Here is a 57,671-nt window from a genome sequence, read left to right on the forward strand (position 1 = left end):
TTTAGAGTGAGACACACTTGAGACCTATTTTTTAAAGTTGGTCTTCTTTTCCTAAAGGTGGATTAAAGTCCACATCCTACATTATGAGTGTAGTGCTCTAACCTACTGAGCTATATGGCCTGAAATGGTGGCCACAACAGGATTCGAACCTGTGCAAAAAAATCTATTGCTCTAACCGCTGAGCTACTTTCCCATTTTATTAATTATCATTTAGTGGGAAAGATGGGATTCGAACCCATGACATATAGATGGTGGTTATTGTTTAACCAAACAACCAATTGGTATCAAGTCAAGTTGAACATAAAAACCTCATACTAAACAGTAAGGATTTATACAATAGTGTTATAATGAAACACGTAACAAGACTCGCTTGATATTTTTGTTCCTGTATACGCAGGAATCGTAATTTTATTAGTACCTCTTACCAGATTCGAACTGGTACTTTCACAAAAGTGAACAGATAGGCTCTAAATGCGCTTCCCTACTTTTTATCTTGTAAATTTCGGTGCTTCTGCAAAACCTAGTCATTGGCGAGCTCGCCACCAACCACATCATCCTATCACTCCACGGTCACGTAAATCTTTTTCCGCAGCTCTTCCTTTTAAGCTAAAGAGGTATTTATTTAAAGAACGTTTATCAAGCTCCGCTAGATTGCTTATCTAGCAGAGCCCTACACTGAAAACAAGTTTTATAGGTTACCAATTAAATACGATACAAACATCCAATACTATTACTGATTAACCTTGCATAGTAAGTTTATCTTAATTCATTAAATTCTTTCATCGGAAATGGATGTTCTATCCACAATTCCTTATATTCCTTTTCAGTATGTTTTTCCATAAGTTGGAACAACACATTTCTAACTTGATTTATATATTTAGGAACTGTTGTTTCTCCCGACAATTCTAATACGAACTTATCTTCTGGGTACATTCCCCAACTAAACCAATCGTTATACCAGCGTAGTTCATACAATATTCTAATATTGTCTATACGCTTAATTACTAGAATATATTCCCCAGGTTCATCCATAAAAACAACTCGCTTTGAAGTCATTTTCTTTATATCAATTGCGGATTGAGCCAATTCTAGCAAACTATTATGTAAATAAGATGCTACGAATTTGATTTCCTTTTTCGAGTTTCCAATTCTTCCAAATGCCCAACCCGCTTTATCTAGTTTATATTCAATAAAAAACATATTCAAAAAATTAATTATATTACAAATGTTATGCATTTCTACGCAATTATTCTGCGTAGATAATATTATTTAAATGCCTAACTAGATTTCACCATTTTATCTGCACAAGATGAACTTGCAAAAGCGTATGGTTTTGCTTTAAAAACAAAGCCCATTCCTAAAATATAGCCCATAGCTTCTTTAAGAGCCACATTAGATTCAAACTTTGGATCTGTATTAATATCGGCATGTACTTCAAGTTCAACATTATATTTATCCAAAATATGACATACTGAATATGCTGTCTCCACAGACATAGTCACCTCTTTAAGCATACGTTCTTTAGTACTTATTTTAGTAATGCCTTTCTGGTTTTTGATAAACATAAAACCACCTTTTCCTTCCCTAAGTACAACAATGACTGTTGCATAAGCCACATGTGATTTATATGCTTGCGAATCTGAACCTACACAGATTTTTAATCTATGACCAGCTTCTTGTTCTCTTGTAATAGCATTTTCAATAAGTGTTGTAATGGGTTCATTAAACACTTTCCCACTAAAGTTTCTCCATTTGTTTGATACAATTTTCATGTTTTCTACTTTGTTTATCATTCTTTTGTTGTGGAACAAACTGGACTCGAACCAGTATCTTCGGAGCTTCAATCCGACGCATAGACCTGCTTTGCTATTGTTCCTTTTTGGGTGACTTTGGGATTCGAACCCTATTTTCCTCATTCACAGTGAGGTGTTTTACCACATAAACTAAAGCCACCATAGCCTGTTAATCCGATAGGACTCGAACCTATACCTCAGGAGTCAAATCCCTGTATGCTGCCTTTACATTACGGATTAATTTGAACCCATACCACAAGGGTCGAAACCTTGCATGCTATCCATTACACCATAGACCTTTTCCTCCAAGCCAACTGGCACGTTCACTAAAAATGTCTACCAGACATTTTCTTAACGTTTCGTCCTGTACTCCACCCAAGATTCGAACTTGGACTGAACGGGGCTTAAACCCGATGCCTCTTCCATTTGGGCTAGTGGAGCAAATTGTACAGGGAGAGAGACTCGAACTCTCAAATTTCAGATTCTAAATCTGATGCCTATACCAATTCGGCTACCCCTGCATGTGTTGAGATGTCAGGAATCGAACCTGAACCCTTCGCCTTATGAGAGCGATGCTCTACCAAATTAAGCTACATCTCACTATGCTTTGTTGAGATATTAGGACTTGAACCTAAACCTATCATCGTATCAGGATGATGCTCTACCAATTAAGCTATATCTCAATATGTTGAGGCAATAGGATTCGAACCTATGACTTTCACGATGTAAGCGTGACGCTCTTCCACTGAGCTATACCTCAATTTGTACTCCGTAAGATTCCGAGTATGCCTCGGACCAACCCTTAATTCCAAATAGAAATGAGTTTACGAATTCAACGAATCCTATTTCTCAAAATCATCTGGCCTGAGTTAAAGTGTGGCCGTCTTAACCATTTGACCAACGGAGCCATTTGCGGTTCATACGAGAATCGAACTCGTATCTCCCGAGAGACAGTCGGGAAGGATAACCATTACCCCAATGAACCAGTTTTGTACATCTACTAAGATTTGAATTTAGACTCAGAGATTAGAAATGCTTTAGCATTCACGAACTCCGAAATTTCAAATAAATAACACGTGAGCTAAACTTCTTCTGCTATCCCTTACACCATAGATGCATGTTGTGGAAGTGGCAGGACTCGAACCTACAAGCTCATAAGAGACCAGATTTACAGTCTGGCAAGCCAACCAATTGCTCAACACTTCCTTTATTTGAGACAAGGATGAGATTCGAACTCATAAATAACGGATTTGCAATCCGTCGCCTTAACCATTCGGCCACCTTGTCCTAGCGATATTGGAAGGATTCGAACCTACAACTTCAGACTTAACAGGTCTTTGCTCTGCCATTGAGCTACAATATCATTTGCGGAGAGTAGAGGAATCGAACCTCCACCGCCTCTGGTGCGGCCTTGTTTAGCAGACAAGTGCAACAAACCAATATTTGCCTACTCTCCATTAATTACTTTCGTCTGAGAGACAGGATTCGAACCTGCAACCTCTCGCTTCCAAAGCGAGTAAACCAACCATCGTTATCCTCTCAGTTTTGCGGAAGGAGTGGGAGTCGAACCCACACGAGTCATTAACTCCGAACACTTTTACCTCCCATTCATTATTTTATATTTCGGTCTCGATGAATTCACAAGCTCATTTCAAGAGTGTGGCCACCGCCTATTGGCTTGTCCTTCCATTATAGTTGACGCAGTGAGAGTCGAACTCACATCACCTCGATTAAAAGTCGAGTGCTTTAGCCAATTAAGCTACACGTCACTATTTTTTTCAGTAAACACCATAAAAAAAGCGCCTCGTTTTACGGAAGGCGCTTTCTTTAAATCTATAAACACATCAACTCATGTATCTATTACCTTCCTATTAAATTTTATAAATCTTTCATCACAACTATATGCGACCATGTTATATTTCGGCGAGCGAAACCAGAGATTTTTTTGAATTATATGTTGTAAATAATTTTGCATTATTATTTTAAATAATTTGATGGTGCAAATATGAAAACGTTTTTTGAATTACACAAGAAAAAATTCAATTTAATTTACTGACAATCAATAAGTTATATTTTAATTTAGACAATATAAACCCTGTCCGTTTTTTACGGATAATCGGTATTTTTCACAATAGTCTGTCTCCCTGCTGTTTATCAATTACTTGTTATTTTTATGCTAGCTTAACTTTTCATCTTATTTTTAAAAAAAAATTCATAAAAAAAGCGTCCAATATTTTTATTGGACGCTTGTATTACTATTTATAAGTGTATTATTATTTCAAAATTTATTCTTTAAATAGATACATGACGCCCTTTTTATACAGTGACATTACATTTAATGATCCTCTATAATCACATTCACTAAAGCGTGATTTCGGTTGAATATGTATCTGTTTTATTCTCATTTTGTTGTACAAATATGCTATTTTAATTTTAAAACGCAAATATTTAATATATCTACGCATTGTTTTTACGCAGTACAATTATTTCTTTTTCTTCTTTTTACTTTTTTTAGCTTTCTTAGGCACTTTTTTATTTTTATCTAACTTCATCTTCTTTTCTACACGCTTTTGTTCATCAATCATAAAATCATAATAATGATCATTATAACAATGTTTCTTTGCTTCTTTTAAATATTTTAAACAGGTTTTGTAGTTTCCTAGTGTTTCCTCTATGTAAGAAGACAGCCAGTTTATTTCAGCTTTACTTATCGTTTCTATAGTTTGCGAAAAGTCTACTAACTTTTTGGCTCTATCTGCTTTATTATACCAAATAAGATATTTGATATACATATAGTAAACATTTTCGTAATTGGTATCTATAGCAATAACTTTATCAAAACATTCAAATGCCTTCTCTGGCATTGATAAATGTTTTGCATAGATCTCTCCCAATAGGCAAAGTGAAGCACAATGATTTTCGTCATACGAAAGGGCATAGTTTAAAGCTTCACAGACTTCTTCCCAATCACTACAAAACCCACTTGTTGCTGCTTTTGCTTTTAAATAGTAACTGTCTGCTAATGTTAATCTCATTTTTGTTGTCTTAAATTATTCTTTGATTCTTGTCTTTTAGGTTTATAACTTTTAGTCTTTTTCTGTGTTTTAAAATCTGTTCCTGTAAAAACACGTACTGGGTTCCCTCTTTCTAAACTCAGGTGGTTTTCCCATTTATTCTGAACTGATGCTTTTAATTGTTCATTATGATATTCGGCTACTTTCTCTTGTAATCGTTTTAAAGCGATTTTTCTATTTTGATGCTGAGACCTACTGTCCATTACCAAAACCTGTATGCCCGTTTTTGTATGTGTTGCTCTAATGGCTGAACTCACTTTATTGACATGTTGTCCTCCTGGTCCTGAACTGCGAATAGCTTGAAATTTAATATCAGATTCTTTCAAGTTTGTTTGTTCTGTTTCTTCAATTTCATAAATTCCTATAAACCAATTCTTTCTCTTATGAAATTTTCTGAAAGATGATTTCCCTATCCATTGTATAGTTCCTAACCAATTGCTTAAAAAGGATTCCAATGCTTTTCCTTCTAATTGAATAGTTGCAGATTGTAGCGTTCCGTTTTCAGTACCAAGTTCTCTTTGTAAAAGCGTATATTCTATCTTCGCCTTTTTTATCTCTTCAATGAAATACTTTAAAATTTGAGCCACAACCCAACAACATTCAACAGGTCCTCTTCCTGATGTTATTTGTATAATCTTCGTTTTCATTATTTATCCATTCTCACAATCTTTGGTGTAAATGTTCCTAATACTTCTACCAATTCTTGTTGATTATTCATTACTTTTTTAATGTCTTTATAAGCCATTGGTGCTTCATCCACACCTCCTCCAATAAGGGTAACATCATTCATTTTTAATTGCTTTTTCATATCACTTTTAGTGAATTTCTCTTTACACTTTCTTCGTGAATGCAAACGCCCTGCTCCATGAGAAGCTGAGTTTAAACTCTCAGTACTTCCCAAACCTCTAACAATAAATCCTGGAGCAGTCATCGACCCAGGTATAATACCTAATTCACCAAGTGAAGCGGGTGTAGCTCCTTTACGATGTGCAATGCATTCTTTTCCGTTTACCGTCTCTTTCCAAGCAAAATTGTGATGATTCTCAATCTTTGCAACTGCTTTAGACCCTAACAACTTACCTATGCGATAATGAATATCATCATGACAAGCCTTAGCGTAATCGCCCGCTAAATTCATTGCCAACCAATATTCTTGCCCATCATGCGTGTTTAAATCTAACCATGCTAAATGTTGAACATTTTTAGGTAACGGACATTGTTTCGTTGCCAAATAGGTATAATGTTTTGCAATGTTTGCTCCTAATCCTCTTGAGCCACTATGTGATAACATACCTATGTAATCTCCAGGTTTAAGCTGCCATTGATTGTCTGTCTCGGTTATGGAAACGACTCCAAACTCTACAAAATGATTTCCTCCTCCTGAGGTTCCTAATTGTTTAAAAGCTTTAACCTTCAATCTTTTAAGCATAGGAATATCATTAAATTCTTGTCTTTCAAAAATCTCATGATCATGTTTTTTATCATGTGTTTCATACATTCCAAATTTGGTGTGATCAGACAAAATATTTTCCAGTTGATGCTGTTTTCCTTTTAGGTAAGATGCTTTCACTGGGTAGATCGTTAAACACATTCTACAACCAATATCTACACCAACGCCATAAGGGATTACGGCATTTTCTGTTGCTAAAACACCTCCTATCGGTAATCCATAACCTGTGTGTGCATCTGGCATTAAAGCGCCTGCAACGGCTATTGGTAATTTTAAAGCATCATATAGCTGATATTTTGCTTGTTCATCAATTTCATTCTCTCCATAAATAGTAAAAGGTGCTCTCGTATTTTTTAGTTGATGGAACTTAACCTCCACAGGTTTTACCAAACCTTCAGCTACTTTTCCCCAAATGGCGTTGCCCTGAAATTTTTCAGGATTAAGCAATACTTCTTTTGCTTCTTCCAATATGCGTTCTTTCTTTTCTCTTTTTCGGTATCGATTGATTTGCCCTAAAGCAATATTGATACTGTTATTCTTAGGGAAGCCTAATTTTATTAAGTCTTTCCCTCTTAGTTTATTTCCCATGATATGTTTTCGTTTAGAATATCCTCAATAGCATATTTTTTAAGACTTTTGAGGGCTTTTTCTATTTGTAATCGTTCTTTTTCACGTTCTTCTATATCCCAGTAATTTCTCCAGTTATATTGTTTTTGGTCTGCTTCGTAATACCCACTTTTTAAAAGCTGTTGTTCTAACAAAGCTGACTCACTTTCTAATAATGGGTCAATCCGTCTTGAATGTGTTATATAGGCTCTGGTGTATTTAATTCTATAAGTCCCTTTTGGAATCCTTATATAAAATCTAAGCTTTAGTTTTTTGTGTTCGTTTCTATAATAAAATGGTGTACACATACACTGTGCTTTAAAACTTAGCTTGTTAAATTGCCTTTTACTTATAGTTGGGAAATCTTTATAAATAAGATGCTTTGAGGTTTGTTGTTCCCACTTTTTTTGTGCTTCTGCTTTTGTTCTACCCCAAAAGAATTTTTCAATCTTACCATACACTTCCAAAATAGTTGCTTTGTTTTTGTAGCGTTCTACTTTGTGAGTAATTGCTATTTCTTTAAACCAACCATGACGAATAGGTTTCTTCAACTCTATATAACCCAATCCTTGCATTTCCTTCCAGACTTCAGAACGCCTTTTCCAAATGCGACGCACTTCTTTCTCTCTCTTTTCTTTGATATGCTTTGATTTCAATTATCATATTTTAATCTTTACTATTGATCTCGTGAACATTTAAGTATGACCAAAATATGGCGTACAAAAAAGTCCGAAACGTTTTGGCTTCGGACTCTTTTAATATGATAGATGAAATTCTATGTAATAGGAAAGTAGTCTCGAAGCGTATGCACAATAGAACCTCGTTCTTTTTGCATGGTATTATGTAATTTGATAAATAACATTGTTGCTTCTTTTTAAATTGTTTGTGCTTTATTGCGATGCAAACCTATAACGCTTTTTTAAATTATGCAAGAAAAAATAATATTTATTTATTTGAAAACCAGTAAGTTATTCTGTTTTTAGACAGTAGAATCCCTGTCCGTATTATACAGATAATAGCTATTTTTTATAACTATTTGTTAGGCTGATATTTAGCTTTAAACTCACATTTTTCAAATCAGAAAAAAAATTATAAAAAAAGCGTCCAAGAAATTGGACGCTTTTTAGATTTTATATCTTTTTAAAGTTTTTTCGCTATGTCATATACAATAGAAATAGCTTTTCAGCATCCTTTTTATGTTTAATTAATATACTATTCATAGATCTAAACTTTGTTTTGTTTGTAATTCTTGAGTGCAAATATGCAAAACTATTATTTAATTTCCTCTAATTCTTCATTTAAAAGTATCCGAATCAACTTTGAAAGAGCTTTGGAAACTTCCAAAACTAAAGTAGTCAGCTCTAACCAACTTCCAATCTTAACATGAGAATCATCTTTCGACATATAATAAAATGTCCTTTTAAAATTTTCATTTTCTTCTTGTCCAACTATCATATTAAGATGATGTTGAAAACTAAAATGTACATATCCAGATGTACGGTCATAAACATTAATTATCCAAGGATAATCTGTCGATAATGATTCAACAAGGTAACTATCGTACATCTTTTTATCATTCTTATCCTTTAAATCTTTGATCTTTTTTCCAGATAATACTTCGATAGCTATATTGTTCGGGTTATCACATAAACTAAATGCATGTAATCTAATAAGATTATCAAGATACATCCTAGATAAAGGAGCTGCGCAAGTAAAATTCTTATTCTCAATAAGAACTTTAATCCCTTCCATCGTTGATAAAGCTCTTTTTAAAGCACTCATAACGCACAACTTTAAATCCTTTTGTTTTTCATTTTCAAATAAACGAAGTATTACTTTAGAGATGTTAAAAAAATGCTCTTGATAATCACCTATTTTCTTTAAGTGCAAATCTAATTGGTTCTTTAATTCCATTGATTAAGATCTTTTCTTTTAATTTATTTAGTGTTTCTATTTTCATTGTGATTTTCTAATATAGAATAAGCGATAGCTATTTTGTTTAACTCCATTTTATCTTTGGTTTTAAAATATAACTGTTCTACCTTTTTAACAATCTTTTTACTGGCATATATATTTAGTAGTTCTTTATCTACTTTCCAGTAACAATCGTTAAAAACTTCATCAACAATTTTTTGAAGTAATATTTTTGAATCTGAATTCTGTAATATTTCAGTTAACCTTTCATAATTATTATAAATCAGATTTAATGAGATAGAATCATCTATTATTTCGAAATCTTTGTCCAAAGCATTTATTAATAAAGCTTCGAAGAACGATTTTAAAGCCACTATTTCTTCTGTATTCCAGTTTAACCACTCACTATAGTTTAATTTTTCATATGTTAAAAAATCATCAACCACATCTGAGTTATCAACTATTAACTCTAAAATTCTAGGTAGAAAATGTTTATAATCTTCGACTCCTCCAAAAGTAGTTATTGCTGAAGCCATAAAATGATTTAAATCATTTGCGCTTAATTCTTTCAATGGTTTTGAAAGTAATAATTTTATCTCTTCATCAGAAACACAGCATTCACAACTTCTATATCTTAAGTTCCCCCTAATGATATAGCCAGAGAATACTGTGTATAAATTATCTATTGATTCTTTTAAATTCATTTTAATTATCTTCTTCCCTTTTTCCAAGGCGCATTTTTCTTCCAATCGCCTGCCATAATACACCCATAAGGTAATACTTCATCAATAACTTTTCCAAGACCAAATTCATTCATTTGGTTTCTTACAGTTTCAGCATTTTTATAAGCACTTGGTAATTCTGTAATATCGATCTCTTCAGAGAAAAACCTAATATCTAAACCTTCGGTTTCTTCATTAAAAATTTCTTGGATAGTTCCTGTTTTACTTTTTCTATGTTGAGTTCTACTCACATTTCTTCCAGCTCCATGAGGCGCAAAACCTAAATTGTTATTTGTAGTTTCACCTTCCACAATTAAAACTGGCTCAGACATATTTAAAGGAATCAATCTTGGTCCTGTAATATCTGGCATAAATTTTTTGTCTAATGGTGTAGCACCCTTTGCATGGTAAAATAAATCTCCATCTTTGAATACAAAGTTATGTTCGTTCCAAAATCTATTTTCTTTTTCAATCCCTAACTTTTCTAAAGTTGCATCATGAAGACATTCATGATTTTTCTTTGTCCATTTTCTAATGATTTGTAATGCTTCCCAATACTGTTTTCCTTCTTCTGTCTCAAAAGGAATCCAAGCATTTTGTTTTAAGGTATCTGGTGATAACTCTTTTCTATAGCGTTCTGCTACTTTCATCCCTTTAGAATACAAATTAGCTCCAAAACCTCTGCTGCCATGATGTGTAACCATCATCGTATTTCCTGTATTTTTAGATTTACCAATAAACAAGAAATGATTTCCATCTCCTTGAGTCCCTAAATGCGATCTCGCAGCAGAAATACATTTTTGGTCATTTAAGAAATAGTTTGCTTCTATCTCGGCTAATAAATCCATTGGGAAACGAAACTGAGTATTTCTATCTCTTCCTCCTGGTCCAAAATGTGTAATACTATGAGCAGCATCTAAAACAGCTTTAGGGTCTGCTTTTCCAAAATCAGTAAGCATTACCGAACAACAAATATCTGCACTATGCATGCCTGGATGAATCGCATTTTTAGCAACTACAACACCTCCAACAGGAATCGTTCCTGTTGAGCCTGTAGGACAAGCATCTGGCATAATAGCACCATCAACTAGAGTTGGTGTTTTCATTAATACTTTCATTGTTTCAACAACCGAATTTACGTTTGATTCTTCTAATTTGTTTTCCGCTTTAATATTTATTGAGAAAGACACTAATTCTTTATGTAATTCTATTGGGTCAGGAGACTTAAATTGCTCTAAATAATTCTTTAAAGCTTCTCCTTCTAATTGATTTTCATTAATATGATCTAAAGCTTTTTTAAACCATTTTCCTGATCTAAATCCCATTTCAATTAATGTATGTCCTGTAATGTTTGTTCTATTTTCCATTTCTAATTCATTTTAAACTCCGTCGACTCCTCGTTCGACGGAGCATTTCTTTCAAGCCTTTTAAAAAGACTTATTTATAATTCCAATACAAATATTCCATCTATGTGCGCAATGTTTTTGCGTAGGTTAAAATATTCCGTATTTTTCAATAAAATTATATTCATGGCTTTAAATAAAAACGCATTAATACGCTATAAAACGATAGATAAATGTTTACAAAACAATTATAGACAATGGACGCTAAATGATTTAATTGCAGCTTGCTCTGACGTCCTATATGAGTATGAGGGAAGGGAAGTTAATGTTAGTAAACGCACTGTGCAATTAGATATTCATATGATGCGTAGCGATAAACTAGGTTATAACGCACCTATAGTTGTCTATGATAAGAAATTTTATAAATATGAGGATGAAGATTACTCTATAACTGACATACCTCTGAACGAAAATGATATGAATATCCTTTCGGAAACTGTTGAGATGCTGAAACAGTTTAAAGATTTTTCTTTGTTCTCAGAACTAGGAGGCATTATACAGCGTTTAGAGGATAAGGTTTATACTGAAAAGACACACCAGTCCGCCATCATTCATTTAGATAAGAATGAAAAATTAAAAGGCTTAGAACATTTAGATGTCTTATACCAAGCCATCATCAAAAAGATGGTTCTGAGAATTAAATACCAGTCGTTTAAAGCTCGTCAAGCTTCTGAGATTGTTTGTCATCCTTTTATCCTAAAAGAGTTTAATAACCGTTGGTTTTTAGTCGGTAAAACTTCTGCAAAAAAACCTGTTTTGACTTTTGCTCTTGATAGAATTATAGAAATCGACTACGACATCTCTATTCCTTATTTAGATGAGAATTTTAATGGAGATACATTTTACAAAGACGTTATTGGAGTAACGGTTTCAAATATACGTGCGGAACGCATCCAGTTTAGAGTAGATAGGTACAATGCGCCTTATGTAATAACGAAGCCTTTTCATAATTCACAGAGAATTATAAAAAAGACAGATGATGGTGTTATCTTCAATATTTTTGTACAAATAAACTTTGAACTAGAACGTATGCTCTTAGGGTTTGGAGACTCTATTGAAGTTTTAAAACCTAAACGCCTTAGAGAACGCATGCAACAAAAACTGGAAAAGGCAGTAAGTTTTTATAAATAAGGAATTTGTGTAATGTTTTAAAAATTAGACTACAGCACACTATCACGTGTCATTTATTTTTTATAATACACTTAGAAACAAAAAAGCCTTATAGTAACTAAAAGGTCTTGTCCTATTATTTCACATAAATTTGTTAGATTAGTAGAGTGTTAGCGTGTAAGTGTTTTTTAATAGAAATATCGAACAACTTCTTCTAAGACTAATTATCTAAATCAATATTAATGACAACACTTATAATAAAAGATGAAACTGCTTCGGGCAATATTCTAAATGAAATACGAATTAAAGTAGAAAACGAAAGAACTACATTAAAAGATATTATTACAGCTCGTGTATTAACAGAAGTACAGGTATATAATAGTTCTAAACCTGAGTATTTTAAAGGATTGATTCAACCAAGTGATACCGAGAAAACATTAAACGGATTTCGAGTTAAAAAAAGAAAATCCATAGATGGAGAGCAGCAAGTTTATGTTGCTCTTGATGCATTTATGCGTAATGGCTTTTTTGTAATTGTAGATGATGAGCAAATTACAGATTACGATCAGGAAATTCTTGTTAGTTCAGAAACAAAAATTAGTTTCTTAAAATTGACTCCTTTAGTTGGAGGTTGAGAAGATGAACGATTTTTTTAAAAAAATATTTGGTCACCAAGCTAAAGAAACTCAAAGAGCAACATCAATAAATAGTGAAGTACAATTATTTCTGAATGAATTTATCAATGAAGCTATTAATACAAAAGAAGGCTATTCAATAAAGCTAAGTGGTCTGGAACATTATAAAGTTCTGAAGTCCAAATCTGAAGTCTTTAAAAAGGATATTATTCATCTTCTAATTTACTATAAAAACATTGGATATCAAGGTATCAATAATATATGGGCTAAAGAATCATATTTTGTAAAAGATGTGTTTTCAAAATTATTAAGCTTATTAATGCGTTCATCAGACTTAACCTTTGATGAAAATGAATTATTGCAGTTCAGTAAAGAGCTGACAGCTAAGAAGAAAGATTATTTTTACACCTCGCAATGGCCAATTATTCCGTTTCTAAGTAGAGTTGAGAAAATAGTACAAAAAAATGGGCTTACTCCAAAATTAAAACAGTCCCTTAACGATATTCAAAAATTAATTTCAAATCAAGGATATATTTATGCTGATGAAACTAAAGCCTTAAATAAAATTAAGCTCATTAAAGAAGGCCCAAAACAGTTTTCGGTGAGTGGCAGGGATAAGTTAGGAAAAGCTATTTTAGATACTACAAAAGCATTTAAAGGTGAAAAGCAAGATGCATTTATTTCATTATTAAACCATTTTTCAAAAGGAAGAGAAAAAAGTGCGCCAACAAATGTTTGGTTAAAAGATGTTCAAACCCAAATTGAAGTAATTGGGAGAAAATTCTTGATAACAAGTTTCATATCATGGATTGGGTTAATAATACAGTTGTTAAAGGAGATTCACAAAGATAAATCTTATGAATTTACATTTGCGTCCGATGAAAATATTCAATTGTTGCGTTCAGCTATTTGGATGAGTTCCTTGTTGAATGATGATAATTTAAACCAAGCAGTTGAAGATTTAGGACTATGGAGTTTTAAAAAGTTGCCTGGTCATGGGGCGGTTAGTGTTAAGTTGGGCAATGCTTGTATTTATGCATTTTCCAAATTGCCATATAAAGATGGGGTTTCAAGATTGACAAAGTTTAGAATGAAGATTAAATACCCTTCAGTCCAATCATTAATTACTAAGGCAATTGTTAGAGTTGCGGAGGCAGAAGGCAAGACAATGGACGAAATAGAGGAGCTTGCTGTTCAAGATTTTAAATTAAATGATGATTATCAATTAATAAAGAAATTTGATTCTTATAAAGGGATAATAACAATTATAGACAGTAGCACAGTAACCTTGTTATGGGAAAATGAAAAAGGAAAACAAATAAAAACAATTCCTAAATATGTAAGAGATAATTTCCTAGCAGAATTAAGGATATTTAAAAAACACGTAAAGGATATTCAATCTAATCTTAGCGCACAAAGAAATAGGATAGAAAAAATATTTCTAAGTAAGCGAAAATGGACTTATTCACAATGGGAAGAACTATACCTAGAAAATAAATTGTTAGCCTTTTTTGGGACTAAACTTATCTGGAACTTTACTGTAAGTAATAAAACGATAAGTGCCATTTTTCATAAAGGAAAGTTTGTAAATACTCAAGGAGAGATAAATATTGATTATAAGAAATCCATAGTAGAATTATGGCATCCTGTTACCGCCTCCGTGAAAGAAGTAGAATTATGGAGAGCATGGTTACTTGAGAACCAAGTAAAGCAACCATTTAAGCAAGCTCATCGAGAAGTGTATATAGTCACAGACGCTGAAAAGGCAACAAATTCTTATTCTAATAGGTATGCAGCACATATTATTAGACAACATATTTTTAATGCTTTGTGTAGAGAAAGAGGGTGGCGTTATCAACTTCAAGGGCAATGGGATTCGCATAATATTCCAACTTTATATATTCCCTCGTGGAAGTATAGAATAGAGTTTTGGACTGATACCGAAGGTGTTTATGATTCAGCCAATGACATGGGGATATTTAATTATTTACAAACTGATCAAGTTCGCTTTTACGACGAGAATAATCAAGTAAATATGATTGATGTACCAGCAATAGTTTTTTCTGAAGCTATGCGAGATGTTGATTTGTTTGTTGGAGTTACAAGTATTGGTGCTGATCCTAATTGGCGAGATGGTGGAGAAGAAAGGTATCATGGCTATTGGTCAAGTTTTTCTTTTGGAGAACTAGCTACGAGTGGTTTAGAGCGAAAAGCTTTGCTTGAAAACCTAATACCAAAGCTTCAAATAAAAGAACAATGCAGCTTTGAAGGAAATTTTCTTGTTGTAATAGGTAAACTAAGAATATATAAAATTCATATGGGCAGTGGTAATATTTTAATGAAACCCAATGATCAATATTTGTGTATTGTAGCAGATAGAAAAAAAGAGGCAAATGTGTTTCTGCCATTTGAAGGAGATTCAACATTATCTACCATATTAAGTAAAGCATTTATGTTGGCAAATGATGATAAGATTAAGGATAAGACAATAACAAGTCAAATTAAAAGATATTAAACTTAAATATTGAGTAAATGAAAAAAATATTAGTTCTTTTTTTTGGGATTTTCTTTAGTTATTATCTAGCAGTGTCTCAAGGCCAAAAGGAACATTGGGAATCTTATATAGCATCTTATGAAGGTGGGAAACCTGGTTCTACAACAGTAAGAATGGATTTAGTTAATTCAGTTCCGCTTTCAGGGTTCAATTACGTTTTAGTCACTGGAATAACTTATGAAAGTAAAAGAGAAGATGGTTTTCCAAAAGGAGACGAAACATTTAACCTATTGCATAAAATTGGTAATCAATTAGAAACAGTTCTTAATAAAAGTGTAGAGAATATTTTAGTTGGTTCTTTTATGCACAATTTTGAAAGATTAGAATACTTCTACTTAAAATCTGACAAGGGTATTAAAGAAAAAATTGAACAATTTTATAAAACTAACTATCCAAATAAAAAGCGTTATTTAAACATTAAAGAAGACAAAAATTGGGAATATTATACTCAGTTTCTTTACCCTAATGAAGAAACTATTAATTATATGGAAGATCAAAAAGTTTTAGAAGCTCTAAAAAATGCTGGTGATAATTTGACTAAAGCAAGAAGAATTGACCATTGGACTTATTTCTCAGACGAAGCTAGTTTGGAGTTATTTAAAAATGAAGTGGTAAGACAAGGATTCAAAATTGAATCTTCAGGTAAGATTGAAGATGAAAATATGCCTTACAGGTTGCGTTTCCATAGAGTTGATAATGTAGATATTGATTCTATTTATCCTGTTACAGCATCATTGCGTAAAATGGCAATAAAATACAAAGGAGATTATGACGGTTGGGAAACTTCTGTTGAAACTGATTAAACTAAAAAACAAGACTTGAAAAGACTTAAAATAATACTTGGTTTTCTTTTGCTCTACGGTACAGGAAAAGAATACGTAAATGCTAGTAGGCAGTTAGGCTCTTTATATGATATTGGAATTATTATTCCAATAGTACTTCTCTTATTTCTGTGTACTTGGTTGATAGGAAGTGGGTTTTCAAAAACCAAACTTAAATTTAAGACCTTAAAATTTTTAAAGTATTTTGGATTCTCATTCTTAATTTTCGTCATAGTAGCATTTTTCAGTTTAATGTCTTATGTGATACCAACTAATTTTAAAACAATAAATGGTGTTAAAATTCCAATAAATAAATGTATTGATGGCAGCGTCAGAATGATACCCAAAGAAAATGAAAGAGAAGATTATTGTATTTGTTTGGCAGAGAAAATAACTAGTGATTCTCAATTAAAGGAAAAGTATATAAAAGACCTTGAAATGGGTGAGTTTGATAAAATCATTAAAGATTTAAATGATACTGATAAAATTATTGAATTAGGAATAGAGAGTTGTTTTACTTCTCTTGAGATGCAATGGACTAATACCCTTGCAAACTCAATGAAAAGAAATTGGAAAAAGCAATTTGAAGGTACAGAGTTTGAAGAAAGTAATGATGTAGATAAATACTGCGACTGCCTTATTGAAGAATATAGAAAATTTCCATTGACAAAAATTATGGAAGTTGGATTTAACGAAAGTGAAGAAGCGATGGCAATTGATGAAAAGTGTACTAAAGAATCTTTCAGAAATGAATAAATGAAACAAATTCTAAGAGCCACAATACGTCCAATTTTTATTGGTTTTCTGTTTTACCTTTTTGTTTTATTGGCAAATAATTCAGGATTTATCGCCGAAGACTTAATTCGTACATGGACTACTTTAATAGCAGGAGTTCTTTTTTTATATTTAATTGCTTTTGCAGCTATAAAAGACAGGAAAAGTTTTGGTATAGCTACTATTGGTTTTAGCATAGCACATCTTTTATTCAGTATTGGAATGCCAGTTTTTATGATTATAAATGAGGTGTTTTTTGTTGACCACTCTAAAAAACCTCCACGCTCATTATTAGAAAAGGATAATATTCAAATTATAGTAGATTTTAAAAAATGTCATAAAATAAGATATGGAACATTTATATTAGCATATGATACCATTATACGATATTCTGAAAACAATAAAGATTATGAAATTGTTAAAACCTTTGACTCACAAACTACAAATAGAATAAAATGGTTAGATAGTTGTTCTTATGTACGATTTAATGAGGATAATGGTTTGACATCAGAATATCTCAGACTAGGAAATTTTAAAGGTGGAACTCATGATATTTATTCCAAACCTACGAATTTACACAAGTTGTCCGATGAAAAAATTGAAATGGCTAGTGAGCTTAAAAACTAATATTTGTTATCTATTATAATCGCAATGAATTCTTTTGTAATCTTCATTTTTATTATTTGTGGAATTTCAATCCTATTTTGTTTATATATAATGTTTAAACCCAGAACAAAGAAAGAAAAAGAATATGACAGAAAGCTTAAAGAAAGTTTAAAAGATGAATATATAATTGACCCAGAAACAGGTGCTAGAATAACTTTAGAACAGGCTGAATCTGGACATTGGATAGCCCATGATAATGAATTTAAAACGATTCCAGAATCAGAATTGGATAAATTGCCTACTGAAGGAGCAAAACAAGCTGAAATAGCTTTAAATTATTTAAGAGAGAGTAAAGACTACAGGAAAACTAAATTCTCAAAAGAGCAACTCAGTATTTTAGAAGAAATAAAGACTTTAAGTAATTATGATGATTGGTCATATTCAGATTTATATAGATTTGAAGGAGGAGTTGTTTTTCTTCCTTCTGTTGAGTTAAACATTGCTGGTCATTATAGAGAGTCTCATTTAATGTTTTGGGTGAAAATAAATGACATATCTGGACATTACTTTTTTAGAGAGAAATCATCATCAGAAAAAATATTTGACCTCATTAGAAATGATGATGAAATTAAATCAGATCTTTATGAATGTTTTACCATTAAAAAAAGTCATAACATTATACAGATTAAACGAATTCTAGAGAGTTTTGAAAAAGAAAAAGGGTTAGAAATTGAAATCATTAATAATAATTTATTTATTAAGACACTTAAGCTTGTCTCTTTAGATGATGTTATTAGAGTTGAACAAATATTAAATAACTTGAACCCTTAGTCCCCTTATTAAAATTATGAAAACTAAAAATTACAATTACGTTTCAATTATAATTATAGGTCTTGTTATAGCTTTAATAGGTTTTTTAGTTTCAAAATTCACATACAGTCCAGATGCAGAATTTTGGGCTGACATTGGTCTAATAATAAGTGAATTTACTGGATTTATTATGCTAATTCGCAATGGTACTTTTATCCGAACTAAATATTTCAGAATATTCAAAGGAGTATTTGCAATTATAATTATTGGTGCATTGTCTAAAATAATGCATTGGCAATACAATAATGTAATTATGATTATTGGTTTTGTATTGGCTGTATTAGTTTATTTTTTTAGTTTTCTTAACAAGCCGATAAAAAAAAGGCTTGATTACTTAAAATTAATATGGGTTATTGTTGCGTATTCTGGGGCTATTCTTCGATTTTTGCATGTTATTAATGATGAGTATCAAATAATGTCAAGTGCTATTATGTGGCTTGCAATCATTGATTACATGAAAATAGAAAGAGGAAAAAGAAGATTATTTGAATAAACTAATCAAGGTATAGTCACATCAAAATTAGAAGGATCTATTTTTTACACAAAAAAAGGTTATGAGTTTATAATTTTTCAAAATAAAACATTATTCAAACCGAGAATATAAAATTGAAGCCCATCACTCTTAACGTATTATTTTAAAACATACTAAAGTTAGTTAGTAATCTAATAGGTACAGTTTTTGTGTATAAAAAAGAAGCAATTATTTACCCTTCATTATGAAAAGCATATCAGCATTCTTATTTGTTTTATTCCTTCCACTATTAGTGGCATGCCAAGAACCAAATGTAGATTCAAAAATCAGTAAATCTACTCAGCGAATTGTAAAAAAGATCGAAAAAGTTAATGAGTTAATGGGTTCGGCAGTTTACTATGGCGGAATCAGACCTAAACAATATGATAATTTCTCTCAATTAAGAAAAACAGCAAATAAGAAGGAGTTGATACTATTGACAAGCCATAAAAATGCTGTTGTTAGATGTTATGCTTTTTGGGCATTATCCTATGATAATACTGCTAAACTTTTTCCTATTATATTAGATCATTTAAATGATGATGAGCTTGTTAGCACCCAATTTGGGTGCACAGGAAGTCAAGAAAAAGTAGGCGACTTTTTTATAAGTATAGCTACTCCACATCATGTGGATCTTAATTCGGCTAAATTAAGCGAAAAGGAGTTCAAGGAATTAGATAGTATTCTTATCTATAAAAAGAACAACTTACAAGCTAAATCTAGGGCAATTGAAAGAATAGAAACAACTAATTCTCACTATAAGAAAATTAAGAACCTTTTCATTGAAGATAAGGATCAAAGTGCGTTAGTAAAACTTGCTAAATATAATAAAGAAGAAGATGTCGAGTTAATTTTAAATAATAAAGTTGATTATGATTCAGATGAAAATGGTTTTTTTCATACCTATAAAGCCATTAGCCATTTTCCACATCCTAAATTTTTACCATTACTAGAAGTAAACTTAAAAAAGACGTTAGATAATTCTCATTTTAGTAATGAATGGTCACAATTATACAGAGCTATTGCCAGTTATAAAAATGAAAAAACAAGAATTCTTTTAGAAGTTCCATTTACACAAGTTGAACACAAAAGCATAAGAAAGTATCATTTAAACTTTGTTTTTGCCGCTTTAAATGAGTTCAAATCTACTTATTATGACGAATTACTCTGGAAGCTTTGGAAAGAAGAAAAAAGAATTTCACCTAACATCTATAACTATTTAAACAATATAGATTCTGAAAGAGCATTTGTTTTGACCAAAGAGACACTAAAAGAACCCAATAATATATCTATCCTAGATTATGGATATGATGAATTTGAATCTTCACTGAGTCTTTCTGAAATTATGCTTGATTTAATTCTTCAAAAAGAGAAAGAGTTCGGCTATCAATTAATTCATGATAATATCAAAAAGTCTAATGTACACAATTTCCCTTTATATGCAAATAAAGCAGCAGAGTTAAGGCGTCAAATGTTTATTCAGCCATTACTAGATATTCTTCATAAAGAATGGAATGCTCATATTTATTTAGCTGCAACAAAAGCCTTAATTAAATATGGACGCAAAGATATTAACCAAAAAATAATTGAAGCTAAATCTATAAACCCAAAACTTACTCAAGATTGGGGAGGAGAAGCTTTTGATAAATTACTTAAAGAACATAGAATAAAATAAGAGTAATTAATACTTTTTAGCTTCAATAAATTGTTTGTTTTCTTTACTGTAAAAGTTCTAATTTATTCGTTCCGATGCCAAGTTTGATTTCAGTTTGTAGTAACGAAATTACAACGCCCCGTTTAGGCTAAAAGCAGTAATTATTTTCGTCATGTTAGTCGCTAGTTTTTTACTTTTTTTTCACCCGTAATTTTTCAACTTCCTCCAGTGATAGCCCAGTTGATTCAGAAATTGTTTGTTCGTCAATTCCTTTTCTTTTCAGTTCTTTTGCAATCTCAATTTTTTCATTCCGTTTTGCAATTTCAGTAGCCTCTTTCTTGATCCTCTTTTCCAACACATATTTAGGAACATATTTTGTGCTTTTTTTTAATTCGCCTAGAAGACCTGTGTCTGAAAAACTCAAATAGCTTTTAGTTGAAATAATCAAATGATCAATTACTTCAGTATTAACAATTATCCCTACTTGAATTAATTTGTCCGAAACATCTTTGTCAGCCTCAGAAGGTTTTAACTCCCCACTAGGATGGTTATGGCATAGAATTATTTTTACAGCTCTCTTTTGTAACGCAAAGCTGAAGACTTCCATAGGCTCTGCAAATGTTTTATTTACAGTTCCTAAACTAATGAGTTCGATAAAAAGAATTCGATTATTGTTTTCTAGGCCAATAACCCAAAAGTGTTCCCTGTTTTGGTCAATTTTGTTTTCTCGAAGTAAAATCTTTTGCATAATTCCGTATATGTCATCGGAATTCAGGATTTTAATTTTTTCTTCTTCTGTCAGTTTTATGTCCATAACGTAAATGTAAGACTTTTTTCAAAATCGAAGATGTGTTTTTTGGCTTGTGCTTAACGTTTTATACATTGTGTACTTGTTTTTTTAATCACAATATGCAATCATTTACTTCTAATACTTTACAATCTTATTATTTAAGACTTCAAAAAAGGTTATACAAGTAACTAAATGGTTCTCTTGAATTATCTGAAGAATGACATGCTAAAATAGAAGAGTACTATTCCAAACAATCAAAAGAGCAGAAGAAGATATTAAAGGGAAAAGATTATTGAAGAATATTTTTCAAAGATAAAATTGTATTTAAAAATAAATTTTATTGTAAAAAACAATAATCTGGAATTGTGTTTATGGGTAATTAATTTAAAATCTTATTCCATTTTTTTGAGAATCAACCTGAGTCTTTAAAAAGTTATTAAGAGCTTTAAGCAAATTGATTTCCTTCTTAAGCGAATCAATTTCATTTTGAAGTTCCTCCTCTCGATATGAATTTATTTTTAATTCCCCGTAAGCATTTTGATAGGTGCTTAATATACTTGCTGCCCATTTTGAGAGTGAAACATTATTTGATGAAGCTATTTTATTATACCTCATTTTTTCAAATGCAGTTACTTTTAAGGAAACCGTCATTGTTCGTGAATTTATATCTTTCATTGGATTGACATTATGTATACTTTAGGTAAACCTTTGGTTTACTTAAGGTATATTTGATTATTATTTTTTAAAATATATGTAATTATGTCGCATAATTAAATCAAATATATGTGTTTTGTTCATTATTTAAAAATTTATAGTATATTAGTTGCATTAATTTAACCTTATGAAAGCAACAGAAATACTAGAATTAGGCGATATTGTTTATGACCAGCGAGATATTAGCCCAGCACAACTCGATGTAACTTCCAGACAAATTAATTATTGGATTGATGAAGCTATTGTTCCTTTTGTTCAAAAACAGCAAACTACAGACACTATTGAATCTAAAACTGATGTAGAAAAAACCAAAACAAAATGGATTCGTTTAAATCTTGCGCAGGCCGTTTGGGTTTCAATAGTAAAGGAGCTTTTTCAGTTTAAAGTTTCTTCAGAAACACTAAAAGAATTAGCTAAAAAAGTATGGCAGGATCCCAGAGAAAAAAAGCATGCCGATAAAGTATTCAAATATCATATCGATAAAAACCCTAATGGTTTGCTCAAAGAAGAGATTATAAAACTAAAAAACCATATAGAAGACGAGCTTTTAATGGAGCATCATTTTAGGACTATTATAAATCCATTTACTGATATGATAAAGTCGGCTATTGAAAGAACTAGTCTCCCTTATGCGATGCTTTGCGTTCCTGAAACCAACGACTATGATTTCCGTTATGGAGATAATAGCTTAATTATTGATTTGGCAAGTGTTTATCTTCAGAAACCGATGATTAGTTTACCATTAACGCCAATAATAGCCAAAGTGCTTTCTGTAGATTTTGATAATAGAAAGAAAAAAGATTTAAACTACTTATCTAACGTAGAGAGACAAATAAGAGATATTGTCGTTTTTAAAAGACCAAAAATTGTCGAAATTGCTTTTGAGAATAATGATATAAAACCCATAATTATTACAGAACAACATAAAAGCAGAGAACAACTAGCCCAATATATTCTAGAGAATAAAATAGCAAAAGACGCAAAGCTTCTTATTGATATTAGATCTCAAGACAATTACAAAATAACCTTAATTAAAAAATAACATCATGAAAATAAATGTAGCACATAATCAGTCCCTGAAAACACAGCCTGGTTTTATCCCTAACAAAGATGGACCAGAAATCAAATTGGTTTGCAAAGGCTAAAAACATTTTAAATAATCAAAACCCAAGCCCATATTCAGATAATGAAGTAAATGAGATTATACAGTTATTGGAAATATTTACAGATGTACTTTTCAATAACATAATTCAAAATAAATAAGACCATGAAAAATGTAATACTATATGTTAGAGTATCTACAGATGAACAAGCAGACAAAGGGTTTTCCCTAAGAGATCAGGAACAGAAATTATTGAATTATTGTAATCTTAATAATATGAATGTACTGATGATTTTTAAAGACGATCATTCAGCCAAAACATTTAATAGGCCTGAATTCAAAAGGCTAGTTCAATATGTAAAAACTAATAAATCTAAGATTGATCAACTCTTATTTACTAAATGGGATCGTTTTTCAAGGAATACAACCGAATCCTATAATAAGATTAAAGACTTTAACGAATTTGGAATCATTGTCAATGCCATTGAACAACCTTTAGACTTATCAATTCCTGAACAGGGTTTGATGCTAGCGGTGTACTTATCGATGCCAGAAGTTGAAAACCATCGACGTTCCTTAAATGTCATAGCTGGAATGCGACGTGCTTTTAAGGAAGGGCGTTATGTTGTTTCACCACCTAAAGGGTACGATATGGGTCGAGATAATCAAAACAAACCCATATTAATTCCTAATAATGATGCCAGATTTATTAAAGAAGGTTTTGAACTACTAAGCGCTGGCTTGTATTCTCAGAAAGAAGTACTCCAAAAACTAAAAGGCAAGGGGTTCAAGACCAGTAAATCTGCATTTGGACGCATCATCAGAAACCCTATATATCATGGGGATATTCATTTAAAAGCTTTTAAAGATGAACCTAAACAAATTATTAAAGGTATTCATGAATCTTTGATTTCTAAAACCATCTTTGATAAGGTTCAATATTATATTGATGGAGGTAAAAAGCAATATAAAGTCGCCCATAAAAAAGTGAATGCAAAGTTTCCTTTGAAAGATTTCGTTTTATGTCCGAGTTGTCACAAACCCCTTAAAGCTAGTAGTTCAAAAGGTAGAAATCAATACTACTCTTACTATCATTGCGCTAAACCATGTAATACCAGATATCGAACTGAGGATATTGAAAATTGGTTTAATAATTTTCTTGGAGGAATTACATTGAATGTAAATGCTCGAAAGCTGTTATTTAAAATGATTGAAAGGCGATTTAAGGAGCAAACTAAATCAAAAAAACTCAGTCCAAAACATTATCAAGAAATAGATTCATTAGAGCAAAAGCTTGCCAAGTTACAGGATCTTTATCTTGATGGTGAATTTGATAGTACAGAATATCGAAACGCCAAAGAACGCTATTCTAAGAAACTGAACCAACTCCGAGAAAAACAGGACAATTTGAAAGAGTCAAACAAGGTTTTATCTATTTATAAAAATGGCTTAGAGAAACTTCAAAATTTCGATAACCAGTTTATTAATAGTGACATAGAGCATAAAAGAAAACTCTTGGGTTCAATCTTTCCCGAAAAATTCCAATTTGTGAATCATAAGGTTCGAACCGAAGACATCAATCCTATACTTTTAAAAATTGCTAGTATTAATAAGGGATTGAAAGGAAATAAAAAAAGGGACAAATCAAATAATTCTGATTTGTCCCATGAAGTACTCAAGGTGGGAATCGAACCCACACTCCCGAAGGAACTGGATTTTGAATCCAGCGCGTCTACCAATTCCGCCACTTGAGCATTTAGGACAGCAAAAGTATATATTTTTTCGATATTAAACATAAAAATATTACTCAATATACTTTTTAGGTTAAAATAAATGTATAAATTTGCACCTCGTTTAAAATAAGGCACTGTATTAGTGCTGCAAAACAACAAGTTAACTATGCCAATTGTAAAGACCGAAGCTAAAATTTTTGCATGCACACAAAGTAAAGTTCTTGGAGAAAAAATAGCTAAGGCGTTTGGTGCAGATTTAGGTAATGTAATTACTTCCACTTATAGTGATGGAGAATTTCAGCCATCATATGAAGAATCTATTCGTGGGACTAGAATTTTTATTATTGGTTCTACAAATCCAGGTCCTGAAAACTTAATGGAAATGTTGTTGATGATCGATGCCGCTAAGCGTGCTTCAGCAAGGCACATTACTGCAGTATTACCGTATTTTGGATGGGCAAGACAGGATAGAAAGGATAAACCTCGTGTACCAATTGCAGCAAAATTAGTTGCTAAAATGTTAGAAGCAGCAGGAGCAACTCGTATTATTACAATGGATTTGCATGCCGATCAAATACAAGGTTTTTTTGAAAGACCAGTAGATCATTTATTTGCATCTACTATTTTTCTACCTTATTTAAAAAGTTTGAACTTAGATAATTTAACCATTGCGTCTCCAGATATGGGAGGTTCTAAAAGAGCTTATGCTTATTCTAAAGCATTGACAAGTGATGTGGTTATTTGTTACAAGCAGCGAGCCAAGGCTAATATAATTTCGCATATGGAATTAATTGGTGACGTTACTGGCAAAAATGTTGTATTAGTTGATGATATGGTAGATACTGCTGGGACATTAACCAAGGCGGCAGATTTAATGATGGAACGAGGAGCTTTAAGTGTTAGAGCAATTTGTACGCATCCAATATTATCAGGAAAAGCTTATGAGAATTTAGAAAACTCAAAATTAGAAGAACTTATAGTAACAGATTCTATACCTTTATCGCAAAAGAGCGATAAAATAAAAGTTTTAAGTTGTGCAGACTTGTTTGCAGAGGTTATGGAGAAAGTTCATAACAACCAATCTATCAGTTCAAAATTTGTAATGTAATCCTTTCCACCCTCCAAAAGGGATGGAGTGTTAGATAAGAATAATTATTAATATATAAATAGAAAATGAAATCAATTACAATCAACGGATCTCAAAGAGAAAGCGTGGGCAAAAAAGCGACAAAAGCCTTACGTAATGCTGGTCAGGTTCCTTGCGTATTATACGGAGGAGATAAGCCAGTTCATTTCGCAGCAGCAGAATTAGCATTCTCTAAACTTGTATACACACCAAATGCGCATACAGTTGTGATTGCTCTAGACAATGGAGAAACTTTAAATGCAGTACTTCAAGACATTCAATTTCATCCGGTTACAGATAGAATTTTACATGTAGACTTTTATCAATTATTTGAAGATAAAGAAATAGCTTTAAATATTCCGGTACAATTAGTAGGAAACTCAAAAGGTGTTAAAAATGGTGGTGTTTTAAGAAGAAACAACAGAAAACTACGTATTAAAGCACTTCCAGTAAACTTACCAGATTTTATTGAAGTAGATATTACCCCTTTAAAAATCGGCGATAAAGTTGCTGTAGGGGATTTATTAAATGACAAGTATACATTTTTACACACAGACAACACTGTAGTATGTCAAATTAAGACTTCTAGAGTTGCCGTTGAAGACGAGGAAGATGAAGAAGAAGAAGGAGTAGCTGAAGGAGCAGAAGCACCAGCAGCAGAAGGAGCAGAAGCACCAGCGACTCAAGAATAGAGATATATTCTTAACTTAAATATTAAAAGCATCCTGATTATTCAGGATGCTTTTTTATTTTTACAGAAACATAATAAGAATGTATCGATTTTTATTCAAACTATTTAAAAGAAAAAAGGAAAAAGAAGAACAAGATATAATGAAGAAGTATTTAATAGTTGGCTTGGGAAATATTGGAGAAAAATATACAAACACACGCCACAATATAGGCTTTAAAATATTAGATTATTTTGCTAGTAAAGAAGCTTTAACATTCGAAACTCAAAAGCTAGGAGATATTACTACATACAAATTAAAAGGAAGGACATTTATTTTTTTAAAGCCCAATACTTATATGAATTTAAGTGGCAAAGCTATTCTATATTGGTTAACGAAAGAAAAGATTCCTTTAGAAAATTTATTAGTTATTACGGATGATTTAAATCTGCCTTTCGGAAGTATTCGATTAAAAGCTAAGGGAAGTGACGGAGGACATAACGGATTAAAGGATACTCAAGATAAATTAAATACAACTAAATACAATCGTTATAGATTTGGAATTAGTGATGCTTTTAATAAAGGGAGGCAAGTTGATTATGTTTTAGGAGAATGGACTGAAGAGGAATCAGATAAACTCAAGGAGCGTTTAGACAAGTCGGTTGAACTTATAAAAACCTTTGCTCTAGCAGGAATGAATATTGCTATGAATACATTTAATGGTAAATAAAAAGAGGGTGTCTAAAAGTCCAATTTTTGTCTGTTCGAGCCTTTCGTCTGCCCTCAAGACAGGCTAAGTCGAGAATTAAAACGTCTCATTAAGTATGAAGGTTTCGACTGCGCTCAACCGGACATTCAATTTTTATTTACCTTTTTAGAAAGCCTCTTTCTATTTATTTAACAATGACCTTTTTGATACGTTCTCGAAGACCATCACTCACCTTTAAAAAATACATGCCTGATTGTACATTGTTTAAATCTATACGTTCATTAACGTCTCCAGTGCTTTCAAGGACATTTTTATAAATAAACTCGCCTCTAACATTAAAAACTTCGATAGAAATCTCTCTTGATAAAGTGCCGTTTAATTTAATATTGAATTTTCCGTTGTTGTGGTTTGGATACACTATTAAGTTTTCAAAACCAGATTCTTCAATAGCTAAAGTTGGTATTATTCTAATGGAGTAATCTTCAACTTCACCATCAAAGCCATTTTCCGTAGGAATTGGTAACTGATCTCCAGAGTTTCCTATATATCTTGTGGCAATTCTCATAATAGTATTTCCTAAAATAGCATTAGTAGGAATATTAATAGAAAGCGGTGAATTATTAGTAGCTTCATTTGAAACATTGATAGCATCACCTAAATCATATTCTTCACCAGGATCATTAAAACTAGAATTTTGATTCCAGTCAATCCATGCTTTTGTTGCTGTAGTAAAATTTCCTTCAGTATTAACATTTACAGTTAAATCGTATACATTATCTCTATTTACTTCTGTAATAACAGATGAGTAATCGGAATAGTCAGAAGGTTTTTCAGAAGTTTGATTAATAGTATTGAATTGAACCGAAGTTATCGAAGTATCATATTCAAAACCTGTTGGTAGGATATTGATTGTGTAATCTTCAACTTCACCATCAAAACCATTTTCACAAGAAGTCGGTAGCCCATCGTCTTTATACTTTGTTGTTATTCTCATAGTTGTATTTCCAGGAATAGCATTCATAGGAACCATAATTGAAAATGGCGAATTGCTTGTTGCTCCATTAGTAACATTAGTAGCATCTCCTAAATTATACATTTCACCAACATCATCAAAACTACAATTTTGATTCCAATCTATCCAAACTATAGTGGCGGTAGTGTAATCACCATCCGTATTAACATTTACAGTTAAATCATACGAGGCATTTCTATCTAAATTTGTAATTATAGAGGTGTAATCTGAATAGCCAGAAGGCTTTCCCGAGGCATTATTAATAGTATTGAATTGAACTCGTGTTGTACTTGTTGGATAATCAGTGTTTGCAACCGAATTACAAACCCCGTTGAAAAAAGAAAATGTAATATTTTTATTTTTTGTGATAGATGTTGAAGTTCCTGTAAGTATTAAAGGATAATCAGCTTGTGCAACACCATCTAAATCACTAATAGTCATGGTGACTGTTCCTGAAGCACTCAAATTAGTTGGGGAGAAAGTGACTGTAGAACCTCCTGGATTTCCAGAAACACTAAAAACGGTGTTTTCTGAAAAGCCATTTGCTGTTACATATTCAAAATGAAATACTGCTGTAGTAGCAGCGCAATCAATCGGGGTCAAAGTTTCTTCAACTATAAAAAAACTAGGAGTAGAAGAAATAGAAAAATCAAAGTTAGAAACGTCATAAAAAATATTGTCTACGGCTTCAATTAATAGTCGTGCTGTAGAGGTGTCGGACATAGCAGGTACAGTATAGTCAAAAGAACCGTCATTTGGTGTGTTTGATGCTATAGTTGTAGGGAATGTAACGCCTCCATCGGTTGATAGTTTTATGTTTACATTTTGACAATTTATTGTAGCATTGGTTGTTTGCCCAACCTCCCATTCAATGGTTTGTATAGACCCTTGAGTCCAAGATACAGGATTGGTAATAGTAAAAGGAGTGACATCTTCAACAGTAATTTGCATGGTATCGTAACTACTCTGCCCGCCGGCAAAAGAAGTTGGTGATCTATCTCTAACAGTTAGTGCCCAATTTAAGGATCTTGCTACAGTAGAAACCGTTTCCCAATCGCTACCTAATGTAGGATTAGCTTGTATAGTGTTACCAGCAATGACACTACTGAATCTGGGAATATATCTGTCTGGGGAATTTGTAGGAGGAAGCGATCTATTAGTTGGAGCAGAAACTAATGTTGGCCCAAAGTTTTGGAAATTACTAATACCATTGTCGATTTGTTCCCAGCAATATGTTAGGTTATCTCCACTGTCCAAATCGGTAGCAGCACCTTTTAAAACATAAGCGGTTCCTTTAGGAATGTTGTAATCGTTTCCGGCATCTGCACTTGGTGGATTATTTGAGATGGCTTCTGTTGTCTGGCAACTTTTAGTACTCAAATTGTCTAATATTTGTTTAATACTATGATAATGAAAATAATCGTCACCATTTAATTCTACATTATTGGCCCCTTCAATACCAGCATACCCCATTATAGTTGATCCACTCCCAGGTTCAGAATTAACACCTGTTCCTTCGCTCTCAAAAGCCCAGGTGTGATTAGCTCCCATTTGGTGGCCAATTTCATGAGCTACAAAATCAACGTCAAAAGAGTCGCCTTCTGGCCCACCACTTGATGGTGATGTATATGCACTACCTTTGTTTATATCTGAGGAATTTCCAGCATTGTCATTCCTACAAACACATCCAATACACCCAGCATTTCCACCACCGCCAGTAGCTCCAAAGAGATGTCCAATATCGTAAGCAGCATTACCAAGTTCTGCGGTTAGTGTATTTTGTAATTGGAGACTCCACCCGTCGAGGCCACTACTACTTGTTCCAACAGAGGCGTCAGAATATGGGTCTGTAGCGGCATTAGTATATATTAATTGCGTAGCGTTGACAAGCTCAAAGGTTACGGCCATATCTGTCTCAAAGACTTCATTAACTCTACTTAAAGTTGCGTTTATTGCTTGGAGTGCATCCGCAATAGCATCGCCATTACCAGCATTGCCATCATCGTGATAAGCAGTGTATTCTGATGTTGTAGAAATTGCAATTCTGAATTTTTGTAATGTTTGATTGTTGGCACCACCTTCATTAACTTTTGAAGTATTATTCGTCTTATTGAATGATTTATTTAGTTTATCTAGAGTTTTGCATTCAAATTTGTCAGCGAAATTACTTTTAGAACCTTTATCATAGACAACATATTTACTAGAACCCTTGCTTAAGGGTTGCATAAACACAGTGGGTTTGTTAACATAAGAAATCATGGTCTGCACCCCCTGGGGAGACATGCTCATTCGTAAACGTGTTCCAGAATTATCTGTACTAATACCTACATATGATTTGATGTTTGGGTATTTAGAAGCGAGTTCAGGAGAAAAAACAGGAGCTTCATAAATTTTAAAACGTTCTATTTGGCCGTTAATTCCAGGCACAGTAATAATCGTTTCTTTTTTGTTTTTAGAACTTCTTAAGGTTGTTGAAACCGTACTTTTTTTGAAAGACACCATGTCAATTTCAAACAAATGAACTTTATCTTTATTTAAATGAAATTTAGATAATTTTTCAGAATCTTTTAGATTTTCAACCTGTTTCCACGAAGAATTTTGACCAATAGCTGAAAATGCAAACAAAAGCATTGTTATTGAAAAAACATAATGTAGTTTTGTTTTCATAAAAAATATTTAGGGCGTTTTTATTAAGCGATCTGTTAACAAATCTAACTTTTTTAGGTGAAATTAACAATTTAACTTATTAAATGGGTAAGATAAAACATATAGAAACTTATAAAGCTGTAGAAGCTACAGTCGTTACAATTGGTACTTTTGATGGGGTTCATATTGGGCATCAAAAAATAGTTAAGCGGTTAATTTCCAGTGGAAAAACAGACAGGTTAAAATCGGTAATTCTGACTTTTTTCCCACATCCGCGAATGGTTTTGCAGAAGGATTTTAATATAAAATTAATTAATACGATTAACGAACGTCGAAGTATTTTAGGTGAGTTAGGCTTAGACTATCTAATTGTTAAAGAATTTACTAAAGAATTTTCACGACTTTCTGCTGAAGATTTTGTGAAACAAATTTTGGTAGATAAACTAAATGCAAAAAAAGTAATTATAGGCTACGATCATAGGTTTGGAAGAAATAGAAATGCCGATATCAATGATTTAAAAACGTTTGGTGAAACTTATGGGTTTGAAGTTGAAGAAATATCAGTGCAAGATATAAATGATGTCGCCGTTAGTTCTACTAAAATAAGAAAGGCTTTAAAAGAAGGCGATATTATAAAAGCCAATTCTTATTTAGGGTATCATTTTACAATAACAGGGACAGTAACAAGAGGAAAGGGGTTGGGCAGGCAATTAAATTTCCCAACAGCTAATATTAAAGTAGAAGAAGATTATAAATTAATACCAAAACACGGATCTTATATTGTAAAAGCTGTAATAGATAATACTACAATTTATGGTATGATGAATATTGGCTTAAACCCAACGGTTAATGGTGAAAAAGAAACAATTGAAGTTCATTTTTTTAATTTTAATAATGATATTTATGACAAAAATGTTCAAATTGAATTGTTAAACCGTATTCGAGATGAAGAAAAATTTGAATCTGTTGAAGCTTTAAAAGGGCAATTAAAAAAGGACAAAGAGACTGCACTTACTTATATAGCTACATATCATGCTTAATAAATGGTTGTTTAAAAATATTGATAATTCCTCATTAGTAGTTTTTCGAATTATTTTTGGATTGCTTTGTTTTTTAGAATCTGTAGGAGCTATTTTTACTGGTTGGATAAAAAAAACACTGGTAGAACCAGAATTCACTTTTTCTTTTATTGGGTTTGAGTGGTTGCAACCTCTTCCGGGAAATGGGATGTATTATTACTATGCAGTCATGGGCATATTTGGATTGCTCATTATGGTAGGTTATAAATATAGATTGAGTGCTTTATGTTTTACTTTCATGTGGTCTGCAACTTATTTAATGCAGAAATCATCCTATAATAACCACTATTATTTATTGATGCTTTTAAGTAGTATTATGGTATTCCTCCCTGCTCATAAATATGCTTCAATAGATGTAAAACTGAACCCTAAATTAAAAAGTTTTTCAATGCCACGTTGGTGTCGTTTGGTTATTATATTTCAGCTTTTTATTGTTTATAGCTATGCATCTATTGCGAAACTATATCCAGATTGGTTAGACCTCAGTGTTATGGAAATGCTTATGAAAGGTAAGCAGAATTATATTTTAATAGGAGACCTGCTTCAACAAAAATGGCTGCATTACATGTTAGCTTATGGAGGTATTGTGTTCGATGGTTTAATTGTTCCTTTATTATTATTTAAACCAACAAGAAAATATGCTTTTATGGCATCTATCTTCTTTCATTTATTCAATTCATTTGTATTTCAAATAGGTATTTTTCCGTATTTATCATTAGCATTTTCTCTGTTCTTTTTTGAAGCTGAAACGATTCAAAAATTATTTTTAAAAAAGAAACTATTTTATAATTCAGATGATATTGTAATTCCAAAGTTAAAAACACCTTTATTAGCTATTTTCTCTGTTTATTTTTTAATTCAAATAGGATTGCCTCTACGCCATCATTTTATTGAAGACGATGTACTTTGGACAGAAGAAGGGCATAGACTTTCGTGGCGTATGATGTTAAGATCGAAAAGTGGTAGAACAAGTTACAGAGTTGAAAACAAAGAATCAGGTAAAAGTCTTAACATTAATTTGACTGATTATTTAAGCCCAAAACAAAGGCGTACTGCAAGCACAAAACCAGATGTGATTTGGCAATTTGCACAACATTTAAAACAAAAGTTTGAAGATAATAATCAAGAAGTAGCTGTTTATGTAGATTGTAAAATAAGCGTTAATGGAAAACCATATAAAACATTAATAAACCCAGAAGTAGATTTGTCAAGTGTTGAATGGAATACGTTTAAACACAACGAATGGATTTTACCTTCAAAAGACGATTAAATATCTTAGCAATTCCCTAAATTTGTCGCTTAAATTTTCAAGACATGTTACAAGTCCCTTTTATTAGAGAAAACAAAGAATTAGTAATTGAACGACTAGCAAAAAGAAGTATTGATGCTACTCAAATGATAAACGATGTTATTTCCTTTGATGAAGATAGAAGACGAATTCAAACAGAATTAGATAACACATTAGCAGAGTCTAATTCATTGTCTAAAGAAATAGGGAACTTATTTAAATCTGGAGAAGCTCAAAAAGCAACTCTTTTAAAAGAGAAAGCGACACAATTAAGAGATGCTTCAAAAGAGCTTGCTGAATCGCTTAATACTAAGTCTGATGCGTTAAATGAATTGTTGTATAAAATTCCTAATGTACCAAATGAGATCGTACCTCCAGGGAATACAGATGAGGATAATCAAGAGGTTTTTAAAGAGGGAGAAATTCCTGTTTTACATGAAGGTGCATTACCGCATTGGGAACTTGCAAAGAAATACGATATTATAGATTTTGAACTTGGCAATAAAATTACAGGCGCTGGTTTCCCCGTTTTTAAGGGAAAAGGAGCCAGACTACAACGCGCGTTAATTGCTTATTTTTTAGATAAAAATACAGCAGCAGGTTATACAGAATATCAATTACCACATCTAGTAAATGAAGCGTCCGGTTTTGGTACAGGTCAGTTGCCAGATAAAGAAGGCCAAATGTATCACGTCACAGAAGATAATTTGTATTTAATACCAACAGCAGAGGTGCCTGGAACCAATATTTTTAGAAATGTGGTTTTAAATGAAAGCGAATTGCCTATTGGCATTACTGGTTATACACCATGTTTTCGTCGAGAAGCAGGAAGCTATGGTGCACACGTAAGAGGCTTGAATAGATTACATCAATTCGATAAAGTTGAAATATTACGAGTAGAACATCCTAGCAAATCTTACGATGCTTTAGATAATATGGTAAATCATGTAAAAACGATTCTTCAAGAATTAAAACTACCGTATAGAATTTTAAGACTTTGTGGAGGCGATTTAGGGTTTACATCGGCACTAACTTACGATTTCGAAGTGTTTTCTACAGCACAGGACAGATGGTTAGAAATCTCCTCAATATCTAATTTTGAGACTTTTCAAGCGAATCGATTAAAGTTACGCTTTAAAAATAGTGATGGTAAAAATGAATTAGCACACACGCTAAACGGAAGCTCATTAGCACTACCTAGAGTGCTTGCTGGAATTTTAGAAAATTACCAAACCAAAGATGGCATTGTAATACCAGAAGTACTTCAAGCTTACACAGGTTTCAATATTATTAATTAAAAGTAAAAGATTATAATTTGTAAGATTATTAATGGTAAAATCGATGAAATGCGCTTTTGTCATGCTGTTTAACGATTAAGCTGTAATTCTTTTTGTGTTAAGGTATATATTTTAGATGTTAGCTAGATCAAACCTACCTAACCATGAAGAACTTAAAACGCATAGTAATATTAATTACATTAATCTTTTTTGCAAGCAAAGTTTTATTCTCAGATTTCGAAATTTCTAAATCTGAAAATGAAGTTACAGCAGTCGTGAATAAATAGAGATTTTATTTCATTTATAAAAACTGTCCCCAATCATTTATTACATCGTTTTTAATATTAACGGTAGTTAATGGAACATTTATTTTGGTTGGTTAGTGCCCGAATTTTATTCGGGCATTTTTTTTAACGAAACGCTGTTTTGAAAAGTTTTTAGAACGTATTCAAAATAGTAAGTTGAACTAATGCCACTATAGAGCGGGATCTTTTTCACTTTTGAGATTTTTATATGATTTCAAAAATTCATGAATATTACAACATCTACATTCTACATTTCTTATATTTACAATATGAGATATATTCATATTTTATTCATATTAATAAGCACAACAATGTTTTCTCAAAATGATATTCTTGCGAAAGAATATTTTAAAAAAGGAGACTTTGAAAAGGCATTGTATGAGTATAAAAAATTATATGCTAAGTCGCCCTCCAACATTAATTATATCAATCAAGTTGTTCTTACACACCAGCAATTAGAGCAATATGATGAAGTGGAAACATTTCTTTTAAAATTAATGGAAAGAATTAATTATCCTGCATTTTTAGTAGAATTAGGTTATAACTATCAGCTTAAAAATGATTTCGAAAACGCCACAATTAATTATAATAAAGCTATAGCAACTATAGATGTTAGAGCGAGTCATGTGTTTTCTGTAGCTAGGAGTTTTCAGAGTCATGCGCTTTTAAATGAGGCCGTTATATCGTATGAAAAAGCGATGCTGCTAAATCCAGATTTTAATTTTAACCTACAATTGGCTAAAATATATGGAGAGCAAGGAAACATAGAAAAAATGTTTAATAGTTATATTCATTTTGCAGAAGCTAACCCTGTTAGTTTAAATAATATTAAAAGAGCAATTAGTGATTTTATAAGTGAGAACAGTGCAAGTGAAAACAATATTATATTTAGAAAAGTTTTACTTAAAAAAAATCAGCAAGAACCTAATTTACTTTGGAATGAATTGTTAAGTTGGTTATTCATTCAGCAAAAAGACTTTAATAAAGCATTCATTCAAGAAAAGGCAATTTTTAATAGACAGCCAGATAATCTAAATAGAATAGAAGAATTAGCATCCATAGCTTCTAATGAAAACGAAAATGAAGTTGCTAAAGAAATTTTAACATACATAATTGAAACGGCACAAGATTCAAATACTAAACTAAAAGCACATTATAATTTACTTCAATTAGAAACGAAAGAAAGTTTAAAAGACAACTATACTGTTATCAATACCAAATACTTAGACCTTTTTAAGGAATTTGGAACATTTTCGCAAACCTTAAAACTACAAATAGCTTACGCTCATTTTTTAGCGTTTTACATGAACGAAACCAAAGAAGCAACCACGTTTTTAGAAAAGGCATTAAAATTACCGTTAACTAAATTACAGAAGGCAGAGGTGAAATTAGAGCTAGGAGATATTTTGGTATTACAAGAAAAGTTTAACAAAGCTTTAATTTATTATACACAAATTCAGCGTAATTTAAAAAACAGTACCATTTCTCAAGAAGCACGTTACAAAGTAGCAAAAGCGAGTTATTATAAAGGCGATTTTAAGTGGGCAGAATCACAACTCAAAATCTTAAAAGCATCAACCTCCCAGCTTATTGCTAATGATGCGTTAGATTTAAAACTCCTTATTTCTGATAATAAATATGAAGATTCCCTACATACTGCTTTAAAGCTGTATTCCAAAGCAGATTTGTTGGCTTTTCAAAATAGAGACGAAGAATCTATATCATTATTAAATAAGATTTTAAACGAACATAAAACCGAACCCATCATAGCTCAGACATTATATAAGCAAGCTCAATTATTTGAAGCTAAAAAGGAATATGAGAAAGCAGAAGCCAATTACGAGGCAATTATTGCGAATTATAGAGACGGTATTTTAATCGATGATGCTTATTTTAAATTAGCTAAGATTTATGAAAAACAATTGAACTTGCCCGAAAAAGCAAAAACGTTGTATGAGTTAATAATCTTTGATCATGCCGATAGTATTTATTTTGTAGATGCTAGAAAGCATTATAGAGCACTTCGGGGTGATGCTATTAATTAGGATATGATAATAGCAGAAACTGAGCGTTTAATTATTTCAGAATTTACAATAGAAGACGCACCATTCTTTTTAGAACTAGCAAATACTCCTAATGCGCTTAAATATATTGGTGATAAAAATCTAAAAAGTATTGAAGATGCAGAAAAGTATCTTACAAACAAGACGATTAAAAGTTATCATGATTTCAATTTTGGATTTTATAAACTTGAGTTAAAAGAAGAAAAAAATAAATCTATAGGAACCTGTGGACTTGCCAAACGGAGGGAGCTGGAAGACGTAGATCTTGGATTTGCTTTTCTTCCTGAATATGAAGGCAGAGGTTTTGGTTCTGAGTCCTCAAAAGAAATGATGACATTAGCAAAACAAACGTTTAAGTTAGATAAGCTTATCGCGATAACGGTGCCATATAATAAAAACTCCATTAAGTTATTAGAAAAATTAGGCTTTGCTTGTGAAAAAAGAATAAAACCTTTTGAAGATGACGAAGAACTCCTGTTATTTGCAAAAAAATTATAAGTAACATGTCATTCCTGACAAGGTAAGAATCCATAAACAGACTAAAATGATTATATACAACGTAACCGCAAACATAGAGGAATCCATTCATAAAGAATGGTTAACATGGATAAAAGAACACATTCCCCAAGTGTTAGCTACAGGGAAATTTGAAAAAGCAACCTTAAGTAGAGTTTTAGTAGAAGAAGATATGGGAGGAGTTACATATTCCATTCAGTATCGATCGTATTCACGAGAAGCCCTAGATGCGTATTATAGAGAAGATGCCGAAAAATTACGAGCAGATGGCATGAAAAAATTTGCAGATAAGATGCTAGCTTTTAGGACAGAACTAGAAATTATTGATGAATATACAGTAAACTTTAAATAGTCTGTAATTCCTGCAAAGGCAGGAACCTTATAAAAGGAAATGAGAAGAATAATATAATTAAAAAAGTTTCTCTTCCTTAATATATATGAAGATTTCTTTAAACGTAATAAAAGTATTTAAAGATACTAAGGTTAAAAATAAGAATCCATTTATATAACTTACTTTTGTATTCAAAATATCCGTAATTCGTGGCGCGCAATCCAAACCAACATCAAGTAAAAGCAAAAAAATATTTAGGACAACATTTTTTAAATGATGAATCTATTGCACAAAAAATTGCAGATACACTTAATTTAAAAGCCTATAAAAATATTTTAGAGATTGGTCCAGGAATGGGTGTGTTAACAAAGTATTTACTAAAAAAAGATATCACAACTTATGTGATAGAAATTGATACAGAGTCGGTAGAATATTTAAAAGCCAATTACTTAAATCTGGCTCCGAGAATCATAGAAAAAGATTTCTTAAAGTACGATTTAAACACTGTTTTTAATCAGGAACCATTCGCTATTATAGGTAACTTTCCATATAATATTTCAACACAAATAGTTTTTAAAACTTTAGAAATGCGTGATCAAATCCCCGAATTTTCTGGGATGTTTCAAAAAGAAGTAGCACAGCGCATTTGTTCTAAAGAAGGCAGTAAAGTTTATGGAATTCTATCGGTTTTAGCACAGGCGTATTACGATGCCGAATATTTGTTTACGGTACCATCAGATGTTTTTAATCCACCGCCAAAAGTAGAATCTGGTGTATTAAGACTCATTAGAAAAAAGGATTATACCTTACCCTGTGACGATACATTATTTTTTAGAGTCGTAAAAATGGCATTTCAACAACGCAGAAAAACACTTCGTAACAGTTTAAAAACATTCAATTTATCCGATAATTTAAAAGCAAATGTTATATTTGGCAAACGTCCAGAACAATTAAGTGTTCAAGAATTTATCGAACTTACGCAATTAATCGAAAAGGACGTATAGAATCTTTTAAATTTTCCTTTTTTGTTAGAAGAAAAAGAAAACATACAATTTCAACTTACCAATGAGCTCATTGAGCGAGTAGAGTTATTGGTCGAAGAACAAAACGACAAAGAACTACAAACGCTTTTAAATGAGTTTCACTACGCAGATATTGCCGAAATTTTAGATGAATTAAATTTAGAAGAAGCAGTATATGTTATAAAACTTCTAGATTCTGAAACGACTTCAGATGTCTTAACAGAATTAGATGAAGACAATCGAGAAAAGGTATTAAAAAACTTATCGGCAAAAGAAATTGCTGAAGAAATTGAAGAGTTAGATACCGATGATGCAGCAGATATTATTTCAGAATTACCAGAAGAACGACAGCAAGAAGTCATTTCGAAAATTGAAGATGAAGAACACAAGGCAGAAATCACAGAACTTCTTACTTATGATGAGGATACTGCTGGTGGACTCATGGCAAAAGAGCTTGTTAAAGTTTATGAGACCTGGACGGTTGCTGGCTGTCTACGACGTATTAGAGGACAAGCTAAAGAGGTAACCAGAGTACATTCTATTTATGTGGTCGATAAGGAAGATAAACTTGTAGGGCGCCTGTCCTTAAAAGATCTTATTGTTGCTAAAAACGAAAAAAAAATTGCAGACATATACATATCAAATGTAGATTATGTTGGAGTCAATGAAGATGTTGAAGATGTTGCTAAGATCATGGCTAAATACGATTTAGAAGCCATTCCAGTGGTTGACGAAAATCAGATTTTATTAGGAAGAATAACCATTGATGATATCGTAGATGTTTTAAAAGAGGAGGCCGATAAAGATTATCAGTTAGCAGCTGGTATTACACAAGATGTAGAAGCCGATGATAGTATTTGGGAACTTACCAGAGCTCGATTACCATGGTTGGTTTTGGGCTTAGTTGGTGGCGTAGGCGCTTTTTTAATAATGGAAGGCTTCCAGGAATCATTTAAAGAAAAAGCGATCCTTTTCTTTTTTACACCTTTAATAGCCGCAATGGCGGGTAACGTAGGTGTACAATCTAGTGCTATTATTGTACAAGGTCTAGCGAATGATGATGTAAGAGGTAGTGTTAATAGCAGGCTAATAAAAGAAATGCTTTTAGCTGCACTAAATGGTGTGATACTAGCCGTTTTTTTATTTTTATTTGTTTGGTTTTATAAAGGAGAATTAGACAAAGCTTTAGCAATATCAGTGTCATTAGTAGTTGTCATTATTGTAGCAGGTTTAATAGGGACTTTTGTACCCTTATTTTTAAACAAACGTGGTGTCGATCCCGCTATAGCAACAGGGCCGTTTATAACAACCAGCAATGATATTTTAGGGATTCTTCTTTATTTTTGGATAGCAGAATTAATAATAAGTTTCTACAGTTAAAATTCCCAATTTACCTCTCAAGAATATTAATATTTAATTATTGGTAAATTAAATTGGTATAACCATTTTGAACACAGAGAGAAATCACATCATTAATCTGTAATTTTTAGACATTTGTTATATTTACCTACAAAAAAAGATAAAGATCATGAATTTAATCAAATATGATACCTTCCATTATGTATGCCTTTGAGATTTAATTTTACAATATGCGAGCAATAAATATCAAAAATAAATTTTCAAAATTTAATAAAAATTGGCATCCACATCAAATTGCTGTGGTAGACAATATGCAAGTTATTTTAGCCAAACTTAAAGGTGAATTTGTATGGCATAGTCACGATGATGAAGATGAATTATTTCAAGTTGTAAAAGGAACTTTATATATGCAATTTCGAGACAGAACAGAAATTGTGAACGAAGGCGAAATTATTGTAGTACCTAAAGGTGTTGAGCATAATCCATGTACAAAAAATGACGAAGAAGTACATGTGTTACTCTTTGAAAAGTTATCAACCTTACATACAGGACATATAAAACATGAAAAAACACAAACCCATTATCCGAAAATTTGACTTTTGTCATGCTGAACTTGTTTCAGCATCTCATAGTTTTACTTCTTAATGATAATCAATTAAACACTTACTTTTTATAGGTAATTATTATGAAAATACTTCACTTAGACACCAATCATGAATTAATGATCAATCAACTTAATGATCTAGGTTTTACCAATCATGAAGATTACACATCATCAAAAGAAGCCATAGAAGCAAAAATTAAAAATTATGATGGTATTGTTTTGCGAAGCCGTTTTGTTATCGATAAACAATTTTTAAATGCAGCGACAAACCTTAAATTTATAGGTAGAGTAGGAGCAGGGTTGGAAAATATAGATTGCGACTATGCCGAAAAAAAAGGAATAACTTTAATTTCGGCTCCCGAAGGAAATAGAAATGCAGTGGGAGAACATGCATTGGGTATGCTATTATCACTATTTAATAAACTCAATAAAGCAGATTTAGAAGTTAGGCAAGGAGTATGGTTACGTGAAGATAACCGAGGGATAGAGCTTGACGGAAAAACTGTGGGAATTATTGGTTACGGAAATATGGGGAAAGCTTTTTCTAAAAAGTTATGTGGTTTTGATGTTGAGGTGCTTTGCTACGACATTAAAGAGGATGTAGGAGACGTTAATGCAAAACAAGTATCGTTAACAACGTTTCAAGAAAATGTAGATGTAGTGAGCTTGCATACTCCAGAAACACCTTTAACTTTAAATATGATTGATAATACATTTATCAATCAATTTAAAAAACCGTTTTGGTTAATAAACACAGCACGAGGCAAAAGCGTAGTGACCAAAGATTTGGTTTCAGCTTTAAAAGCTGGTAAAATATTAGGAGCTGGGCTTGATGTTTTAGAATATGAAAAAGCGTCGTTCGAAAATCTATTTAAAAAGGATATGACCCCTAATGCAGTTGAAATGCCAGAAGCTTTTAAGTATTTAATTAATTCGAAAAACGTTATTTTATCACCGCATGTAGCTGGCTGGACGATAGAGAGTAAGGAGAAATTAGCACAAACCATCGTAGATAAAATTAAAGCGAATTTTTGCTAAATTTAACGAGTTAGATTTAAAAATTACTCATATTGAATTACTCATATTGAATTAGTTGTATTTAATGAATACTTATATGTCACCTTGAGCACAGTCGAAAGGTCATTAAAATCTATAAATTTAATAGGTTTCGACTGCGCTCAACCTGACTTCAGTCTGAATAAAAGCTATCAAAAACTATTGGTCTAACTCGTTAAATTTAGCATATGAAAAAAACTATTTTAGTTTTTACACTTTTAATTGTTTCCCTTTATATTATTTTCAGGATTAGTAAATATTCTTTAATTCTGGGAGGAACCTCAATGGAGTTTGTTATTACGATTATTGCCATTGTGTTTTTTATTGTTGGTATTTATATTAACAAAAAAAGTCTTCATAAACCACAAAACATTTCTAAGGACATTAATCATAAAAAAATTAAAGCACTAGAAATTACATCTCGCGAATATGAAGTGCTACAAGCAATCTCAAAAGGATTATCCAATAAAGAAATTGCCGAAAAATTATTCTTATCAGAAAGCACCATCAAAACACACGTTTCTAACTTATTAGTAAAACTTAATGCAAAAAGACGAACACAAGCCGTTCAAATTGCAAAAGACCATAAGATTTTATAGCTTTAGGACTAAAGTATGAGATGTTTGGTACTTTAGTATGAGGCCGATTTTAGTAATAGCTAGTAGTTTTATACCAGTAATCAATAATTTTAAAATAAACAATATGACATTAGGGGCATTTTCGGTAAGTCTAAGCGTTAAAGATATTAACGCTTCTAAACTATTTTATGAGAACCTTGGATTTGAGGTTTTTGCTGGCGATTTAGAAAGAAACTATCTCATTATGAAAAACGGAAATGCCTTAATAGGGCTTTTTCAAGGCATGTTTGAGAATAATATTTTAACCTTCAATCCCGGATGGGATGAAAGTGCAAAGACATTAGATGCTTATACAGATGTTCGAGATATTCAAAAACACTTAAAAAGTAAAGGCATCAAATTTGAAAGTGAAGCAGACGAAAATACTACAGGGCCAGCAAGCTTTGTTGTTATGGATCCCGATGGGAATGCCATTTTAATAGATCAACATGTTTAATATAATATAGAAATTATGCTAAGTACAATTAAAAAATTTGGTAGTTACGCCGCTTTGGTTGGGGTGCTTTTATTTATTGGTAGTCATTTTTTCAATTGGAATGTTGGTTTTAAAACCTTAGAAATTTTTGGTTACGCGTCTATTTTGGCCTCGTTATCTTTTGTATTCTTTGGAATAAAACATTTTAGAGATCAAATAAATAATGGTGTGATATCATTTAAAAAAGCATTGCTTATCGGATTAGTGATTTCTGCAATTTCCGGGATAGTTATAGGTCTTTTGGATGTTGTTTATGTTACCATGATAAATCCTGACTTTGTTGTTGAATATACAGAATATGCCTTAGAAGGTATGAAAAACACCTTATCGGCAAGTGAATTTGAAGTAGAAAAAGAAGCATTAAATGAACAAATGAAATTATTTGAAAATCCAATATTTACTTGGTCAATTATGTTCACAACTGTATTTGCAATTGGAGTCATTATATCCTTATTCTCATCCTTAATTTTACAACGTAAAAGCTAATATTATGCAATCAAAAGCGACTTCACCACAACAGTACTTAGATGAATTACCAGAAGACAGAAAAGAGCCCATTAATAAATTAAGGCAACAAATTTTAGATAATTTACCAAAAGGTATTGAAGAACAAATGAATTATGGTATGCTAGGATATGTTATCCCACATTCAGTATATCCCGAGGGGTATCACTGCGATCCAAAATTACCATTACCGTTTATGAATCTGGCTTCTCAAAAGAATTTTATAGCCGTTTATAGTATGGCGCTGTATTCAAAAAAAGAATTAATGGATTGGTTTACTTCAGAATATGCCAAGCAATGCAAGTATAAATTGGATATGGGAAAAAGTTGTATTCGTTTTAAAAAAATGAATGATATTCCTTTTGAACTCATTGGAGAACTTGCTGGTAAAATTGAAGCAGACGAATGGATTAATATTTATGAAACAGCTATAAAAAACAGAAAAAAATGAAAAAACGTGTTACAGGTTTAGGTGGTTTTTTCTTTAAATCAAAAGATCCCGATAAACTAAAAGCATGGTATGGTAAACATTTAGGAATTCCGGTAGATAGTTATGGTTGGACATTTAAATGGCAAGACGATATAGAAGGAGGAACGACTCAGTGGTCGCCTTTTAAAGAAGATACATCTTATTTTGAACCAAGTGAGAAACAATTTATGATGAATTTTAGAGTAGAAAATTTATTGGAATTGTTAAAAATATTAAAAGAAGAAGGTGTTACTATTGTTGGAAAAGTTGAAACGTACGAATATGGAAAATTTGGTTGGATTGTTGATCCTGAAGGAAACAAAATAGAGCTTTGGGAACCAATCGATTCAGCATTTTTGTAATTTAGCCCTAAGACTTTAAGCATAAGTAATTGACTTATTTAGAAATACTAGAATCATACGGCCTGACTGCATTACAATGGATAGCTATTTGTTTTGCAGTTTTTTTATTAGGATTATCCAAATCCGGAATCAAAGGAATAGGGATTTTAATAGTCATTATACTTGCTTTTGTTTTTGGAGAGAAAGCTTCCACAGGTGTTTTACTTCCTATGCTCATTGTAGCAGATATTTTTGCAGTAATATATTATAATAGACATGCGCAATGGGGCTATATAAAGAAATTAATACCATGGATGATTATAGGTGTTTTAGTTGGTGTTTGGGTAGGTAACGATATCTCAGAAGTTCTATTCAAAAGAATCATGGCAGTTATTATAATAATTTCTGTTCTAATTATGTTTTATACAGAAAACAGAACATCTAAAGACATACCAAAAAACAAATTATTTTCTACAGGGGCAGGGTTCTTAGCAGGTTTTACAACCATGGTTGGTAATTTAGCAGGGCCAATTTCTAATATTTATTTTTTGGCGATGCGTTTGCCTAAAAATGAATTTATAGGAACTGCTGCATGGCTGTTTTTTATTATTAATGTCTTTAAGTTGCCCTTTCATTTTTTTGTTTGGAAAACAGTTACTAAAGAAACACTGGTTCTAAATACGGTTTTAATCCCAGCAATTATCATTGGTTTTTTTGTAGGCGTTACCATTGTAAAATTAATTTCTAATGTGAATTACAGGCGCTTTATATTAATTGTCACAGCAATAGGAGGTGTAGCTATGTTATTTAGATAGTCTTTTTCTTGTAACATTATTACATATTGGTAGACACATAGATAGTACACATTAAAAATGAATGATCATGTCTGAAGAATCCAAAAAACAACAACCAGAAGATAAAGTTTATGAAGCAGAAGTTCTTAAAGTCGATTCGTATAGCAATAAAGGTTCTGTAAATGATAAAGCTGAAAAGCTAAAAGCAGAAGCTAAAGAGGTCTATTATAAAACAAAAGAAAGAGCAAATGATTTTTTAGATGAAGCCACTGAAAAATTAGAAGACTTAACGGAAGTCGCTAAAGAGAAAGGGACTAAATTATCTGTTGAGGCGAAAGAAAAATATGAAGAAGCTAAGGTTAAGGCAAAAGGATTTGCGGAAGAAGCTGGAGAAACATTAGATAAAGTTGCTGAGAAAACAACTGTATTTGTTGATGAAGCTAACGATAAATTAGAAGAATTTGCAGAAGAGACAAAAGAAACATTATCTGAAGTGTCAAAGAAAACAAAAGGCTTCCTAAAAAAGATTTTTGATAAAAATTAAATAACTAATAGTCTGTTAGTTAAGGTGACTATTTTACCAGTGAATTTAATTTTTTAGTACCTTTATGTTGTAACCAAAAATTTTAAATATTATGTCTGACGAAAAGAATTTAAGTGACGACCTAAATGATATGTTAGGTGATGCTAAAGAAGGCGCAAAAAAAGCAGCTGATAAAGCAGAAGAATTTGCAGAAGAAGCAAAAGAAAAGGCCAAAGAAACTTTTGAAGATGTTAAAGAATCTGCTTCTGAATTTGCAGAAGGAGCCAAAGAAACGTTTGATAATGTAACGGGTGAAAATAAAAAAGTACTAGCTGGGGTTTTAGCTATTATATTAGGCCCTTTAGGTATCCATAAATTTATTTTGGGATATAATAAAGAAGGTATTATTATGTTAGTAGTAACCTTTATACTAGGATTTATAACTTGTGGTTTAGGTGCTGGTTTAACTGGACTTATAGGTTTAATAGAAGGTATTATATATCTTACTAAATCTGATGAAGAATTCTATAACACCTATCAAGTAGGTCAAAAACCATGGTTTTAATTTATAGTTGTTCTATTAACAATATTTTATGTTGTTTTTTTACGAAAAAGAATTCGATTTTGCATAATAAAATGAAGCCTTCAAATTTAATTTGAAGGCTTCATTTTATTTATGAATAATCTGTCAACCTAATTTAAGGAAGACTCAAAATAGTAAATTATTCTTGACCAATTAGGTCTATTTCCTCAGCATCAGATTTTGGATTAGGCCCCCATTTATTAGAACCAGCCTCACTATCTGTACAAGCTAAAATTAAATTATAAATAGGGATTAGTAAGAACCAGCCACTTTTACCAGCATCATGCATTCTTCTTACACCTACAGCAATTCCTGGAATTAAAACTGCTAAAGAGTAAATAGAACTTACAATAGATAAAGAAGGCATTTCCAATCCTATTGATATAAAGATAATTCCGTAAGAAATAAGAATGTTGAATAAGAAAAACATCCAATATTCTTTTCGTCTTGCTCTTCCAGAAAAATCCGCGTACTGTTTTAATACTTTTAAATACCAATTCATGATAATAGTTGATTTTGGGGTTAATATGTCTCAAATATAACTTTTTTATTTAAATATAATATCGTAATATTGCAATATGTAAATACAACAATAAAGTATATGGGAATTACTAAAACTCAAATGTTTACCGAAAAGCAAAACGACTTAGCTCAGTTTTTTAAGGTTTTGGGACACCCTGCTAGAGTTGCTATTTTACAATATATAAGTAATCAAAATGCTTGTATTTGTAATGATTTAGTTGAGGAAATAGGATTGGCACAAGCTACCATTTCTCAACACTTAAAAGAGCTTAAAACTATAGGGTTGTTAAAAGGAGAAGTAGAGGGTAAAAGTATGTGCTACTGTATTAATATTGAAAGATGGAATGCCGTTCAAAATCAGTTAAATTTATTTTTTAATACAACAAAATCAAATTGTTGTTAAATTTTTAATTATGAAAACACAAGAATTATTCAACGTATTAAATCAAAATCAAGATAAGTCATTATTATTTGAATATGCCCCCAATTTATTAGTGGGCGCTAATTATCATATAACAGAAGTAAAACATTTGGTGGTTGATTCTGTTGATTGTGGTGCTCAAGTTGATAGCTGGAAAGAAACTATTGTTCAACTTTGGGAAAGCCCAAACGAATTAGGAAAAACAGAATACATGTCTGTTTATAAAGCCTTAGCTATTTTAAAGAAAGTTGGAAAAATGAAACCTTATGAATTAGATGCTGAAGTTAAGTTTGAATATAGTAATGCAACATTTCATACGGCACAACTATTTGTTAACGATTTCGAAATAAAAGGGTCGCAATTAATAGTTAAATTAGCCATCGAAAAAACGGACTGTAAAGCAAAAGAACTTTGTGGTGTGCCTGAAGAATCTATAAAAACAGTGTCTAAAGAGGTTGAACCTTGTTGTTCTCCAGATGGAAACTGTTGTTAAGAGATTAACTAGGAGTGATTGGAGTTCCGTTTCAAAAATATATAAAGAAGGTATCGCTACTGGAATAGCCACTTTTGAAACGGAAGTTCCTAACTGGAAACAATGGGATGCTAAGTATATTTCAGCTTGTAGATTTGTAGCTTTAGTAAAAACTAAGGTCGTAGGCTTTGCGGTATTATCAGCAGTTTCAAAGCGAGATGTTTATAAAGGAGTTGCGGAAGTAAGTGTATATGTTTCAAATGAGTTTAAAGGAAATCATATAGGAGAAACATTGTTGAAGAGATTAGTTAAAGAAAGTGAAATTAACGAGTTTTGGACTTTGCAAGCAAGTATTTTTTCAGAAAATATAGCCAGTATTAATTTGCATTTAAAATGTGGCTTTAGACTAGTTGGTATTCGTGAAAACATCGGACAATTACATGGAAAATGGTATGACAATCATTTTCTTGAAAGAAGAAGTCGTAAAATAAATTAAATAATTATGTTATTGCTGCGAAGGCAGGAATTCATTATAAAAATTAGTTTCAATTAATAAGGTTCCTGCCTTTGCAGGAATGACAAATAAATATGAAAAACATTTTAGTATTATGCACGGGGAATTCATGTAGAAGCCAAATGGCACATGGATATTTAAACCATTTTTTAGATAACAGAACAGTAAACGTTTACAGCGCAGGGATAGAAACACATGGTTTAAACCCAGGAGCCTTAGCTATTATGAAAGAAGATGGGTTAAATATCGATCATCATACGTCTAATCATGTAGATGAATATGCTGATGTGGATTTTGATTATATTATCACAGTGTGTGATCATGCAAATGAAAACTGTCCTTACATTCCAAGTAAAAATGCATTGCGTTTACACCATAATTTTTTCGATCCATCAAAAGTGGTGGGTACAGATGTCGAAAAACATGCTGCCTTTTTAAAAGCTCGTGAAGAAATAAAAACGTATTTTAAAGAGTTTGTAGAGCGATATAGTTTAGTTTAAACGTCTCCATTATTTTCTAATTTACTTTCTAATTCAGCCTGGAACTCTTCCATAACTGGACGTACTGTGCTTTCTGGTAAGTCAGCAATTTTAATGTACATCAAACCATCAACAGCATTGTTGAATAATGGATCTACATTAAAAGCAACTAGTCGTGCGTTTTGTTTTATATACTTTTTAAGTAGTACAGGTAAGCGTAAAGCACCAGGCTCAACTTCGTCTATAATTTTGTCGAATTTATTTAAATCGGCTTCAGTAGCGTCAAAAACAAAGTCTTTATCGGCATCTTTAAGGATGACTTTAAACTCTTTTTTAGGATGTACATATTGTGCAATGTATGGATCGTAGTAATGTGATTTCATAAACTCGATCATTAATGATTTAGAGAAATTAGAAAACTGATTACTAATACTAACTCCGCCAATTAAAAACTTGTGCTCAGGAAAACGTAATGTTGTGTGCACAATACCTTTCCAAAGTAAAAATAAAGGCATAGGTTTTTGTTGATATTCCTTAATGATGAAGGCACGCCCCATTTCGATAGACTGGCTCATCATTTTGTGTAACTCAGGCTCAAACCTAAAGAGGTCTTGCAAATAAAACCCATCAATACCAAAGCGTTCAAAAATTTTAGACCCGAGCCCCATTCGGTAAGCACCAGCTATTAATTTCTTTTCACTATCCCATAAAAACATATGGTGGTAATAAGTGTCAAAAGTATCTAAATCAATCGCTTCATTGGTTCCTTCCCCAACCTCTCTAAAAGTAATTTCACGTAAACGTCCAATTTCGCGCAAAATATTAGGAATGCTTTTTGGCTCTGCTAAAAACACTCCGTAGTTTTTACTTTGTAATAGGCGGGAATTGTTTTCAATTAACAGTTTAACCTCTTGCGTCATCAATTCATTGTCAACAGGTGTAACAATATTTTTAGGCGTTTTAGGGGTTTTTAAGGTTGATGAAATATTGTCTAAAATCTTTGACTTTTCCTCAAAGGCATTTGATAGCATATAGGTTTTTCGTCTTAAAAAACCAGAAAAATCATCAAGAGATACGTATTCTTTTTGATCGTCAACAGAGATAGGTTTTCCTATTCTAACCTTAATAACGCGTCGTTTTTGAGTTAATAACTCAGAAGGTAATTTAGCAGTTCTAAAAGTATCACTAATTTTAGAAAGCTTGTAAAACAATTTGCTGTTTTTAGCATGAAAATAGATGGGAACAACAGGAACTTCTGCTTTTTTAATAAGCTTCATAGCAGCTTCTTCCCAAGGTTTATCTACTACCAATTTACCATCTCGATATGTTGATACTTCTCCTGCAGGGAAAATACCTAGTGGATGTCCATCTCTTAAGTGTAAAATAGAATTTTTAAACCCAACGATACTAGATTTTACATCTTTCCTATCCTCAAAAGGATTAACGGGCATGATATAAGGTTTTAAAGGCTCTATTCTATGTAGTAAAAAATTAGCTATTATTTTAAAATCTTTTCGCTGCTCAAGCATCAGCTTTAAAAGTAAAATACCATCAATACCGCCAAGTGGGTGGTTAGAAATAGTAATATAAGGGCCATCTTTTGGTAAGCGCTTTAAATCTTCTTCAGGGATTTCGAATTTAATTTGAAAGTCATCCAAAATACCATCTAAAAAATCCAGATCATTAAGGTGTTTGTTGCGATTGTATATTTTATTAAGAGTAGATATTTTAAGAACTTTCATTAATGCCCAACCAATAAAAGTACCTATAAACCCATATTTGTCTAATTGGATAGCTTTAGCGACTTCTTTGGCAGTTACCAGTCCCGTATTTTGTTGTTTGGTCATGAGCGTAAATGTACTAAATAGTTTATTTAGTTACTATCTGAACGGTTTCTTGAGTTAATTGTTTTAATAGCACGGTTTTATCTTCTTCAATCTGATTAATGGCATTTTCATTGTAATGACGAATCGTATAAAGCGATACATTTTCGTGGCAAGTTACTTTAAATTTTGCTCTTAAATGGTGTAATAATTTGTCAAGATTGTTAAAAAGATTATCCACGCAAACAGAAAAGCTAATAGCTGAATTTTGAATCATATCCACTTTCATTTTATATTGATGTAATAAATTGAAAATGTGACTAATATTTTCTTCAACTATATATGAAAAATCTAAAGATGATAATGAAATTAAAGTTTGGTTTTTCTTTACTATGAAACAAGGAATCATTGGGTCTAAAGTAACGTTTTTTCCAATTTTTGTTCCTGGCTCGTTAGGGTTTAAAAACGATTTCACATACAATGAAATTTCTTTACCTTGTAGAGGTTGTAATGTTTTTGGATGAATTACAGAAGCTCCGTAGAAAGCCAATTCTATAGCTTCTCGGTATGATATTTTATTAAGCAATTGGGCATTTTCAAAATAGCGAGGATCTGCATTTAAAACCCCAGGAACATCTTTCCAAATAGTAACGCTTTCAGCATTTAAGCAATAGCCATAAATGGCCGCTGTATAATCACTACCTTCTCTACCAAGAGTTGTTGTAAAATTATTAGAATCGCTGCCCAAAAAACCTTGAGTGATATTTAAAATAGTTTTGTTGAATCCTGAGTTTATTAAGCGTAGCGTTTCTTCCCAATTTATGTTAGCACGTCTATAGTAACTGTCTGTTTTAATTTGAGTTCTAACATCAATCCAATTATTCTTTATGTTGATGGTATTTAAATAGTCGCTTATTATTGTTGTAGAAACTAATTCTCCAAAACCTATCACTTGATCATAAACAAAATTATAATCTGGGGACTTATTAGTTGATAAAAAATTATTGAGCTCATCAAAAAGGGTTGATACTTTTTTAAAAACAGCATGGTTTTCATTCTCAAATAAATCTAATAAAATGTCATTGTGATATTTTTTCACCTCTTGAAGTGAGCTTTGTAGTCGTGTTTTATTTTCAAAATAGTTTTTAATAACAAGTTCCAAAGCATTGGTTGTTTTCCCCATAGCAGAGACAACAATAAGTGTGTTTGTATAACCCACTTTTTGTAAGACCGAAGCTATATTTTTTACACCTGTAGCATCTTTTACCGATGCGCCACCAAATTTAAATACTTGCATTTTATAATTTTGATATATAATCTTTAATGCCCTGTTCATTTAAGTGAACTACATCCCAATCGCGTTTTACCTGTGCTCCCTTTTTTTCATAAAAAACGATAGCTGGCTCGTTCCAGTCGAGTACTTCCCAATTAATGCGTTTTACACCTAAACGATGTCCGTATTTAATAACTTCATCTAAAAGTGCAGTTCCTAAGCCAGCCCCTCTCATAGATTCACTTACTATTAAATCTTCTAAATGCAATGCATGTCCTTTCCATGTAGAATAGCGGTTGTAAACCAAAGCAATCCCTTCAATTTTATTATTAACTTCGGCTACAAAACATTGAAATGCAGGCGGATCTCCAAATCCATCTGCTTGCAAATCTTCAACAGTAACTTCAACAGCATCGATTTCTTTTTCAAAACTGGCCAATTCTTTTATTAAACGATGTACTTGAGGCATATCATTTTTAGTGGCTTTTCGTATAGCGTAATTCATAGGATGATTATAATTATTTCAAATATAGTTCAAAGTTCATTATTTAGAGCCATTAATCTTTATCGAAAACGTTGTAGTTCATTAAAAAATAATTGATATTTGCACAAACTAAACCGATACCTTTATGTCTCATAAAAAACAAACTCTAGGAGAATTTATTATTGAAAACCAATCATCTTTTAAATACTCTTCAGGTGAATTATCTAGTCTTATCAATTCCATTAGGTTAGCAGCAAAGGTGGTAAATCATGAGGTTAATAAAGCAGGTTTAGTAGATATTATTGGGGCAGCAGGAGATATGAATATCCAAGGAGAAGATCAACAGAAGTTGGATGTTTATGCAAATGAAAAATTTATACAAACACTAACAAATAGAAATATTGTTTGTGGTATAGCTAGTGAGGAAGAAGATGATTTTATTTCTATTAATAGTCAAGATGAAAATCACCAAAATAAGTACATCGTTTTAATAGATCCTTTAGATGGTTCTTCAAATATTGATGTGAATGTATCTGTAGGAACTATTTTTTCAATTTACAGACGTGTAACTCCTGTTGGGACTCCTGTAACTTTGGAAGATTTTTTACAAAAAGGGAGTGAGCAAGTAGCAGCTGGTTATGTTGTGTATGGGACATCTACCATGCTTGTTTATACAACTGGTGATGGTGTTAATGGGTTTACGCTAAACCCGGCAATAGGGTCCTTTTATTTGTCACACCCAGATATGCAATTCCCAGAAAATGGAAGTATTTATTCTGTTAATGAGGGTAACTATATTCATTTCCCACAAGGCATAAAGAATTATATAAAATATTGTCAACAGGAAGAAAATGATAGGCCTTATACATCAAGATATATTGGATCATTGGTTTCTGATTTTCATAGAAATATGATTAAAGGAGGCGTTTATTTATATCCACAAAGCTCAAAAAACCCTGATGGGAAATTACGATTACTATACGAGTGTAATCCTATGGCATTTTTAGCTGAACAAGCTAATGGAAAGGCAAGTGATGGTTTTGTTCGGACTATGGATGTTGAACCTACGGAACTACATCAACGTGTGCCTTTTATTTGCGGTAGTAAAAACATGGTTGAAAAGGCGGAAGAATTTATGCGAAAAGGGCAATAAAAAATGCGAACTGAAAAGTTCGCATTTTATAAGTATACCAATTATTAGTGGAAAATAATTAGGAATAGAAACTAAAAAGGATACGCCATACCCAGCTTCAACAAATTTTAATTAAAAAAGGGCGTTGGGTTTTATTGTGTTGTTAGTCAGTATTTTAATTGTAAAAAGACCTCGCGTCTAGGTGTTATATAAAAAAATCCTTCTACAAGTGTAAAAGGATTTTAAACTAATATATTTAAAATTGCTTTGCTGCTTACATCGCAACCAAATCTCCAGTTATATCTTTTGATGGTAAATTCGACTTACCCATTAAGTATAAGTCTACTTGACGTGCAGCCTCTCTACCTTCAGAAATAGCCCAAACAATTAACGATTGTCCGCGACGCATATCTCCTGCTGTAAAAATATGAGGAATGTTTGTCTGATATTTTCCGTATTCAGCTTTATAATTAGATCGTGCATCTTTTTCGATACCTAACTTGTCTGCTAACGTGCTTTCAGGACCAGTAAATCCTAATGCTAATAATGCAAGATCACAAGGCCATGTTTTTTCTGTACCTTCGATTTCTATTAATTGCGGGCGTTCACCAGGAACCATCTTCCACTCAACATTAACTGTTTTTAGGGCTGTTAATTTACCGTTCTTGTCTTTTATGAATTCCTTTGTATTAATTAGCCAGTTTCTTTCAACACCTTCTTGATGAGAAGAAGACGTTTTAAGTTGTAACGGCCAAAAAGGCCAAGGTGTTGTTGGTGAACGATGTCCGGGAGGTTTTGGCATGATTTCAAAATTTACTACAGATTTTGCGCCATGACGATTCGATGTTCCTACACAATCTGAACCAGTATCACCACCACCAATAACAATAACATTTTTATCGGTTGCTAATATTTGGTCTTTAACCTCTTTGCCAAATAATACTTTAGTCTGTTGGGTTAAGAAATCCATAGCTTGTACCACACCATCTGCATCAATGCCTGGAGTTGGTAAGCTTCGTCTTTCTGTTGCACCTCCACAAAGAACAACCGAGTCGAAAGCTTTTAATTCCGAAACATCGTAATTAACACCTACGTTTACATTTGTTTTAAAAGTGATACCTTCTGCTTCTAGAATAGCCAGTCTACGGTCTATAATTTCCTTTTCCATTTTGAAATTAGGAATACCGTAACGTAATAATCCTCCGACTTCATCATCTCTTTCAAAAACGGTTACTGTGTGGCCAGCTCTATTTAATTGTTGAGCAGCTGCTAAACCAGCAGGGCCTGAACCTACAACAGCTATGGTTTTTCCTGTACGTGTTTTTGGAGGTTGAGGTTTAATCCAACCTTCTTTAAAAGCACGTTCTACGATGTTTTTTTCAATATTTTCGATAGATACTGGATCTTCAATAATACCTAACACACATGACTTTTCGCAAGGTGCTGGACATAAACGACCTGTAAACTCCGGAAAGTTATTTGTTGAGTGTAACAACCAAGAGGCTTTTTGCCATTCACCTTGGTGTACCATGTGATTAAAATCTGGTATTAAGTTACCTAATGGGCAACCGCTATGACAAAACGGGATGCCGCAGTCCATACAACGTGATCCTTGTTTTGTTAATTCAGGTTCACTTAAAGGAACTGTAAATTCTTTATAATGTTTTACACGATCTTCTACAGATGTGTATGCTTCATCTTGTCTTTCAAATTCTTTAAATCCTGTTACTTTTCCCATGACACTATGCTGTTGTTAGTTCTTCTACCATTTGTTCTTCAGTCTCTAAACGTATTAAGGCACGTTTGTATTCTATTGGCATTACCTTTACAAAAGAGCCTAAGCTGGCATCCCAATTTGCCAATAAATCTTTACCTCTGTTACTGTTTGTGTAAAGTACATGCTTCTCTATAGATGCTTTTAAGTCTGCAGCATCTTCTGCTGAAATATCTTCAAATTCTATAGTTTCTGTGTTACATAAACCATTAACAAATTTGTTTTCTGGATCATAAACATAAGCAATACCACCACTCATACCAGCAGCAAAGTTTCTTCCTGTGCTACCCAGAACAATGACCTTTCCTCCAGTCATATATTCACAACAATGATCTCCAACACCTTCTACAATTGCTGTTGCTCCAGAGTTTCGTACTGCGAAACGTTCACCTGCAATTCCGTTGATGTATGCTTCTCCTTCTACAGCACCGAATAAACAAACATTGCCAACAATAATGTTGTTTTCTGCTATGAAGTCTGCTTTTGCTGGTTTCTTAATGATTAATTTACCTCCAGATAACCCTTTACCTAAATAATCATTGGTGTTTCCTTCTACAGTGAATGTTAATCCATGAGCTCCAAAAGCACCAAAACTTTGACCAGCAGAGCCAGTGAAGTTTATATTTAATGTGTCTTCTGGTAGTCCTAGATGACCGTAAATTTTTGATATCTCATTACTGACTATAGCTCCAACAGTTCTATTAATATTCTTTATTGGATATGCTAAGTTCATTTTCTCTTTTCTATATAAAGCTCTATGAGAATCTTTTAATATAGTATGGTCTAAAACGTCATCTAAATTATGGTCTTGCGTTTCTGTATTTCTTATTGTAAGCTGGCTATAAACAGATGGTCTGTGTAAAATACTTGATAAATCTAAGCCTTTAGCTTTATAGTGCTTAATCGCTTTGTTTGCATTTATCTTGTGTGTTTGCCCAACCATTTCTGCTAAGGTTCTAAAACCTAATTGCGCCATGATACCTCTTAATTCTTCAGCAATGTAGTAGAAGAAGTTAATAACATGCTCAGGTGTACCTTTAAAGTTTTTACGTAACTCTTTGTCTTGAGTTGCGATACCAACTGGGCAAGTATTTAAATGACATTTACGCATCATAATACAACCAGAAGCAACTAATGGAGCTGTTGCAAATCCAAACTCTTCAGCACCTAACAAAGCAGCTATAGCAACATCACGTCCTGTTTTTAATTGACCATCACATTCTACAACAATTCTACTTCTTAATTTATTTAAAACGAGTGTTTGTTGTGCTTCAGCTAAACCAAGCTCCCAAGGTAACCCGGCATGTTTTAGCGATGTTAATGGAGATGCTCCAGTACCACCGTCGTAACCAGAAATTAAAACAACATCGGCTTTAGCTTTTGAGACTCCTGCAGCAATGGTTCCTACGCCTACTTCTGATACTAATTTAACATTAACTCGTGCGTCTCGATTGGCATTCTTTAAATCGAAAATTAATTGTGCTAAATCTTCAATAGAATAAATATCGTGATGTGGCGGTGGTGAAATTAAACCAACAAATGGTGTCGAGTTTCTAGCTGCAGCAATCCAGGGCAATACTTTTTCGCCTGGTAATTGTCCGCCTTCTCCTGGTTTTGCCCCTTGAGCCATTTTAATTTGAATTTCCTTCGCATTGGTTAAATAATGTGAAGTCACTCCAAAACGACCGGATGCTACTTGTTTTATTGCTGAGTTACGGCTATCACCGTTTATATCTTTTTGAAAACGTTTTCTATCTTCCCCTCCTTCACCAGAATTTGATTTACCACCAATTCTGTTCATGGCAATAGCTAAGTTTTCATGAGCTTCTCTAGAAATAGATCCGTAAGACATCGCTCCTGTTTTAAAGCGCTTAACAATGTCTGTCCAAGGTTCTACCTCTTCCAATGGAATAGGGTCTAAGTTATCAAACTCAAATAACCCACGAATGGTCATTAAGTTTTCCGATTGCTCATTGATTGCTTTTGAGTAAACGTTGTAACTCGCTTGGTCACTTAACCTAACAGCTTGCTGTAATTTAGCAACAGTAGTAGGGTTAAATAAGTGTCTTTCACCATTACGTCTCCATCTATAGTCTCCTCCAATGTTTAAGCCTAAACGTTTATCTATTGCATTGTCTGGATAAGCTTGTTTGTAACGTTCGTTAATTTCTTTTTCAATTTCATATAAACCAATACCTTCAATTCTAGAGGCTGTATAAGGAAAATATTTTTGAACAAATTGAGAGTTGAAACCAACAATTTCGAAAATTTGAGAACCTCTATAAGAGTGAAGTGTAGAGATCCCTATTTTGTTCATGATTTTTAAAATCCCTTTTCCAATAGCTTTATTGAAATTATCAACAGCTTTTTGCTCGTCCATATCAACAATGAAGCCTTCTTTTACTTGCATTCTGATAATTTCATTTACCATATATGGATTGATGGCACTGGCGCCATAACCAAATAGGGTTGCAAAATGGTGTGGTTCACGAGGTTCGGCAGATTCAATAATAATATCGAAATAAGAACGCTTACGTAAACGATTTAATTGAT

Annotated in this window: 56 protein-coding genes, 17 tRNA genes and 1 pseudogene (1 of these 74 only partly in view); 39 read left to right on the top strand and 35 right to left on the bottom strand. The window is 32.2% G+C overall.

Annotated features, from left to right (window positions below):
* Positions 1–125 precede the first annotated feature (125 nt).
* The 25 genes from Q4Q39_RS06830 to Q4Q39_RS06950 all read right to left on the bottom strand — a co-directional run bounded on the left by Q4Q39_RS06830 (position 126) and on the right by Q4Q39_RS06950 (position 10,926).
* Positions 126–187: transfer RNA gene (locus Q4Q39_RS06830), tRNA-OTHER, on the bottom strand.
* A gap of 569 nt (positions 188–756) precedes the next feature.
* Complete coding sequence (locus tag Q4Q39_RS06835; protein WP_303281668.1) at positions 757–1,200, bottom strand: hypothetical protein; 444 nt, start codon at positions 1,198–1,200, stop codon at positions 757–759.
* 77 nt (positions 1,201–1,277) lie between these two features.
* Positions 1,278–1,793: a ribonuclease H-like YkuK family protein gene (locus Q4Q39_RS06840; protein WP_303281669.1), complete on the bottom strand. Its 516-nt coding sequence runs from the start codon at positions 1,791–1,793 to the stop codon at positions 1,278–1,280.
* 10 nt (positions 1,794–1,803) lie between these two features.
* A tRNA-Phe gene (locus tag Q4Q39_RS06845) sits at positions 1,804–1,876 on the bottom strand.
* A gap of 5 nt (positions 1,877–1,881) precedes the next feature.
* Positions 1,882–1,954: transfer RNA gene (locus Q4Q39_RS06850), tRNA-His, on the bottom strand.
* An 8-nt stretch (positions 1,955–1,962) separates the two neighbouring features.
* Positions 1,963–2,033: transfer RNA gene (locus Q4Q39_RS06855), tRNA-Gln, on the bottom strand.
* A 127-nt stretch (positions 2,034–2,160) separates the two neighbouring features.
* Positions 2,161–2,234, bottom strand: a tRNA-Leu gene (locus Q4Q39_RS06860).
* A gap of 6 nt (positions 2,235–2,240) precedes the next feature.
* A tRNA-Leu gene (locus Q4Q39_RS06865) sits at positions 2,241–2,314 on the bottom strand.
* 5 nt (positions 2,315–2,319) lie between these two features.
* Positions 2,320–2,393 (bottom strand) — tRNA-Met (locus Q4Q39_RS06870).
* 10 nt (positions 2,394–2,403) lie between these two features.
* Positions 2,404–2,476 (bottom strand) — tRNA-Ile (locus Q4Q39_RS06875).
* 5 nt (positions 2,477–2,481) lie between these two features.
* Positions 2,482–2,553 (bottom strand) — tRNA-Val (locus tag Q4Q39_RS06880).
* Between the two features lie 153 nt (positions 2,554–2,706).
* A tRNA-Asp gene (locus Q4Q39_RS06885) sits at positions 2,707–2,778 on the bottom strand.
* A gap of 138 nt (positions 2,779–2,916) precedes the next feature.
* Positions 2,917–2,999 (bottom strand) — tRNA-Tyr (locus Q4Q39_RS06890).
* An 8-nt stretch (positions 3,000–3,007) separates the two neighbouring features.
* A tRNA-Cys gene (locus tag Q4Q39_RS06895) sits at positions 3,008–3,080 on the bottom strand.
* 4 nt (positions 3,081–3,084) lie between these two features.
* Positions 3,085–3,156: transfer RNA gene (locus Q4Q39_RS06900), tRNA-Asn, on the bottom strand.
* Between the two features lie 5 nt (positions 3,157–3,161).
* Positions 3,162–3,249: transfer RNA gene (locus tag Q4Q39_RS06905), tRNA-Ser, on the bottom strand.
* A 14-nt stretch (positions 3,250–3,263) separates the two neighbouring features.
* Positions 3,264–3,336 (bottom strand) — tRNA-Pro (locus Q4Q39_RS06910).
* Between the two features lie 152 nt (positions 3,337–3,488).
* Positions 3,489–3,562 (bottom strand) — tRNA-Lys (locus Q4Q39_RS06915).
* A 714-nt stretch (positions 3,563–4,276) separates the two neighbouring features.
* Entirely contained in the window at positions 4,277–4,828 is a 552-nt protein-coding gene (locus tag Q4Q39_RS06920; RefSeq protein ID WP_303281670.1) for a tetratricopeptide repeat protein, read from the bottom strand.
* Complete coding sequence (prfH, locus tag Q4Q39_RS06925; protein WP_303281671.1) at positions 4,825–5,514, bottom strand: peptide chain release factor H; 690 nt, start codon at positions 5,512–5,514, stop codon at positions 4,825–4,827. The genes Q4Q39_RS06920 and prfH overlap by 4 nt, the downstream gene beginning before the upstream one ends.
* Positions 5,514–6,905 (bottom strand): RtcB family protein, encoded by a 1,392-nt coding sequence (locus tag Q4Q39_RS06930; RefSeq protein ID WP_303281672.1) that lies wholly within the window; start codon positions 6,903–6,905, stop codon positions 5,514–5,516. Before Q4Q39_RS06930 ends, prfH begins: the two co-directional genes overlap by 1 nt.
* The gene (locus tag Q4Q39_RS06935) at positions 6,890–7,579 is read right to left on the bottom strand and encodes a hypothetical protein (RefSeq protein ID WP_303281673.1); all 690 of its coding nucleotides are present in this window, start codon (positions 7,577–7,579) and stop codon (positions 6,890–6,892) included. Before Q4Q39_RS06935 ends, Q4Q39_RS06930 begins: the two co-directional genes overlap by 16 nt.
* A gap of 616 nt (positions 7,580–8,195) precedes the next feature.
* On the bottom strand, positions 8,196–8,837 hold the full coding sequence (locus Q4Q39_RS06940; RefSeq protein WP_303281674.1) for a hypothetical protein: 642 nt from the start codon (positions 8,835–8,837) through the stop codon (positions 8,196–8,198).
* 23 nt (positions 8,838–8,860) lie between these two features.
* Entirely contained in the window at positions 8,861–9,541 is a 681-nt protein-coding gene (locus tag Q4Q39_RS06945; protein WP_303281675.1) for a hypothetical protein, read from the bottom strand.
* Positions 9,542–9,546: 5 nt separating this feature from the next.
* On the bottom strand, positions 9,547–10,926 hold the full coding sequence (locus Q4Q39_RS06950) for an RtcB family protein (RefSeq protein WP_303281676.1): 1,380 nt from the start codon (positions 10,924–10,926) through the stop codon (positions 9,547–9,549).
* 162 nt (positions 10,927–11,088) lie between these two features.
* Between Q4Q39_RS06950 and Q4Q39_RS06955 the strand changes: the two genes are divergently transcribed.
* The 9 genes from Q4Q39_RS06955 (at position 11,089) to Q4Q39_RS06995 (ending at position 20,518) form a co-directional block, all read left to right on the top strand.
* Positions 11,089–12,093, top strand: coding sequence for a helix-turn-helix transcriptional regulator (locus Q4Q39_RS06955; protein ID WP_303281677.1), 1,005 nt, complete (start codon positions 11,089–11,091; stop codon positions 12,091–12,093).
* A gap of 221 nt (positions 12,094–12,314) precedes the next feature.
* Positions 12,315–12,707 carry a hypothetical protein gene (locus tag Q4Q39_RS06960; RefSeq protein WP_303281678.1) on the top strand — a complete coding sequence of 131 codons (393 nt, stop codon included), beginning with the start codon at positions 12,315–12,317 and terminating at the stop codon, positions 12,705–12,707.
* Between the two features lie 4 nt (positions 12,708–12,711).
* Positions 12,712–15,222, top strand: a complete 2,511-nt coding sequence (locus tag Q4Q39_RS06965; protein ID WP_303281679.1) for a DUF4132 domain-containing protein — start codon at positions 12,712–12,714, stop codon at positions 15,220–15,222.
* A 17-nt stretch (positions 15,223–15,239) separates the two neighbouring features.
* Positions 15,240–16,064 carry a DUF695 domain-containing protein gene (locus tag Q4Q39_RS06970; protein WP_303281680.1) on the top strand — a complete coding sequence of 275 codons (825 nt, stop codon included), beginning with the start codon at positions 15,240–15,242 and terminating at the stop codon, positions 16,062–16,064.
* 15 nt (positions 16,065–16,079) lie between these two features.
* Positions 16,080–16,838 carry a hypothetical protein gene (locus Q4Q39_RS06975; protein ID WP_303281681.1) on the top strand — a complete coding sequence of 253 codons (759 nt, stop codon included), beginning with the start codon at positions 16,080–16,082 and terminating at the stop codon, positions 16,836–16,838.
* Positions 16,839–17,483 (top strand): hypothetical protein, encoded by a 645-nt coding sequence (locus Q4Q39_RS06980; RefSeq protein ID WP_303281682.1) that lies wholly within the window; start codon positions 16,839–16,841, stop codon positions 17,481–17,483.
* Between the two features lie 90 nt (positions 17,484–17,573).
* Positions 17,574–18,293: a hypothetical protein gene (locus Q4Q39_RS06985; protein ID WP_303281683.1), complete on the top strand. Its 720-nt coding sequence runs from the start codon at positions 17,574–17,576 to the stop codon at positions 18,291–18,293.
* Positions 18,294–18,309: 16 nt separating this feature from the next.
* Positions 18,310–18,825 carry a GldL-related protein gene (locus Q4Q39_RS06990; protein WP_303281684.1) on the top strand — a complete coding sequence of 172 codons (516 nt, stop codon included), beginning with the start codon at positions 18,310–18,312 and terminating at the stop codon, positions 18,823–18,825.
* Between the two features lie 223 nt (positions 18,826–19,048).
* The gene (locus Q4Q39_RS06995) at positions 19,049–20,518 is read left to right on the top strand and encodes a hypothetical protein (RefSeq protein ID WP_303281685.1); all 1,470 of its coding nucleotides are present in this window, start codon (positions 19,049–19,051) and stop codon (positions 20,516–20,518) included.
* 169 nt (positions 20,519–20,687) lie between these two features.
* Here Q4Q39_RS06995 and Q4Q39_RS07000 read toward each other — a convergent pair whose 3' ends face one another.
* Both Q4Q39_RS07000 and Q4Q39_RS07005 read right to left on the bottom strand, forming a co-directional pair.
* Positions 20,688–21,311 (bottom strand): JAB domain-containing protein, encoded by a 624-nt coding sequence (locus Q4Q39_RS07000; RefSeq protein ID WP_303281686.1) that lies wholly within the window; start codon positions 21,309–21,311, stop codon positions 20,688–20,690.
* A 360-nt stretch (positions 21,312–21,671) separates the two neighbouring features.
* On the bottom strand, positions 21,672–21,962 hold the full coding sequence (locus Q4Q39_RS07005; protein ID WP_303281687.1) for a hypothetical protein: 291 nt from the start codon (positions 21,960–21,962) through the stop codon (positions 21,672–21,674).
* A 166-nt stretch (positions 21,963–22,128) separates the two neighbouring features.
* On the opposite strand from Q4Q39_RS07005, the gene Q4Q39_RS07010 reads away from it, so the two are divergent.
* From Q4Q39_RS07010 to Q4Q39_RS20605, 3 genes and pseudogenes are all read left to right on the top strand, one after another.
* Entirely contained in the window at positions 22,129–23,043 is a 915-nt protein-coding gene (locus tag Q4Q39_RS07010) for a hypothetical protein (RefSeq protein WP_303281688.1), read from the top strand.
* A gap of 68 nt (positions 23,044–23,111) precedes the next feature.
* Positions 23,112–23,264, top strand: coding sequence for a hypothetical protein (locus Q4Q39_RS07015; protein ID WP_303281689.1), 153 nt, complete (start codon positions 23,112–23,114; stop codon positions 23,262–23,264).
* A gap of 4 nt (positions 23,265–23,268) precedes the next feature.
* Positions 23,269–24,039: pseudogene (locus Q4Q39_RS20605) on the top strand (recombinase family protein); the annotation flags it as partial.
* Positions 24,040–24,775: 736 nt separating this feature from the next.
* Here Q4Q39_RS20605 and Q4Q39_RS07020 read toward each other — a convergent pair.
* Positions 24,776–24,857 (bottom strand) — tRNA-Leu (locus Q4Q39_RS07020).
* 145 nt (positions 24,858–25,002) lie between these two features.
* Here Q4Q39_RS07020 and Q4Q39_RS07025 point away from each other — a divergent pair.
* The 3 genes from Q4Q39_RS07025 to pth all read left to right on the top strand — a co-directional run bounded on the left by Q4Q39_RS07025 (position 25,003) and on the right by pth (position 27,360).
* Positions 25,003–25,944: a ribose-phosphate pyrophosphokinase gene (locus tag Q4Q39_RS07025; protein WP_303281690.1), complete on the top strand. Its 942-nt coding sequence runs from the start codon at positions 25,003–25,005 to the stop codon at positions 25,942–25,944.
* Positions 25,945–26,009: 65 nt separating this feature from the next.
* The gene (locus Q4Q39_RS07030) at positions 26,010–26,654 is read left to right on the top strand and encodes a 50S ribosomal protein L25/general stress protein Ctc (protein WP_303281691.1); all 645 of its coding nucleotides are present in this window, start codon (positions 26,010–26,012) and stop codon (positions 26,652–26,654) included.
* Positions 26,655–26,733: 79 nt separating this feature from the next.
* Entirely contained in the window at positions 26,734–27,360 is a 627-nt protein-coding gene (gene pth / locus Q4Q39_RS07035) for an aminoacyl-tRNA hydrolase (protein ID WP_303281692.1), read from the top strand.
* A 163-nt stretch (positions 27,361–27,523) separates the two neighbouring features.
* Here pth and Q4Q39_RS07040 read toward each other — a convergent pair whose 3' ends face one another.
* Complete coding sequence (locus tag Q4Q39_RS07040) at positions 27,524–31,018, bottom strand: zinc-dependent metalloprotease (protein WP_303281694.1); 3,495 nt, start codon at positions 31,016–31,018, stop codon at positions 27,524–27,526.
* 83 nt (positions 31,019–31,101) lie between these two features.
* Between Q4Q39_RS07040 and Q4Q39_RS07045 the strand changes: the two genes are divergently transcribed.
* The 19 genes from Q4Q39_RS07045 (at position 31,102) to Q4Q39_RS07135 (ending at position 46,206) form a co-directional block, all read left to right on the top strand.
* Complete coding sequence (locus Q4Q39_RS07045; RefSeq protein WP_303281695.1) at positions 31,102–32,037, top strand: bifunctional riboflavin kinase/FAD synthetase; 936 nt, start codon at positions 31,102–31,104, stop codon at positions 32,035–32,037.
* Entirely contained in the window at positions 32,030–33,346 is a 1,317-nt protein-coding gene (locus Q4Q39_RS07050; protein ID WP_303281696.1) for an HTTM domain-containing protein, read from the top strand. The genes Q4Q39_RS07045 and Q4Q39_RS07050 overlap by 8 nt, the downstream gene beginning before the upstream one ends.
* 44 nt (positions 33,347–33,390) lie before the next feature.
* On the top strand, positions 33,391–34,662 hold the full coding sequence (gene serS, locus Q4Q39_RS07055; RefSeq protein WP_303281697.1) for a serine--tRNA ligase: 1,272 nt from the start codon (positions 33,391–33,393) through the stop codon (positions 34,660–34,662).
* A gap of 143 nt (positions 34,663–34,805) precedes the next feature.
* Positions 34,806–34,928 carry a hypothetical protein gene (locus tag Q4Q39_RS07060; protein WP_303281698.1) on the top strand — a complete coding sequence of 41 codons (123 nt, stop codon included), beginning with the start codon at positions 34,806–34,808 and terminating at the stop codon, positions 34,926–34,928.
* A 329-nt stretch (positions 34,929–35,257) separates the two neighbouring features.
* Entirely contained in the window at positions 35,258–36,991 is a 1,734-nt protein-coding gene (locus tag Q4Q39_RS07065; RefSeq protein WP_303281699.1) for a tetratricopeptide repeat protein, read from the top strand.
* Positions 36,992–36,994: 3 nt separating this feature from the next.
* Positions 36,995–37,507, top strand: a complete 513-nt coding sequence (locus Q4Q39_RS07070; protein ID WP_303281701.1) for a GNAT family N-acetyltransferase — start codon at positions 36,995–36,997, stop codon at positions 37,505–37,507.
* A gap of 46 nt (positions 37,508–37,553) precedes the next feature.
* Complete coding sequence (locus Q4Q39_RS07075; RefSeq protein ID WP_303281702.1) at positions 37,554–37,877, top strand: DUF4286 family protein; 324 nt, start codon at positions 37,554–37,556, stop codon at positions 37,875–37,877.
* A 188-nt stretch (positions 37,878–38,065) separates the two neighbouring features.
* A complete protein-coding gene (gene rsmA, locus Q4Q39_RS07080) occupies positions 38,066–38,860 on the top strand; it encodes a 16S rRNA (adenine(1518)-N(6)/adenine(1519)-N(6))-dimethyltransferase RsmA (RefSeq protein ID WP_303281703.1) in 795 nt (264 codons plus the stop codon).
* A 21-nt stretch (positions 38,861–38,881) separates the two neighbouring features.
* Complete coding sequence (gene mgtE, locus Q4Q39_RS07085; RefSeq protein WP_303281704.1) at positions 38,882–40,258, top strand: magnesium transporter; 1,377 nt, start codon at positions 38,882–38,884, stop codon at positions 40,256–40,258.
* A gap of 209 nt (positions 40,259–40,467) precedes the next feature.
* A complete protein-coding gene (locus tag Q4Q39_RS07090) occupies positions 40,468–40,833 on the top strand; it encodes a cupin domain-containing protein (protein WP_303281705.1) in 366 nt (121 codons plus the stop codon).
* Between the two features lie 89 nt (positions 40,834–40,922).
* Positions 40,923–41,879, top strand: a complete 957-nt coding sequence (locus tag Q4Q39_RS07095; RefSeq protein ID WP_303281706.1) for a 2-hydroxyacid dehydrogenase — start codon at positions 40,923–40,925, stop codon at positions 41,877–41,879.
* Positions 41,880–42,085: 206 nt separating this feature from the next.
* Positions 42,086–42,496, top strand: coding sequence for a response regulator transcription factor (locus Q4Q39_RS07100; RefSeq protein ID WP_303281707.1), 411 nt, complete (start codon positions 42,086–42,088; stop codon positions 42,494–42,496).
* 103 nt (positions 42,497–42,599) lie between these two features.
* Complete coding sequence (locus Q4Q39_RS07105; protein ID WP_303281708.1) at positions 42,600–42,971, top strand: VOC family protein; 372 nt, start codon at positions 42,600–42,602, stop codon at positions 42,969–42,971.
* Positions 42,972–42,986: 15 nt separating this feature from the next.
* Positions 42,987–43,496, top strand: coding sequence for a DUF4199 domain-containing protein (locus tag Q4Q39_RS07110; RefSeq protein WP_303281709.1), 510 nt, complete (start codon positions 42,987–42,989; stop codon positions 43,494–43,496).
* A gap of 4 nt (positions 43,497–43,500) precedes the next feature.
* On the top strand, positions 43,501–43,965 hold the full coding sequence (locus tag Q4Q39_RS07115) for a DUF1801 domain-containing protein (RefSeq protein WP_303281710.1): 465 nt from the start codon (positions 43,501–43,503) through the stop codon (positions 43,963–43,965).
* On the top strand, positions 43,962–44,345 hold the full coding sequence (locus Q4Q39_RS07120) for a VOC family protein (RefSeq protein ID WP_303281711.1): 384 nt from the start codon (positions 43,962–43,964) through the stop codon (positions 44,343–44,345). Before Q4Q39_RS07115 ends, Q4Q39_RS07120 begins: the two co-directional genes overlap by 4 nt.
* Positions 44,346–44,374: 29 nt before the next feature.
* The gene (locus Q4Q39_RS07125) at positions 44,375–45,139 is read left to right on the top strand and encodes a sulfite exporter TauE/SafE family protein (RefSeq protein ID WP_303281712.1); all 765 of its coding nucleotides are present in this window, start codon (positions 44,375–44,377) and stop codon (positions 45,137–45,139) included.
* A 67-nt stretch (positions 45,140–45,206) separates the two neighbouring features.
* The gene (locus Q4Q39_RS07130; protein WP_303281713.1) at positions 45,207–45,662 is read left to right on the top strand and encodes a hypothetical protein; all 456 of its coding nucleotides are present in this window, start codon (positions 45,207–45,209) and stop codon (positions 45,660–45,662) included.
* A 91-nt stretch (positions 45,663–45,753) separates the two neighbouring features.
* On the top strand, positions 45,754–46,206 hold the full coding sequence (locus tag Q4Q39_RS07135; protein WP_303281714.1) for a TM2 domain-containing protein: 453 nt from the start codon (positions 45,754–45,756) through the stop codon (positions 46,204–46,206).
* A 157-nt stretch (positions 46,207–46,363) separates the two neighbouring features.
* Here the strand turns inward: Q4Q39_RS07135 and Q4Q39_RS07140 are convergent, their stop codons facing one another.
* The gene (locus Q4Q39_RS07140) at positions 46,364–46,726 is read right to left on the bottom strand and encodes a DUF805 domain-containing protein (RefSeq protein ID WP_303281715.1); all 363 of its coding nucleotides are present in this window, start codon (positions 46,724–46,726) and stop codon (positions 46,364–46,366) included.
* A gap of 99 nt (positions 46,727–46,825) precedes the next feature.
* On the opposite strand from Q4Q39_RS07140, the gene Q4Q39_RS07145 reads away from it, so the two are divergent.
* From Q4Q39_RS07145 to Q4Q39_RS07160, 4 genes are all read left to right on the top strand, one after another.
* Entirely contained in the window at positions 46,826–47,149 is a 324-nt protein-coding gene (locus Q4Q39_RS07145) for an ArsR/SmtB family transcription factor (RefSeq protein WP_303281716.1), read from the top strand.
* A gap of 10 nt (positions 47,150–47,159) precedes the next feature.
* Positions 47,160–47,660: a DUF6428 family protein gene (locus Q4Q39_RS07150; RefSeq protein WP_303281717.1), complete on the top strand. Its 501-nt coding sequence runs from the start codon at positions 47,160–47,162 to the stop codon at positions 47,658–47,660.
* On the top strand, positions 47,644–48,135 hold the full coding sequence (locus Q4Q39_RS07155; protein WP_303281718.1) for a GNAT family N-acetyltransferase: 492 nt from the start codon (positions 47,644–47,646) through the stop codon (positions 48,133–48,135). Before Q4Q39_RS07150 ends, Q4Q39_RS07155 begins: the two co-directional genes overlap by 17 nt.
* 92 nt (positions 48,136–48,227) lie before the next feature.
* Positions 48,228–48,653: an arsenate reductase ArsC gene (locus Q4Q39_RS07160; RefSeq protein WP_303281719.1), complete on the top strand. Its 426-nt coding sequence runs from the start codon at positions 48,228–48,230 to the stop codon at positions 48,651–48,653.
* Here the strand turns inward: Q4Q39_RS07160 and Q4Q39_RS07165 are convergent.
* The 3 genes from Q4Q39_RS07165 to Q4Q39_RS07175 are packed head-to-tail and all read right to left on the bottom strand — an operon-like array spanning position 48,650 to position 52,233.
* Positions 48,650–50,479: a GNAT family N-acyltransferase gene (locus Q4Q39_RS07165; RefSeq protein ID WP_303281720.1), complete on the bottom strand. Its 1,830-nt coding sequence runs from the start codon at positions 50,477–50,479 to the stop codon at positions 48,650–48,652. The genes Q4Q39_RS07160 and Q4Q39_RS07165 overlap by 4 nt on opposite strands.
* A gap of 22 nt (positions 50,480–50,501) precedes the next feature.
* Positions 50,502–51,752: an aspartate kinase gene (locus Q4Q39_RS07170; protein WP_303281721.1), complete on the bottom strand. Its 1,251-nt coding sequence runs from the start codon at positions 51,750–51,752 to the stop codon at positions 50,502–50,504.
* A 1-nt stretch (position 51,753) separates the two neighbouring features.
* Positions 51,754–52,233, bottom strand: coding sequence for a GNAT family N-acetyltransferase (locus tag Q4Q39_RS07175; protein WP_303281722.1), 480 nt, complete (start codon positions 52,231–52,233; stop codon positions 51,754–51,756).
* A gap of 124 nt (positions 52,234–52,357) precedes the next feature.
* Here Q4Q39_RS07175 and fbp point away from each other — a divergent pair, with 124 nt between their 5' ends.
* Positions 52,358–53,365, top strand: a complete 1,008-nt coding sequence (gene fbp, locus Q4Q39_RS07180) for a class 1 fructose-bisphosphatase (RefSeq protein ID WP_303281723.1) — start codon at positions 52,358–52,360, stop codon at positions 53,363–53,365.
* 253 nt (positions 53,366–53,618) lie between these two features.
* Here fbp and Q4Q39_RS07185 read toward each other — a convergent pair whose 3' ends face one another.
* Together Q4Q39_RS07185 and gltB are read right to left on the bottom strand one after the other, a co-directional pair.
* Positions 53,619–55,082, bottom strand: coding sequence for a glutamate synthase subunit beta (locus Q4Q39_RS07185; protein WP_303281724.1), 1,464 nt, complete (start codon positions 55,080–55,082; stop codon positions 53,619–53,621).
* 4 nt (positions 55,083–55,086) lie between these two features.
* Positions 55,087–57,671, bottom strand: partial view of a glutamate synthase large subunit gene (gene gltB / locus Q4Q39_RS07190; RefSeq protein ID WP_303281725.1) — the 3' portion only. The gene runs 1,930 nt beyond the window's last position; only the last 2,585 of its 4,515 coding nucleotides appear in the window; its start codon lies beyond the right edge, outside the window — the gene reads right to left on this strand; it ends in the stop codon at positions 55,087–55,089.

The sequence above is a fragment of the Flavivirga amylovorans genome, assembly GCF_030540875.1.
Lineage (GTDB): Bacteria > Bacteroidota > Bacteroidia > Flavobacteriales > Flavobacteriaceae > Flavivirga > Flavivirga amylovorans.

What these genes read in the sequence shown, in the direction of transcription:
- Q4Q39_RS06835 (WP_303281668.1), bottom strand. Translation starts at nt 1,200, where the DNA reads ATGTTTTTTATTGAATATAAACTAGATAAAGCGGGTTGGGCATTTGGA.
- Q4Q39_RS06840 (WP_303281669.1), bottom strand. Translation starts at nt 1,793, where the DNA reads ATGATAAACAAAGTAGAAAACATGAAAATTGTATCAAACAAATGGAGA.
- Q4Q39_RS06920 (WP_303281670.1), bottom strand. Translation starts at nt 4,828, where the DNA reads ATGAGATTAACATTAGCAGACAGTTACTATTTAAAAGCAAAAGCAGCA.
- prfH (WP_303281671.1), bottom strand. Translation starts at nt 5,514, where the DNA reads ATGAAAACGAAGATTATACAAATAACATCAGGAAGAGGACCTGTTGAA.
- Q4Q39_RS06930 (WP_303281672.1), bottom strand. Translation starts at nt 6,905, where the DNA reads ATGGGAAATAAACTAAGAGGGAAAGACTTAATAAAATTAGGCTTCCCT.
- Q4Q39_RS06940 (WP_303281674.1), bottom strand. Translation starts at nt 8,837, where the DNA reads ATGGAATTAAAGAACCAATTAGATTTGCACTTAAAGAAAATAGGTGAT.
- Q4Q39_RS06945 (WP_303281675.1), bottom strand. Translation starts at nt 9,541, where the DNA reads ATGAATTTAAAAGAATCAATAGATAATTTATACACAGTATTCTCTGGC.
- Q4Q39_RS06950 (WP_303281676.1), bottom strand. Translation starts at nt 10,926, where the DNA reads ATGGAAAATAGAACAAACATTACAGGACATACATTAATTGAAATGGGA.
- Q4Q39_RS06955 (WP_303281677.1), top strand. Translation starts at nt 11,089, where the DNA reads ATGGCTTTAAATAAAAACGCATTAATACGCTATAAAACGATAGATAAA.
- Q4Q39_RS06960 (WP_303281678.1), top strand. Translation starts at nt 12,315, where the DNA reads ATGACAACACTTATAATAAAAGATGAAACTGCTTCGGGCAATATTCTA.
- Q4Q39_RS06965 (WP_303281679.1), top strand. Translation starts at nt 12,712, where the DNA reads ATGAACGATTTTTTTAAAAAAATATTTGGTCACCAAGCTAAAGAAACT.
- Q4Q39_RS06970 (WP_303281680.1), top strand. Translation starts at nt 15,240, where the DNA reads ATGAAAAAAATATTAGTTCTTTTTTTTGGGATTTTCTTTAGTTATTAT.
- Q4Q39_RS06980 (WP_303281682.1), top strand. Translation starts at nt 16,839, where the DNA reads ATGAAACAAATTCTAAGAGCCACAATACGTCCAATTTTTATTGGTTTT.
- Q4Q39_RS06985 (WP_303281683.1), top strand. Translation starts at nt 17,574, where the DNA reads ATGTTTAAACCCAGAACAAAGAAAGAAAAAGAATATGACAGAAAGCTT.
- Q4Q39_RS06990 (WP_303281684.1), top strand. Translation starts at nt 18,310, where the DNA reads ATGAAAACTAAAAATTACAATTACGTTTCAATTATAATTATAGGTCTT.
- Q4Q39_RS06995 (WP_303281685.1), top strand. Translation starts at nt 19,049, where the DNA reads ATGAAAAGCATATCAGCATTCTTATTTGTTTTATTCCTTCCACTATTA.
- Q4Q39_RS07000 (WP_303281686.1), bottom strand. Translation starts at nt 21,311, where the DNA reads ATGGACATAAAACTGACAGAAGAAGAAAAAATTAAAATCCTGAATTCC.
- Q4Q39_RS07005 (WP_303281687.1), bottom strand. Translation starts at nt 21,962, where the DNA reads ATGAAAGATATAAATTCACGAACAATGACGGTTTCCTTAAAAGTAACT.
- Q4Q39_RS07010 (WP_303281688.1), top strand. Translation starts at nt 22,129, where the DNA reads ATGAAAGCAACAGAAATACTAGAATTAGGCGATATTGTTTATGACCAG.
- Q4Q39_RS07015 (WP_303281689.1), top strand. Translation starts at nt 23,112, where the DNA reads ATGGACCAGAAATCAAATTGGTTTGCAAAGGCTAAAAACATTTTAAAT.
- Q4Q39_RS07025 (WP_303281690.1), top strand. Translation starts at nt 25,003, where the DNA reads ATGCCAATTGTAAAGACCGAAGCTAAAATTTTTGCATGCACACAAAGT.
- Q4Q39_RS07030 (WP_303281691.1), top strand. Translation starts at nt 26,010, where the DNA reads ATGAAATCAATTACAATCAACGGATCTCAAAGAGAAAGCGTGGGCAAA.
- pth (WP_303281692.1), top strand. Translation starts at nt 26,734, where the DNA reads ATGTATCGATTTTTATTCAAACTATTTAAAAGAAAAAAGGAAAAAGAA.
- Q4Q39_RS07040 (WP_303281694.1), bottom strand. Translation starts at nt 31,018, where the DNA reads ATGAAAACAAAACTACATTATGTTTTTTCAATAACAATGCTTTTGTTT.
- Q4Q39_RS07045 (WP_303281695.1), top strand. Translation starts at nt 31,102, where the DNA reads ATGGGTAAGATAAAACATATAGAAACTTATAAAGCTGTAGAAGCTACA.
- Q4Q39_RS07050 (WP_303281696.1), top strand. Translation starts at nt 32,030, where the DNA reads ATGCTTAATAAATGGTTGTTTAAAAATATTGATAATTCCTCATTAGTA.
- serS (WP_303281697.1), top strand. Translation starts at nt 33,391, where the DNA reads ATGTTACAAGTCCCTTTTATTAGAGAAAACAAAGAATTAGTAATTGAA.
- Q4Q39_RS07060 (WP_303281698.1), top strand. Translation starts at nt 34,806, where the DNA reads ATGAAGAACTTAAAACGCATAGTAATATTAATTACATTAATCTTTTTT.
- Q4Q39_RS07065 (WP_303281699.1), top strand. Translation starts at nt 35,258, where the DNA reads ATGTTTTCTCAAAATGATATTCTTGCGAAAGAATATTTTAAAAAAGGA.
- Q4Q39_RS07070 (WP_303281701.1), top strand. Translation starts at nt 36,995, where the DNA reads ATGATAATAGCAGAAACTGAGCGTTTAATTATTTCAGAATTTACAATA.
- Q4Q39_RS07075 (WP_303281702.1), top strand. Translation starts at nt 37,554, where the DNA reads ATGATTATATACAACGTAACCGCAAACATAGAGGAATCCATTCATAAA.
- Q4Q39_RS07090 (WP_303281705.1), top strand. Translation starts at nt 40,468, where the DNA reads ATGCGAGCAATAAATATCAAAAATAAATTTTCAAAATTTAATAAAAAT.
- Q4Q39_RS07095 (WP_303281706.1), top strand. Translation starts at nt 40,923, where the DNA reads ATGAAAATACTTCACTTAGACACCAATCATGAATTAATGATCAATCAA.
- Q4Q39_RS07100 (WP_303281707.1), top strand. Translation starts at nt 42,086, where the DNA reads ATGAAAAAAACTATTTTAGTTTTTACACTTTTAATTGTTTCCCTTTAT.
- Q4Q39_RS07105 (WP_303281708.1), top strand. Translation starts at nt 42,600, where the DNA reads ATGACATTAGGGGCATTTTCGGTAAGTCTAAGCGTTAAAGATATTAAC.
- Q4Q39_RS07110 (WP_303281709.1), top strand. Translation starts at nt 42,987, where the DNA reads ATGCTAAGTACAATTAAAAAATTTGGTAGTTACGCCGCTTTGGTTGGG.
- Q4Q39_RS07115 (WP_303281710.1), top strand. Translation starts at nt 43,501, where the DNA reads ATGCAATCAAAAGCGACTTCACCACAACAGTACTTAGATGAATTACCA.
- Q4Q39_RS07120 (WP_303281711.1), top strand. Translation starts at nt 43,962, where the DNA reads ATGAAAAAACGTGTTACAGGTTTAGGTGGTTTTTTCTTTAAATCAAAA.
- Q4Q39_RS07130 (WP_303281713.1), top strand. Translation starts at nt 45,207, where the DNA reads ATGTCTGAAGAATCCAAAAAACAACAACCAGAAGATAAAGTTTATGAA.
- Q4Q39_RS07135 (WP_303281714.1), top strand. Translation starts at nt 45,754, where the DNA reads ATGTCTGACGAAAAGAATTTAAGTGACGACCTAAATGATATGTTAGGT.
- Q4Q39_RS07140 (WP_303281715.1), bottom strand. Translation starts at nt 46,726, where the DNA reads ATGAATTGGTATTTAAAAGTATTAAAACAGTACGCGGATTTTTCTGGA.
- Q4Q39_RS07145 (WP_303281716.1), top strand. Translation starts at nt 46,826, where the DNA reads ATGGGAATTACTAAAACTCAAATGTTTACCGAAAAGCAAAACGACTTA.
- Q4Q39_RS07150 (WP_303281717.1), top strand. Translation starts at nt 47,160, where the DNA reads ATGAAAACACAAGAATTATTCAACGTATTAAATCAAAATCAAGATAAG.
- Q4Q39_RS07155 (WP_303281718.1), top strand. Translation starts at nt 47,644, where the DNA reads ATGGAAACTGTTGTTAAGAGATTAACTAGGAGTGATTGGAGTTCCGTT.
- Q4Q39_RS07160 (WP_303281719.1), top strand. Translation starts at nt 48,228, where the DNA reads ATGAAAAACATTTTAGTATTATGCACGGGGAATTCATGTAGAAGCCAA.
- Q4Q39_RS07165 (WP_303281720.1), bottom strand. Translation starts at nt 50,479, where the DNA reads ATGACCAAACAACAAAATACGGGACTGGTAACTGCCAAAGAAGTCGCT.
- Q4Q39_RS07170 (WP_303281721.1), bottom strand. Translation starts at nt 51,752, where the DNA reads ATGCAAGTATTTAAATTTGGTGGCGCATCGGTAAAAGATGCTACAGGT.
- Q4Q39_RS07175 (WP_303281722.1), bottom strand. Translation starts at nt 52,233, where the DNA reads ATGAATTACGCTATACGAAAAGCCACTAAAAATGATATGCCTCAAGTA.
- fbp (WP_303281723.1), top strand. Translation starts at nt 52,358, where the DNA reads ATGTCTCATAAAAAACAAACTCTAGGAGAATTTATTATTGAAAACCAA.
- Q4Q39_RS07185 (WP_303281724.1), bottom strand. Translation starts at nt 55,082, where the DNA reads ATGGGAAAAGTAACAGGATTTAAAGAATTTGAAAGACAAGATGAAGCA.